This is a genomic window from Priestia sp. ST2 (assembly GCF_055810735.1).
In genome coordinates this window covers 169,526-227,196 of record NZ_JBVVNT010000005.1, presented here as the reverse complement: position 1 = coordinate 227,196, position 57,671 = coordinate 169,526, and the positions used below count along the sequence as shown (strand labels likewise).

Here is a 57,671-nt window from a genome sequence, read left to right as displayed (position 1 = left end):
AAAGCTATTTCGGTTGGCGCTTCTGTTTCCCCGACAACAGTTCAATTTCTAACAATTGGATTTAACAAAGAAAAAATTATGATGGCGCCAGTAGAAGGGTCTCGTCCATGGACGTTTAATCAAACGCTGCGTGTAATAAATGAAGAATACTTCAAAGAAGAGCAAAAGCATGCGTTGGGTAACGTCATTTTGCTAAAAGCAGAAGGAAATGTGGTTGAAAAAAAGATTAAACAAGCTGAACAGGCAGGAGCAAAAGCCGTTATTTTATATAGTCCGACTGAAAAAAGCATAATCGGTAAACTACAAGAATCAGTAAATATTCCAGTGATATGGGTAAGTAAAAAAAACGGTGATACCATTAATCAATACATTCAGTCTCAACAGCCATACTTACGCACTGGCAAGCAAGTGGTGCAAGACTTGCTCACATCTTTCAGTTCAAGAGGACCTGTAACGACTACTTGGGGAATCAAGCCGGACGTCGTCGCACCTGGTTACTTCATTAATAGTACAGTTCCTGGGGGATATGAACGCATGCATGGAACAAGTATGGCTGCGCCCCATGTAGCTGGAGCGTGCGCTCTTATTTTACAAGCTCACCCGAACTGGTCTCCTGAACAAGTCAAAGCTTCATTGATGAACACAAGTAAAGTAATGCAGCAGCTAAATGGTCAAACGTATCGCGTATATGAACAAGGAGCCGGGAGAATTCAAATAGCAAAAGCTGTCACAGCAGACTCTTTATTTTATCCATCTTCTTTATCTTTCGGTATTTTTACGCGCCCATCAAAGAAAGTCTTATCATTTAAAATTGATAACCAGTCTGATAAAGCAAAAACGTATCGCTTGAACGTTCCGAAAAGGGATGAAGGAGTGAATTGGGATGTTCCATTACCCGTCACGGTGCAGCCCCATCAGACAAAAGAAATAGCTGTCACTTTATCGGTGCAGCCCCGTTTTAAAAATAAAGGTATATATGACGGATATTTGGAAATAAATGATTCACGTGAAACATTTTCGCTTCCTTATATGTACATGGTTAGCATTCCAGATTATCCCCGTGTCATGGGATTGCAAGTAGCAGCGGAAAAAGAGAAAAATACGTATAGCTATGAACTGTTTTTGCCTGAAGGAGCAGATGAGTTAGGCGTTGCTCTTTTTGATAAGCAGTCTTTACAGTTTATATCGTATTTAGATGTTGACGTTGATGTAGAAAGAGGCATGAGAAAACGGAAAATAACGATCGATGAATCGCTTGTACCGGGAGCGTACCAAATATTTGCATTTGTGAAAAAGCATAGACAAGAGCATGTTGTAAACAGTACAATAACGATTGAATGAACCTCTTTAAATGTTTTCATTTGAAGAGGTTTTATGTGTGGCAGAAATGTGAACAATAAGAAGAGATTGTGAAGTTTTTAGCTTAAACACATTGACATTAAATATACGCTATTGTATGCTTACAGGGAATATAAATGATAAGGTTTTCAACCTGTGAAAACCGTTGATATTTCTGCGTATTTTATTAGCTGTTTTTACCTTTTTTAGCAATTTTTTTTGCCTTTCTATCATATATTGAGCTATAAAAACGATAGAGAATTCGGAAAAAAGAAAATTTTGCAAAAGGGGTATGAGCTTATGAAAGATCGCAACCGTCATCCTTTGCAAGCGATGGCATTAGTGTCAATCATTCTATCACAGTTAGCAGGTTCAGTCTTAATTGGCTTATTCTCTGGAAGATGGGCTGATCAATGGCTTGACACCGAACCACTATTTTTGATTTTAGGCCTTCTTTCAGGGCTAGCAGCAGGTGTTTTTATGATGCTGCGGACAGTCCACCATTTTTTTTCAGGAGATTAATAATTCATGCAGGATTTGCAGCACGTTTTTCCAAGACTTCGTTCATACATATTGTATTTGTTAGCATTATACGTTCTCGGCTGGGGATTTACAAGTTATAAGGCTGTTTTTGCAGGTTTAATTTTAGGAACCGCCCTGAGTTTGTATAATTTGTGGAACTTAGTAAGAAAGTTTGAGCAGTTTGGACAGGCGTTGGATGAGGGGAAAAAGCCCCGTTCAATTGGGACTGTTGTAAGATTTGCAACAGCTGCTCTCGCAGTTGTGATTACCATCTCTTATCCAAAAACCTTTCATATTATTAGTGTAGTTGTGGGATTAATGACGTATTACGTTGTCATTATCATAGATTTAGTTGTTCAAAATATGCGTAGAAGATAGAAAGAGAGGTGAACACAGTTGGGTCATGAATCACCAACTATAGAGTTTCTAGGCCTTACTTTTAGTCAAAGTAACTTGCTTATGGTTACCGTAGCTTCTGTTATTGTATTCTTAATTGCAGTTTTATGTACTCGTACTCTTGCTATGAAGCCAAGCGGTGCACAAAACTTTATTGAATGGGTCTTAGATTTTGTTAAAGGACTCGTTAATAGCAATATGGATTGGAAAACAGGTGGCCGCTTTTTGACGCTAGGTGTAACTTTACTTATGTACATTTTTGTGTCAAATATGTTGGGTCTTCCATTTGCCATCGTGATTGACCATAACTTATGGTGGAAATCGCCAACCGCTGATCCAGCAATTACGCTGACGTTAGCCGTTATGGTAGTTGTACTATCACATTACTATGGTATTAAAATGCGAGGGTTCTCTGCATACACGAAAGATTACTTCAAGCCAATGGCATTTTTATTCCCGCTTAAGATTATCGAGGAGTTTGCCAATACGTTAACGCTTGGCCTTCGTCTTTACGGTAATATTTATGCTGGGGAAATTTTGTTAAGCTTGCTAGCTGGTTTAGCAACAACAGGCTTCCTAGGTACAATTGGAGCTGCTATTCCAATGCTTTTATGGCAAGGATTTAGTATTTTTGTAGGCGCAATTCAGGCCTTCATTTTCACAATGTTAACGATGGTTTATTTATCTCACAAAGTGAGTAGCGACCATTAATTTATAAAGCTTTGTTCAAGTAATACCCAATTTGGACAAAACAAAACTTAGTTAAACAAAATCATATATATTAAGGGAGGACTTTATAAAATGGGTTTAATAGCATCTGCAATTGCGATTGGTTTAGCGGCACTAGGTGCTGGTATTGGTAACGGTCTTATCGTTTCTAAGACGATTGAAGGCACAGCTCGCCAACCAGAAGCACGTGGTACATTAACTTCAATGATGTTCGTTGGGGTTGCCTTAGTTGAGGCGCTTCCAATTATCGCCGTAGTTATTGCATTCATGGTACAAGGTAAATAATAATGTGTTACATGTGGCGAAGATCATTCAAAAGAACCTTCGCCATTACTTTATGTCTTTAATAAGTAAATTATATATGTGGAGTCTCTGAAGGGAGTGAACATGGCCGTGTCGAACATGTTTGTGTTAGGAGCAGCAGGCATTAATGGTGGAGATATTCTTTTCCAATTAGTGATGTTCCTTATCCTACTTGCGTTACTTCAAAAATTCGCGTTTGGTCCTGTAATGGGAATCATGAAAAAACGTGAAGAGCATATTGCCGGTGAGATTGATGAAGCAGAAAAGCAAAATGAGGAAGCGAAGAAGCTTGTTGAAGAGCAGCGTGAAATCTTAAAGCAATCTCGTCAAGAAGTGCAAGTAATGATGGAAAACGCTAGAAAGTCTGCAGAAGATAAAAAAGAAGAAATCATTGCGGCAGCACGCGAAGAGTCTGAGCGTCTAAAAGCTGCAGCAAAACAAGAAATCGAACAGCAAAAAGATCAAGCAGTTGCTGCGTTACGTGAGCAAGTTGCTTCATTATCTGTTTTAATTGCGTCGAAAGTTATTGAAAAAGAACTTTCTGAACAAGATCAAGAAAAGTTAATTCATGAATATATCCAAGAAGTAGGGGATGTACGATGAGTCAACCAGCTGTAGCCAAGCGCTATGCACTAGCTCTTTTTCAATTAGCAACAGAAAAACAGATGATCGATGAAATGCAAGACCAGCTACAAATCGTTGAAGAGGTGTTTGCTAAAACACCTGAATTAATGGATGTATTAACTCATCCAAAAATTACAATTGAGCGAAAAAAACAGTTTGTAAGTGAGGCATTTGCTGAACTTTCACCAACTGTTCAACATACGGTTCTTCTATTATTAGAGCGTCACCGCATTCAAATTGTTAGCGAGATGGTAAAAGAGTATCGTTTCCTAGCGAACGAAGTACGTGGCGTGGCAGATGCAACTGTTTATTCTGTCAAACCTTTAAGTGCAGATGAGAAAAGAGCAATCTCACAATCATTTGCTTCTAAAGTTGGAAAACATACGTTAAATATTTCAAATATAGTAGATAAAAGCCTAATCGGCGGCGTGAAGCTTCGCATTGGTAATCGTATCTATGATGGCAGCATTAGCAGCAAATTAGAAACGATCCACCGAGGACTTCTTGCACACAGATCGTAGATAGGGGTGAAATTCATGAGCATCAAAGCTGAAGAAATTAGTGCGCTGATCAAGCAGCAAATTGAAAACTATCAGTCTGAGATTAAAGTGAGTGATGTAGGTACTGTTATCCAAGTTGGGGACGGTATCGCACGTGCTCATGGCCTCGACAATGTCATGGCTGGAGAACTGGTTGAATTTTCAAATGGTGTCATGGGAATGGCACAAAACTTAGAAGAAAACAATGTAGGTATCATTATTTTAGGACCATATACGGAAATTCGTGAAGGTGACGAAGTTCGCCGTACAGGACGCATCATGGAAGTTCCAGTAGGGGAGCAGTTAATCGGTCGTGTTGTTAACTCATTAGGTCAGCCAGTAGACGGCTTAGGCCCAGTAGAAACAACAAAAACACGTCCAATTGAAGGTGCTGCACCTGGCGTTATGGATCGTAAATCAGTACATGAGCCGCTTCAAACAGGTATCAAGGCGATTGACGCACTTGTGCCGATCGGTCGTGGACAGCGTGAGTTAATTATCGGTGACCGTCAAACGGGTAAAACATCGGTAGCAATCGATACAATCTTAAACCAAAAAGATCAAGATATGGTATGTATCTATGTAGCGATTGGCCAAAAAGAATCAACAGTTCGTAACGTAGTAGAGACATTACGTAAACACGGTGCTCTAGATTACACAATCGTTGTAACAGCATCAGCTTCACAACCAGCTCCACTATTATTCTTAGCGCCATATGCTGGGGTAACAATGGGTGAAGAGTTTATGTATAACGGTAAGCACGTACTTGTTATTTACGATGACTTAACAAAACAAGCATCAGCTTATCGTGAACTTTCATTACTATTACGCCGTCCTCCAGGTCGTGAAGCGTATCCAGGGGATGTATTCTATCTGCACTCTCGTTTATTAGAGCGTGCGGCAAAGTTATCGGACGCAAAAGGTGGAGGTTCATTAACAGCTCTTCCATTTATTGAAACGCAAGCAGGAGACGTATCTGCTTATATCCCAACGAACGTAATTTCGATTACAGACGGACAAATTTTCTTACAGTCAGATCTATTCTTCTCAGGCGTGCGTCCTGCGATTAATGCTGGTCTTTCTGTATCACGTGTAGGGGGATCTGCACAAATTAAAGCGATGAAAAAGGTAGCAGGTACACTGCGTCTAGACCTTGCATCTTATCGTGAGCTTGAATCGTTTGCTCAGTTCGGTTCTGATCTTGACCAAGCAACTCAAGCAAAATTAAATCGAGGAGCGCGTACAGTTGAAATCTTAAAACAAGGTTTACACAAACCGCTTCGCGTAGAAAAACAAGTAGCTGTGCTTTACGCATTAACAAAAGGCTTCTTAGATGATGTTCCGGTATCAGATATTACGCGCTTTGAAGACGAGTACTTAACATGGTTAGAGTCAAACCGTAAAGAAGTACTTGAATCAATCCGTACAACTGGTGGACTTCCTGAAGCTGGCGTATTCGAATCAGCACTTGAAGAATTCAAGAAAACATTTATTGCATCTGAATAATATATTGTCAGCATGGTATGTTAAGACAATCTTTCAATAAGGTGAAGGTGAACATTTGTTCACCTTTCATACCACGTGATCTTCTAAAACAAGGTGGTGAAACCTTTGGCATCATTACGTGATATACAAACTCGAATCACATCGACGAAAAAAACGAGCCAGATTACGAAAGCAATGGAAATGGTTTCAGCTGCAAAGCTGAATAGAGCGGAACAAAATGCAAAATCGTTTGTTCCATACATGGAAAAAATTCAAGAAGTAGTCTCAAGCGTAGCCCTAGGCAGCAGAGGCGCTTCACATCCAATGCTAACTGCGCGCAGTGTGAAGAAGACTGGTTACATCGTAATCACTTCAGATCGCGGTCTAGCAGGAGCATATAACAGTAATATTTTGCGAAAAGTATCTCAAGCTATTGAAGAACGCCATCAATCACCTGATGAATACGGTGTAATTGCAATTGGACGAGTAGGGAGAGATTTCTTCGTGAAACGCGGCATTCCGGTTTTGCTTGAAATCACAGGCTTAGCAGATCAGCCAGCTTTTGCTGACATTCAAGGAATCGCTTCACAAACAGTTCAAATGTTTGCAGACGGTACGTTTGATGAACTTTACTTATACTACAATCACTTTATCAATACGATTTCACAAGAAGTGACGGAGAAGAAGCTATTGCCTCTAACAGATCTTCAACCTTCTGGTAAACTTGTTGGTTATGAATTTGAACCATCACAAGAAGAGATTTTAGAAGTATTACTTCCTCAGTATGCAGAGAGTTTAATTTACGGCGGCCTACTTGATGGAAAAGCAAGTGAGCATGCTGCTCGTATGACAGCGATGAAAAGTGCAACAGACAACGCAAAAGATCTTATCAATAATCTTACATTGTCATATAACCGTGCACGTCAAGCGGCAATTACCCAGGAAATTACGGAAATTGTTGGCGGAGCGGCAGCGTTAGAATAGAAAGTTTAATGGAAAAGCAAGTTAGGAGGGAACACGATGACAAAAGGACGCGTTACTCAAATCATGGGTCCAGTTGTAGACGTAAAGTTTGACAACGGACACCTTCCGGCAATTTATAACGCCCTTAAAATTTCACATAAACCGAGCAGTGCAAGTGAAGTTGCAATCGAATTAACATTAGAAGTTGCGATTCACTTAGGTGATAACACAGTTCGTACAGTAGCAATGTCATCCACTGACGGCTTAGTTCGTGGATTAGAAGTAGAAGATACAGGTGCAGCAATCTCAGTACCAGTTGGTGACGTTACGTTAGGTCGTGTATTTAACGTATTAGGTGAAAAAATCGACTTAGACGCCCCAATCGATGCAGGTGCACGTCGTGATCCAATCCACCGTCAAGCACCAAAGTTCGAAAATCTATCTACACAAGCTGAAATTCTTGAAACAGGTATTAAAGTAGTAGACTTATTAGCTCCTTACATTAAAGGTGGAAAAATCGGTCTATTCGGTGGTGCCGGTGTAGGTAAAACAGTATTGATTCAAGAATTAATCAATAACATTGCTCAAGAGCACGGCGGTATTTCAGTATTCGCTGGTGTAGGTGAGCGTACGCGTGAAGGTAATGACTTATACCATGAAATGACAGATTCTGGTGTTATTAAGAAGACGGCTATGGTATTTGGCCAAATGAATGAGCCACCTGGTGCACGTCAACGTGTTGCATTAACAGGATTAACAATGGCAGAATACTTCCGTGACGAACAAGGTCAAGACGTATTATTCTTTATTGATAATATCTTCCGTTTCACACAAGCGGGTTCAGAAGTATCAGCATTACTTGGCCGTATGCCATCAGCAGTAGGTTATCAGCCAACATTAGCGACAGAAATGGGTCAGCTTCAAGAGCGTATCACGTCAACAAGCGTAGGTTCTGTAACATCGATTCAAGCGATTTACGTACCAGCCGATGACTATACGGATCCAGCTCCAGCGACAACATTTGCTCACTTAGATGCAACAACAAACTTAGAGCGTAAATTATCAGAGATGGGTATTTACCCTGCGGTAGATCCATTAGCATCTACATCTCGCGCTTTATCTCCTGAAATTGTTGGAGAAGAGCACTATGCAATTGCGCGTCAAGTTCAACAAACGTTACAGCGTTATAAAGAGTTACAAGATATCATTGCAATCCTAGGTATGGATGAGTTATCTGATGAAGATAAACTTGTTGTACAACGTGCTCGTCGCGTTCAATTCTTCTTGTCTCAAAACTTCCACGTAGCAGAACAATTTACAGGTCAAAAAGGTTCTTATGTTCCTGTAAAAGAAACTGTTAAAGGATTTAAAGAGATCTTGGAAGGTAAATACGATCATTTACCTGAAGATGCGTTCCGTTTAGTTGGTCGCATTGAAGAAGTTATTGAAAATGCGAAACGTATGGGAGTAGAAGTTTAATTTAAGGGACATAGGAGGTTTTTTAAATGAAGACAATCCATGTCAGTGTAGTGACTCCTGATGGCCCAGTTTACGAATCAGAAGTGGAAATGGTAAGTACCCGAGCACAGAGTGGTGAGCTTGGTATTTTACATGGCCATATTCCGATGGTTGCTCCTTTACAAATTGGAGCCGTCCGCTTGAAGAAAGCAAGCAGTACAGAACTTGTGGCTGTTAGCGGAGGATTTCTTGAAGTAAGACCTGACAAAGTAACAATTCTTGCACAGGCTGCTGAAACAGCTGAAGAGATTGACATAGCTCGTGCAGAAGAAGCGAAAAAGCGCGCTGAAATGCGCCTTGATAGCAAACAAGATGACGTTGATGTTAAGCGTGCTGAAATTGCCTTAAAACGGGCAGTCAATCGTTTAGATATTAGTCAACGTAAGTTCTAAAAAAAGCCCTCTCAAACGAATGAGAGGGCTTTTTTGCTCTATTATACAAAAAGGGAAGAGCAAATAGGATTGATCTATGATTATATATTCCATTTAACTAAGCGCATCTATCTTCTTTATTTTGCTCAATAGTGGAAAAGGATCTTAAAATAGGGAATAAAATAAATGTTTTTCATGTTACCGTTTACGAATTTGCATAAGTGTGCTTTAATATGAAAAGAAGAGACGATGATCGTCTCTTCTTTTCATATGGTGTTTAAAAGGAGTGCTTTTATTGTTTGGAGGAATTGAACAGCAAACGTTACTAACCATGATTTCACATTTGATTTTTATTGTGATTACTTGGTATGCTTTGCAAGGCTTTCAAATTGAAAAGCTGATGAAACCTAATCATGTGTTTCAAGCAAAATTAATGCTTATTTTATTGACCATTACGATTTCATCAACAGTAAGTAATTTCTTTTTGGATTATTTATTTTGGTCACAGCGCATTCCCTCATTTTTTCAATGATTGGCAAGCTATGAGTCTATGATAAAATAGGCGTTCATTCATTGAAGATATACGAATTTATACGCTAATGTATGTCGCTATGTCTAAATATGACGACCCTTTTCATGTATGTATCATCGCCTTCTGGAAAGACTGATGAGTACGGAGAGGGAGTGGCGAAATGTTTAAAAAAATTAGTGTCTTTTTGGCTATTTTCATTACTGGCTTATTCGTATATCATGGAAGTTATGTGAGCAATGCCCAAAACAATGAAACTACTATTGAGAAGATTGTTCACACCTTAAATAAGCAGCATGTTTCGTTAACTGAAGTATCGTTGTATGCAAGAGAAGAAGTAAAAGCTGTTACTGACCAAAAAACCTTTTATTCGCAAGCTAAAAGTATTAAAAGTAATTTTAGAGGTTTTAAATGGGAAGTGAAGAGGGAAAGAGACCTATGGAAAGCAATAGGTACACGCAAAAGTGAAGATGTGAACGAAGTCATTCTGTTAACTTATGCGATCGATGAACACAGCAATGCGTACATATCGTATCATGTAACGGGACAAGGTTTGAAAGAAAAAAATATGACCCATTTTCAAAATGTATTTCAGACAAATTATGAAAAAATTTTCCTATCAGAACCCATAATTTTCTCTTGTGCAACTGGGGAAATCAATGATAAGATGGAAAGTGTTTTGTCTGTTGAAATTCAAGACCTATTACGAGCTTTCAATGCTAAACCAGTGGAATCTCTAGTGGAAGAGTCATTTACCTCTGTTTCAGCATATACTGGACTGTGGAAAGAAGCTCTTCAAACGAAAAAGCAGGAAATGAACTTACAAATTGCATTACGCAAGACAAGAATGGGCGGTCAAACAACCATAGTTGTTGGCACACCTATCATTACGTCTGAATATTAATATAGAGAAAATGGACGCGGAGGGGAATACCTTGGAAAAAATCATCGTCCGCGGTGGAAATAGATTAAGCGGTACAGTTAAAGTTGAAGGAGCAAAAAACGCCGTTTTACCTATTATCACTGCAACCTTATTAGCTAGTGAAGGAAAAACAATTCTAAATGATGTACCAGCTCTCTCCGATGTATTTACGATTGGCGAAGTTTTAAGACATCTGAATGCAGAAGTAGATTTTGAAACAAATCGTGTAGTTGTAGATGCATCAAGAGAGTTAAAAACAGATGCACCTTTTGAATATGTAAGAAAAATGCGCGCTTCAGTACTTGTAATGGGTCCTTTATTGGCGCGTACAGGTGAGGCTCGTGTAGCTTTACCTGGCGGATGTGCAATTGGATCAAGACCGATTGATCAGCATCTTAAAGGCTTTGAAGCAATGGGTGCTAAAGTTCAAGTAGGAAATGGTTTTATTGATGCAAAAGTTGAAGGAAGACTAAAAGGTGCTAAAATTTATTTAGACTTCCCAAGTGTAGGCGCCACAGAAAATATTATGATGGCAGCAGCATTAGCGGAAGGCACTACAATTATGGAAAACGTAGCAAAAGAACCTGAGATTGTCGATTTAGCAAACTTCTTAAACGCAATGGGCGCTAAAGTTCGCGGTGCAGGAACTGGTACGATCCGTATTGAAGGTGTTAATAAATTATATGGTGCAGAACATGCAATTATTCCAGATCGTATCGAAGCTGGAACATTCATGGTAGCAGCAGCTATTACAGGTGGAAACGTACTTGTACGCGGTGCAGTAGCAGAGCACATCAGTTCACTTGTTGCTAAAATGGAAGAAATGGGTGTTGAAATTACTGAAGAAGGCGACGGCTTACGTGTTGTAGGACCTGAAAAGCTAAAATCAGTAGATATTAAAACAATGCCTCATCCAGGGTTCCCTACAGATATGCAATCTCAAATGATGGCATTATTATTAGCAGCAGAAGGCACAAGTATGATTACAGAAACAGTTTTTGAAAACCGCTTTATGCACGTAGAAGAGTTTCGCCGCATGAACGCTGATATTAAAATTGAAGGACGCTCTGTTATTATTAACGGACCTACTCAACTACAAGGCGCTGAAGTAGCAGCAACAGATCTTCGTGCAGCAGCAGCGTTAACATTAGCAGGACTTGTAGCAGACGGCTATACGCGTGTAACGGAATTAAAACACCTTGATCGTGGTTATGTAAATTTCCACAATAAATTAGCCGCTTTGGGTGCTGATATTGAACGTGTAAATGACGAAACAAAGCAAGTAGAACAAACTCAACAGGCTTCAGACGTCAAGTAAATATGTCATAAAAAAAGCATCTCATAGCGAGATGCTTTTTTTGTCGTTGGACGACCCTTATGGCCGGTTTGCTGTCATAAAAGGTTGTCCACCTCCATACATATGGGATATAGGGATATAGGTGTTCCTTGTCAAAATAATAGATATGGAGGCTAGGCGTTCATGAAACAAGCAAAGCCAATCGTCGTACTAGGAGTCATCTTTTTTTTCGTTGTGTTACTCATCCCAACACTTCTCGTTGTTCCTTTTACTGAAAAGACAGATGGAAAGCTACATGAAAATGTCAAACAGACCCCAAAAACCGAAAAACTACAAAAAGTGACAGCGTCTCCTCTTGACGTCAGTGTTTATCGTACGGAAACGAAAAAAGTAGAAAAACTGCCGCTCGAAGACTATCTTGTAGGGGTAGTAGCAGCTGAAATGCCTGCTACTTTTGAGCTTGAAGCACTTAAGGCTCAAAGTTTGGCAGCCAGAACCTATATTGTGCAAACTATGATGAATGGAAATAGTCATCTTCCCCAAGGAGCGGATGTGACTGATACCGTAGAGTACCAAGTATATTTAAATAAAGATGAGCTAAGAAGCAGATGGAACAAAGACTATGATTGGAAAATCAAAAAAATTCAAGAAGCAGTGAAGGACACCCAAGGTCAAATTCTTACGTATAAAAATAAGCCAATTAATGCTACGTTCTTTTCTACCAGCAATGGTTACACTGAAAACTCAGAAGCGTATTGGAAGAATTCCATTCCTTATCTAAAAAGTGTAGCTAGTCCATGGGATAAAAAGTCCCCTGAATTTACAAATCAGAAAGTAATGTCTGTTGCTAGCTTTGAACAGAGGCTTGGAGTGAAATTAACAAACAGTGGATCAGTAGGTGAAATCGTCTCTAGAACGCCGGGGCAGCGCGTAGATTACGTAAAGATAAACGGTAAAGAACTGTCGGGAAAAGATGTTCGGGAAAAACTGGGTTTATCGTCAGCCGACTTTCATTGGACAAAAAAAGGTAATGAAATTATCATCAACACAAAAGGATATGGACATGGTATTGGGATGAGTCAGTACGGAGCAAATGGTATGGCACTAGAAGGAAAAACCTATAAAGATATTGTTACTCATTATTATACAGGTGTTGCGATTACCCCTAACGATCAGTTTGTTGCACAATTGACAGCTAAACGCTAATTCAAAGACCCTTATAGCAGGGTCTTTTTTTATGTTTTTCACTTTTTTTAAATAAAATGTATATTTTAGATTCATCTGTTGAAAAATAATCGAAAAAAATTTTTTATCGCTGTGTATATATTCATTCAATTGTGTTCAGACTGATTGCTGAGGTGATGATATATGAGAGAGGAAGAAAAGAAACGTACTTCTCCAAAATCGAAAGTTCAAAAATTAGTTAGAAAGCGTTGGGTGTTCCCGGCTATCTATTTAGCGAGTGCAGCAATTATTCTTACAGCAGTCCTTTGGTTTCAAGCTAATGGAAACGATATTAGCAAAGAAGACAAAAGCGGCTATAGCCAAGACGGTACGGCTTATCGAGACGACGCTGTAGAGGTAAATGCTTCGCTTGAAAATTTAAAAATGCCAGTTGCTAGTGAAGCATCAGCTATCGTGAAAAAGCCTTTCTACGACGATCAAGCATCTGAAAAACAGCAAGAAGAAGCACTAGTTTTCTACAACAATACGTATCATCCAAACACAGGTGTTGACTTAGCTGTTAAGGGAGATAAATCATTTGATGTTGTAGCAGCAGCTAGCGGTACAGTAACAAAAGCAACAAAAGATCCTTTACTAGGTTATGTAGTAGAAATTGATCACAAAGATGGTTTAGTCACACAGTATCAATCTCTTGAGAAAGCTGATGTAGAAGTAGGAGATATTGTTAAACAAGGCCAAACGATCGCAAAAGCTGGAAAAAGCTTATATAATCAAGAAGCAAAAACACATGTACATTTTGAAGTTCGTAAAGATGGTGTAGCAATTAATCCAAGCAGTTATTTTGGAAAATCTGTTAGTTCTATCAAAGAAGTCAAAGCAGCTGAAGTAACAGAACCAAAAGACGACTCTTCTTCTGAAGAATCAAAGGATAGCGAAAAATCATCTGATGAAAAGACTAAAGAAGATAAAGATTCAAAACACCCTTCAACAGATACGTCTAAACCAAATGCATAAGGCAAGACCATAAATACGAAAAGAAGCTGGATAAAATCGAGCTTCTTTTTTTATGAATTTTTCTAAAATGAGATGCATTATGTTAAAAAAGTAAATAAAAAACACTAAATTTTCAAAAAAATATAAGAAATCACTTGTCCTTACTGACTTTTCTAGCATATATCTGCACACAAGCTAATAAACTGTTACAAACCTATAAAGAGAATGTTAGAAAAGGGATAATATATACATTCCCTTGGATACTTCTCATATCCAATTTGGGGAGGGCGAGTAGTGTGCACGATTACATCAAAGAGAGAACTATCAAGATTGGAAAGTATATTGTAGAAACAAAGAAAACAGTTCGTGTAATTGCGAAAGAATTTGGCGTTTCGAAAAGTACTGTCCATAAAGATTTAACAGAGCGTCTACCAGAAATAAATCCTGAGTTAGCAAATGAAGTAAAAGAAATTCTTGATTATCATAAATCTATTCGGCATTTGCGTGGAGGAGAAGCAACAAAATTAAAGTACAAAAAGGAAGAAGAAACTGTAAAATGAAAAAATGCCCAATATTGCCTTTTTTATAGAGGTAGTATAGGGCATTTTATTTTTTGGATAAAATAGGTATATAATAAATATTTTTGCTAATAACAACATACATATACAAATTGTGATAAAATAGTAAATTAGGAAAAAAGAATGGTTATCATGCAAAGATATGTAAATAGAAGGAGGATTTAAGGTATGTTAGCAAAAGACATTGGTATCGATTTAGGTACAGCTAACGTCTTAATTCACGTTAAAGGCAAAGGAATTGTGTTAAATGAACCGTCTGTTGTGGCGATTGATAAAAATACAAATAGAGTGCTAGCAGTAGGGGAAGAAGCGAGACGTATGGTAGGAAGAACGCCCAGTAATATTATTGCCATTCGTCCCTTAAAAGATGGTGTTATCGCTGACTTCGAAATTACAGAGTCTATGCTCAAACACTTTATTAACAAATTAAATGTAAAAGGTTTTTTATCCAAGCCTCGCATTTTAATTTGTTGTCCAACAAATATTACCTCTGTTGAACAAAAAGCCATTCGCGAAGCTGCTGAAAAGAGCGGTGGAAAAACCATTTATTTGGAAGAAGAACCAAAAGTCGCGGCAATTGGCGCTGGAATGGATATCTTTCAGCCGAGCGGAAATATGGTCGTAGATATTGGTGGAGGTACAACCGATGTGGCCGTCCTTTCAATGGGCGATATCGTAACAGCAGCTTCTATTAAGATGGCTGGTGATCGTTTTGATGCCGAAATTTTGCAGTACATTAAGCAAAAATATAAGCTCTTAATCGGAGAGCGTACAGCAGAAGAAATTAAAGTGAAAATTGGTACGGTGTTTCCTAAAGCTCGTAATGAAGAGCTGGACATTCGAGGGCGAGATATGGTTTCAGGCCTACCTCGTACGATTACTGTTTATTCTGAAGAAGTAGAGGAGGCACTTAGAGAGTCTGTCAGCGTCATTGTACAAGCTTCGAAAAGTGTATTAGAGCGTACACCTCCTGAACTTTCTGCCGATATTATAGACAGAGGCGTTATTTTAACTGGCGGTGGAGCATTGCTTCACGGTATGGATCAGCTGTTAGCGGAAGAATTAAAGGTGCCTGTGCTAATTGCAGAAAATCCAATGGGTTGTGTAGCTGTTGGAACAGGTATTATGCTCGATAATATTGATAAACTATCTCGTCGCAATATTGTTTAAATAAATGAAGACTCCTCTATTGGCTCGTTTCATACAGAGGAGTCTCTTCTTTTATCTATTATACTCTGTGAGCTGGCTATAACGAGCAACGTTTACTTGTAAGGAGGATGAAGTATGTTTAAAGGGTTTTACACGGCAGCGGCGGGTATGCTGTCTCAACAGCGTCAAACTGACTTATTAACGAATAACATAGCAAATGCTAATACGCCAGGATTTAAAGCAGATCAAGGTACGTTAAAGGCATTTCCTGATATGTTGCTGCAGCGAATGGAATCTGAAGATTTACCTACTGACCGTAGCATCTCTGTTCAGAACAAAAAAGAAATAGGTACGATTAATACGGGCGTGTATATGCAAGAAACAGTTCCAAATTTTACACAAGGTGATCTTCAGCAAACGTCTCAATCAACTGATATTGCATTGATGGAGCAAAATATGCCTACAAAAGAGAGCGGACTATTTTTTGTGGTACAAAGCCCTGATAATACGCCTCAATATACAAGAAACAGTAATTTTACATTAGGTCAGGAAGGGTTTTTAACTACGTCTACCGGAGCTTATGTATTAAATACAAATAATCAACCAATTCAACTAAAAAGTGAAAACTTTACAGTTGATTCACAAGGTAACGTAACGGAAAATAATCAGCAGGTCGCACAAATCGATATTGCTTATGCTAGTGACTTACAAACGATTAAAAAGGCAGGGAATGGATTGTATGAAACGCTGAACAATCAGCCTTTGCCTTCAGCAAGAAATAATCCAGGCATTTCTTATCAGTTAAAGCAAGGATTTGTTGAACGTTCCAATGTAGATGCTGCTCAAAGTATGACTGATTTACTAACGGCTTACAGAGCTTTTGAGGCAAATCAAAAAATAATGCAAGCTTACGATAGAAGCATGGATAAAGCGGCAAATGAAATTGGGCGTGTGCGCTAAAAGCAACAGGGGAGATGAGAAGGATGAACCGCACAATGATAACAGCGGCCAATACGATGGGACAGCTGCAGCAGCAGCTTGATGTCATTGGTCATAATCTATTTAATACAAATACGACAGGATATAAAGCGAGAGATGCTTCATTTAATGATATGCTGTATCAACAAGTAAACAATCAAGAAGATAAGGGAACAGAAAAGCGGCTTACGCCAGCTGGAATTTGGCAAGGCACAGGCGCTTATTTAGATCAAACGAGCTTGAATATGACGCAAGGTGCTTTTCAGAATACAGATAAACTATTAGATGTAGCTGCATCAAATCCAAACGTTTATTTTCAAGTTGCCGTAAACGATTCCCAACAGCCTGTACAATATACGAGAGATGGTTCTTTTCATCTTAGCCCTGAAGGCCCGAACAATGTTAAATTAGTAAACGGTTCTGGTCAGGATGTGCTGGGAGAAAATGGTCAAGCTATTATTTTCAGTAACGCGTTCAAAGATATACAAATTGATGGAAGTGGAACGATAACGGTTACTATGAATAAGGGTGTTGACCAGTTTACACTTGGATTAACAAATGTCCAAAAGCCTCAGGTGCTCGAAGCTAAAGGAGAAAATCTATTTGCCTTTCCAGCAGGGATGAACCAACCGAATATGTTTACAGATTTGACTGGAAAAGCTCGAGAAACAGCAGGCGTAGAGCAAGGGAAATTGGAACAGTCAAATGTAGATTTGAGTAAAGAACTTACTGATATGTCCATTGCTCAACGTGCGTATCAATTTAATTCCCGCTCTATTTCAATTGCAGATCAAATGATGGGCTTAGTTAATGGAATCAGAGCTTAAGCAAGTAGTTGCTTCTCAATTGAGCATTCTGTATATTGATAATAGTATCGTATGTTACATGCGGTTTGAAAGGAGACTTATTTATGCTTGATATTGAACAAATTAAAGAAATTATTCCACACCGATATCCATTTTTATTGGTCGATCGTATTTTAGAAGTGGAAGAGGGAAAAAAAGCAGTTGGTTTAAAAAACGTATCTGCCAATGAAGAATTTTTTAACGGGCATTTCCCTGACTATCCTGTGATGCCAGGGGTTTTAATTGTAGAAGCTTTGGCTCAGGTAGGAGCAGTAGCTATGCTAAAAAAAGAAGAAAATCAAGGACGTTTAGCATTTTTTGCAGGCATTGACAACTGCCGCTTTAAAAAGCAAGTAAGACCTGGTGATCAACTGCGTTTAGAGGTTGAAATTGTACGTGCGCGTGGATCTATTGGCAAAGGAAAAGGTATCGCAACTGTAGATGGAGAGTTAGTCTGCGAAACAGATATTATGTTTGCTTTAGGCGATAAAAAAGAATAGTACATAAGAGCTGCTGATGCAGCTTTTTTTATTGGCGCTGCAAAGCAGAAAAAAGTTTCTTTAATAAAGGTATAATATCCGTTAGCAACTCTTTTTGAAGTGTTGGTGACAGAGATGAAAATTGTAAGAGCACGTGTTTCAATAAGGGCTGTTTATCTATGAGGGTTAAAATGGTCTCGTCGTGTGAATCCGATTCACATTTTCTTGTTAAGTAAAGAAGTTGGAAGTCATGTAAATGATCTTGTTTATAAGAGGAAGGCTCAATAAGTTGGTCCAGCGTAATTTGAAAACAATTACATAGAGATAAAAAATCAAAAATGGAAGGCGTTTGTTTTGAACATTCCCATTTTGAAATAGTTGTACGAGAAACATTCAACTGATTTGCTAATTCTTCTTGTGAAAATCCTCCTTTTAGTCTGAACTGCTTAATTCTTTCTCCAAAATCCTTCATATGCATCACCTGATTTCGTAAAGATAAATATATGTCTTATTGTTCGAATGTAGTTCATATTCTTTGTAATATGCTAAATTCGCACAATATGAAACATATACACTTTAACTTCTGCAATAAAGGGAATAAAACCTGTTTTTATTTCTTTTTTTTCTCTAAAAAGATTCATTTTTCTGCCTGGATATAAAAAAAAGAACAAAAATAAAGGTTTTTATAGTAAAAAAATCCTATTTTTTGTTCGGTATATTGAAAAAAATGGTTGAATAACGGGGAAAAATGCATTAATATACGAATTACAAAGAAAAAGGAGTGAAAAAATGACAAATTTTTATTTGAAAAGGCAAGGCGCTCGCATAAGAGATAATCGCTTCAAACGTTCTAATTGTGCTCATTTATTTTTAGGAAAAAAAGAAAGGTACCTCTCCAGTCAGTTCTCTTTTCTTTACCCTTCTCATGCACCAACGAAAAAGACCGCAAACAATAATCCTCTCTTTTAAATCCAGACACCTTGAGATGACTTGACTTATTTTTTAGATGTACTTTTTATCGGTCTGTTTCGAAGCTGCAGTTTGAACTGTTGAAGTAAATCTTGACCTGATAACCCTTGGTTAATTAAATCCTCTAAGAGCATTTCAGCATAATGAAGTCTCCGTTCTTTTAAAACACCTTTCATCAACAAACTAATACGATTTTCACCAATTGAAGTAATGGAAGCCACGGTAGCTATAAAGGTAGCCGGATCATTTGTTTCTTTCGTAATTTTAGCTTCTACCGTCATTTTTTGTTTATCTTTCAACAAAACATGAAATTCATCGTACCATTTCTTATCGATAACTGCTTCTAAAATCCAGTTATTTTCGCCGTCTTCTTTATTAATAATAAGGCCATTAGTGAGTGAGACAGACTGACGCTTTTCTTGATCATCAACCAATTGAAATGACACAAGTTTAAATGTTTTCATTGATGTTTCCTCCTTTACGTAAATAGTAGGTTATCCATATTATAACATGAATGAGCTTAAAGATTCCCATTATTCAATCAGTTGGAGTGGTAGACTATGATTAACCATATTGTTCTTGTAGGAAGACTGACAAAAAAACCTGAGCTTAGATATACCCATGAAGGGATTGCAGTATCTACTATTACTTTAGCAATTAATCGAACGTTTCGAAATGTGGAAGGTGAATATGATGCTGATTTTGTCAACATTACTCTGTGGAGAAAAAATGCAGAAAATACGGCTGCTTACTGTGATAAAGGAGCGGTTGTAGGTGTAGTAGGGCGTGTACAAACGCGCACATTTGAAAATAATCTTCAGCAACGAGTATATATGACTGACGTTGTGGCTGATGCTGTTAAGTTTTTAAGTGGAAAGCCATCCGGTTTTTCTTCATTTGATTCAAATCAACAAGAAGAATAAAGTTATCTAGTATGAAAGGGGGTGATTAGTTCAGCTAAGGTTTTAATTCCTCTTATCTATCATAATAGAAGATAGATCCTTTTTAAGAGCAAGGCTCTTTCTATGTTCTCAAGAGAGAAAATTAAAGTATTCACTATCCCCGAACTATTCCTCTATTTCAGCCGTTAAATCATTTAACGGTTTTTTTCTGTATATAAGAGATTGAGACATAACTGAATTAATGCAATCTAAAGACAAACAAATGGGATGAGCTAGTATGGATCATTTGTTACACCACTGTTGATTTCCGTGCAAGGCTTCGCTTTCCGCGGACGGCTGATGAGCCTCCTCGTCACTTGCGCGCGGTTTCATCTATTCTGCTTTTCTCCCAGGAGTCTTCGCTTTGCCCTCCGCTCAACAGCTAGAAGCACCTACATATATGAAACCTACGTCGACCCTACCAATGAAAAAATCCGAACGAGTTTGATTCTCCATCAAGAATCAAACTCGTTCGGATCTTCCCTCAACTAAAATACTTTTGTTTCAGCTTCTATCAATTATTTAGAAAATCTTTTTGCACCTAAGTAGCGCTTGCTCCAGTAGCTGTTATCTAAGCTTGCAATGGTTACACCCGTAGAAGATCCAGCATGAATAAATTGACGATTACCAAGGTAAATGCCCATATGTGTAGGACCGCTAGAATATGTATTAAAAAACACTAAGTCTCCAGGCTGTGGATTACTGACGGGTGTTGATACACTCCAATAACCAGCCGTCGTATAGCGCGTTGTAGAAATTTGTTGTTTCGTTACGTAATAAATGAATCCGCTGCAGTCAAAACCAGAAGGAGTTGTGCCACCCCATTTGTAAGGAACACCTATATAACGTTTTGCATCTGAAATCATTTGCGATACATTTAATGTTCCGTTAGAAGTTGAAGGTGTGGATGTACTTGGTTTTGTTGTTGGCGTAGTTGTTTGGCTGCTTTTTGATACCTTTAATTGTTGATTTACATAAATCGTATTAGACGTTAATCCGTTTATTTGTTTTAGCTCACTCACGCTCATGTGAAATGTCGAAGCTATTTTAGATAGGCTATCTCCACGCTGAACTTTGTAAGTTCCGTTTGCATCCTTAGAAGGAGTTTCTGCTGGTTTACTCGTAGTTGGAGTCGATGCGCTATTGCTTCCATTTACTTTTAACGTTTGGTTAATATAAATAATGTTAGAAGAAAGAGCGTTCAAACGTTTTAATTCTTCTACGCTCATATTAAAACGAGTAGCAACTTTCCAAAGGGTATCGCCGCTTTGAACTTTATAAGTCGAACCAGTAGCAGGAGCTGAAGGCTTTTCTTCCTTATTAGATGGTTGAGAGGTTGAAGCAGAAGGAATCGATAACGTTTGTCCTATGTGAATTGTATTTGAAGATAACTTATTTACGCTTTTTAAAGCTTCTACCGTTGTATGGTATTTGGTAGATAATGACCAAAGTGTATCTCCAGCTTTTACTTGAACAGTTGAAGCAGATGCTTCAGCTGAAGCTTGATATAAGAATGTCCCGCCAACAATGGCGCCTAGAGATAAAGCGAGCTGCCTTTTTTTCATTAATAAATCCCCCTAATTATGTAAATGTTCCGTGTTTATTTTTCCAATATGTCTATTAAATTACAAAAATATTATATGTATAAATATGCTGGAATTTAAAGAGAAAGTAAAGGGTCTTTTTCGCTATAAAAATACCTTTTTATTCAAAAAAAGCTATTTATTGCGTTTTTTGTATCTTTATCAGTAGCTGGAGATTGATTTACACTTATTTTTTTGTGTCGAATGATCTAATAAAAAAAGAGGACAAGTAAAAAAGTCCTCTTTTTAGTAACGTTGTAACACATTTTATAATTTTTCTTATTCATTTCTGTATGCAAGAAGCTCTTGTAGTTCTTTATTAGAAAGTTCTGTTACCCATTGATCTCCTTGGATGAGTTCATTGTTTAGATGTTGTTTTTGATTGATTACTTCATCAATTTTTTCTTCAATCGTTCCTCTTGTAATAAACTTATGAACATGAACAAATTTATTCTGCCCAATTCGATGGGCGCGATCGGTTGCTTGGTTTTCAACGGCTGGGTTCCACCATCGGTCAAAATGAATAACGTGATTTGCAGCTGTTAAATTCAATCCAGTTCCACCTGCGCGAAGAGAAAGGATAAAGATGGCTTTTTTCCTTGCTTGAAATTGAGCAACCATTGCATCTCGTTGTTCTTTTGACAAACTCCCGTGAAGGAATAAAACTGGCTCGTTGATTTCTTTTTCTAAGGTTCTTTGCAGCATGAGTCCTGTTTCAATATACTGAGTAAAGATTAAACAGCTTTCTTGCTGTGTGCGAATGCTCTCTACGAGTTCAATAATTTTTTGACTTTTATGAGATCGCCGTACCGTTTGTTTAGCTGTACTTTCCTTTAAGTACAAAGCTGGATGGTTGCATAATAATTTTAGCTTATTTAGTGTTTGCAAAATCATGCCTTTTCGTTCAAATCCTGTTTTTTCCTTTGTTTCTTGAAGCATTCCTTGAACTAGCTCCTGGTAAAGTGAAGCTTGTTCCGCTGTCAGCGGGATATATTCTTTTTGTTCTTGTTTATCAGGCAGTGAGCGGGCGATGTTTTTATCTTGTTTTGTTCTTCTCAATAAGAAAGGCTGAATGAGTGCTTTAAGCTCAACAGTTCGTTCAGGTTTCTCGCCTTTTTCAATGCCTGCTACAAATCGGTTTTTAAATGAATTGATTGTTCCTAAGTAACCAGGATTGATGAATTCAAATAATGACCATAGTTCCAGCAGACGGTTTTCAATTGGAGTTCCAGTAAGTGCAATTTTGTGTCTTCCTTGCAGCTGACGGATAGCTCTCGCCTGTTTAGTCTGCGGGTTTTTAACATGTTGTGCTTCGTCTAAGGAAATGCTGTTCCACATAAACCCTTTCAACAATTCGACATCCAAAAGAGCAACTTGATAAGTCGTGATCACAACGTCAGTACTTTCACATATCTTCTCAAATGCGTATCCGCTGGTTCTTTTCGGCCCGTAATGAACATGAACACGAAGAGAAGGGGCAAATTTCTGTAATTCTTTTTCCCAGTTTCCAATTAAAGAAGTTGGGCAAACGATAAGAGAAGGAGAGCTATGTAACGGATGAATATTTGTTAAATAACTAATTAATTGAATGGTTTTACCTAGCCCCATGTCATCTGCTAGACATCCTCCTAAGTTAAACTTTCTCAAAAACATGAGCCAATTCAAACCTTGCTGCTGATAAGGTCTTAATGTACCTTTAAATTCAGAGGGAGGCAGCACTTCCGGCAGCCGTTCTAAATCCGTTAAGGATGTAATAAATGATTGAAAGGAAGCGGGTAGTTGGAACTCAACTTTTACCTCTTCTTCATCGGTTTTACTGTCTGCCATGTAGGTTAGCTTCGTTTTTAAAATTTCATGAATTGAGACGCCTTTTTTACTAGCTTCTTTAACAATTTTCTGCGCTTGTTTAATTAATCTAGAATCCAGTTGAATCCACTGTCCGTTAATAGATAATAATCGGCGTTTTTGTTCGACTAATTTCCGAAACTCTTCTTCTGAGAAAGTTTGATCGCCAATAGAAAATGACCAGCGGAAGCTGCTGATAGCTTGTTTACCAAATAATGCAGATGAAGTATTTTCTATAGTGCCAGATACTTTGATGGTGGCTTTTTTTAATGATTCCCACCAGCTTGGCAAATGGATAGAGACACCTTGTTTAATCAATGCTGCACTATCTTGAGTTAGAAATTCCCATACTTCCTCATCTGTTAGGACAGACTGAATAAAAGCTCCTTTTTGGTATAAAGTAGGAGCCAATGCTTTCCATCGTTCGTGTTCGTAAGCGATATATGATTCGTAGTGGTTCCACTCTTTAGGAAGCGTTCTTCCAAGTATAAAAGGTTCTTTGGCTTCATCGTGGGGAATCACGAATGTTTCAGCCGTCCATACATCTCCATCGGTCGTTGGCTCTACAATACGCAATGAAAGGTCAAAGGGAGGATTATAGCTCTCGCCTTCTATGCTTATTAAAAAGTCCTTTCCTTCTTTTTTTAACAAGTTCTCTTTAATTTGTGCTCGCCACTCTTGCTCATCAGCTTGTGAAAGCGATCCAGTCATTTGTTTTTTTAAAGGAAGAGAATGAAATTTCCCTTTGATAATCCTCTTTGCCATATCGACTGCAATTTGCTGATAAGCTTCCGCTGAAGCGGACAAAGCCGGTTTCAACACATGCTGTTGAATAGGTAATTGTATGAAAGTGAACATTTGCCATGCAGAAAGAAGAATTCCTTTTTTCCCATTAATCTCAACCTGTGTGGCTTCGCTTCCGTAATAGGTCTGTTCATGCCATAGAAACAGCGCATCTTTCCATGTATCAGGGAGCAAAATTTGGCCGCTAGGTGATACACAGTAGAGAAAAAAGTCACCGTGTACAGGTTCGACTTCAAGTGTTAAATGAAACAAATCAAACATTCAGTAAATCTCCTTTTTCTAATAGTTGTTGAAACGAGCGCTGTTTCTTTGTTTTTATCGCTAATTCTTCCATATAATGTTCCCATAGTAGAGAGCGATTCATTTGTAGATAAAGTCTCTTTAATTCTTGTAAGTAGATATAGGCTTCTTGATAACTGCTTTTCTTTTTTTCATAAATCAGCTTTGAAATCATTTGATGATAAAGAGGAATAACCAGCTTTTCATCTTTTTGTTTTAAGGCTTCTATCGTTTGCTCGTCATATTTGATGCTGTCATATTGAAGAAGCACCTGTAATTCAACCCACTTTTTCAATTGGTCAGAAGCATATAGAAAATCACTGTATTCAATAAAACTATAGGGAAGTAACGTTTGCAATGCTTCAGTATACAAAGTTTGATCGTTCGTTAAGTCTTTATAGTGCTCAAATAAATTTACAATCATGGAGACCATGTTTCGGCTTCCTTGATAAGTAGTCGGAACGGTGCGTACGTAATCTCCTATATAGGTCATTATATAAGAGCCCCACTGAGCAAAGCGGTCAGTTTCTTTTTCATGCAATAAATCATTTAACCAAGGAATAAGATAGGGAATCATTTGTAGTGTTTCATCGCTCAAACGTTCTTTTGCTTCGCCATCTTTTTCTTGAAGGAATAAAAGATAGGAAAGAGCTGTATTGTTTATAAAAGAACCGTACTTAGCTTTTAATTTGCTTTCCTCAATTTTTCGCCACTTTTCTAACGTGAAGATTTTTTGCCAAATAACGCGATAAATCTCAATACGTTCATATTGTAAAGGCATATCTTTATGCAATAATTCTCGGATGTATGGAATGCTGTCCTCTATAATAGATAATGCATCTCCATCGTATTTCATTTGCTTTAACGAATCAGCGGTAGCATAAATTTCATTTGTTATTTTGTAGACGTGACTATATACGAATGATTCCTCGATGTTAGTAGAAAGCTGATGTGCCTGTAATTGAGCTGATAGTTTATAGAATGTATGAACCGCTCCATACATACAAAATAAAGCATAAAGCAATGGGTGCTCAGGAGCCTTTTTCACTAAAGCACGGTAATAGTACTGATAATATTCATGATAAATGGAACGGTCATTTTCGTTCCGCCCCTGCATAAAAAGCGTATACTGCTCCTCAAAAGTTTGTCTCCACTCTTGAAAAGTTGCCTTCGGCTTTTTTAACACTTGTTTGGCAGATAGCATAGTCAAAGCTGCTTTTTCATGGTTTCGCCATTCTTTGAATAGAGGCGCAAGCGGTTCTATTAATGAGTACATATAAAAAAACGCTGCAAAGCAGTGTTCACAAAATCCGTTATGCTGACAAGAACAGGTACTTTCAGGGAGCAACTGCTTGTTTAGTTCCACATAAAACGAATCGATTTTAACGTTTAATATCTGTGCATCATTGTGCAAAATGAAGAATGAATGGGTACGGTAAAGGTCTAGCCCTGCTTGGGCATTTGTGCGATAACGTGCATCACTGTACGGGAAATGCTGTATAAATTGGTGCTGTAAGTGATCTGAAAACGAACTCATAATCCCATTCCTTTCTATACATAAGTGGAGCATAAAATTATATTTATAAGTGATTAATTTTCTTTTCATTATAAATGATAAAAATAGAATTATACAAAATCTTTTGTTATGATAAAGCAGAATCCAACATGACTCTTTATAAAAAGAAATGGATTCAACATGACTTTGTGTACATACTCAATCGCAGACTTACTATACTATAACCAATAAGCACGATTGACATTGACAGGAGGAAAAGTAAGTGAAAATTCGTAAAGCTATTATTCCAGCAGCTGGATTAGGGACACGCTTTTTGCCGGCTACAAAAGCACAGCCTAAAGAAATGCTGCCAATTGTAGATAAACCAACGATTCAATACATTGTGGAAGAAGCAGTAGCATCAGGTATTGAAGATATTTTAATTGTAAGCGGTCGCGGAAAACGAGCAATTGAAGACCATTTTGATAAATCATATGAGTTAGAAGAAACATTAGCTGCAAAGGAAAAGTGGGACATGCTCGAAGAAGTGCAGGGGATTTCGAATTTGGCTAATGTTCACTACATTCGTCAAAAGGAACCTAAAGGATTAGGTCATGCCATTCACTGTGCAAGAAGTTTTATCGGAGATGAACCTTTTGCTGTTATGCTAGGCGATGATGTAGTTCAATCAGAAACACCTTGTTTGAAACAGTTAATGAACGTATACGAAAAATATGAATGCGCTGTAGTTGGTGTACAGGAGGTGCCTAGAAAAGAAACTTCAAAGTACGGAATTGTAGGTCCTAAAGGAGAGCCTCTTGAAAAAGGGTTATTAGACGTAGAAACGCTCGTTGAAAAACCGAATCCAGAAGAGGCCCCTTCAGGCTATGCAATTATGGGGCGCTATATTTTAACACCGGAAATTTTTGATATCTTGAGCAGAGAAGAGATTGGCGCAGGAGGAGAAATTCAATTAACAGATGCTATTTTACGTCTGAATGAATTCCAACGTGTTCTTGCTTACTATTTTGAAGGAAAGCGTTATGATGTTGGAGATAAATTTGGATTCATTAAAGCAACAATTGATTTAGCTCTGCAAAGAGAACCGCTGCGAGAAGAGTTAGTGAGCTATTTTAGAGAAATTGTCGAAAAAGAAGGGCATATGTAAAATATATTTACTAAGGGAACTATTGGGAATCAAGGAGATTTTCAATAGTTCTTTTGGGTTAGAGCTCGTTGTACAAAAGATGGTTATATCGTTTATTGATGAATTCTCATAAAATGTTACATAATAATAAGTAAAAGAAATTATTTCATGTTTTTATATAAATGCTATCATGAAATGACATTTTTCGATATAATATCAGATAGGTTTTATTTATTAAGCATGTCATATAAAGGAGATTTTCTGCAATGACAAAGAAATTGTGTGTAGTTGGTTTAGGATATATAGGTTTACCGACAGCTGTTATGTTTGCCAATCACGGCTTATATGTACATGGTGTCGACGTAAATGAAAAAGCAGTAGAATTAATTAAAAATAAGCAACTTCATATAGAAGAAAACGGCTTACAAGAACGTTTAGAATCAGCAGTTGACAACGGCCACTTCACGGTAGGCACAACAGCTGAAGAGGCGGATATTTTTATTATTGCTGTACCATCACCAATTAATGAAGATAAAACGGCAAACTTGAACTATGTTCGAGAAGCGACAAAATCGATTGTTCCTTACGTTCGTAAAGGAAATTTAGTAATTTTAGAATCCACAGTTCCTCCGCGTACAGTAGAAGACGTTATGCTACCTGTGCTAAAAGAAACGGGTTTAGAATTAGGCAGTGAGTTATTTGTTTCTCATTCACCTGAACGCGTTATTCCAGGAAAAGTATTTGAGGAATTAGTAAATAATGACCGTATTGTCGGTGGTATTAACGAAGAGTCTAGTCGTTTGACTGTTGAGCTTTATAAAACATTTGTAAAAGGAAATATTCACGTAACGGATGCTACAACAGCTGAAATGGTGAAAGTAATCGAAAACACATATCGTGATGTGAACATTGCGTTTGCAAATGAGCTGGCAAAAATCAGTGAAAAAATTGGTGTAAATGCGTGGGAAGCGATTAAGTTAGCGAACTATCATCCACGTGTAAACATTCATTTACCAGGTCCTGGTGTAGGCGGCCACTGTATTGCTGTTGACCCTTGGTTCTTAACGGAGCTTCAGCCAGAACTAGCAAAAATTATTTCTCTTTCTCGTCATACAAATGATTCAATGCCTGAATATACAGCATTGAAAACGAAAAGCCTACTAGATGAAAAGGGCATTCAACATGGACGTGTAGCTGTTTTAGGTTTAGCTTTTAAAGGAAATATTGACGATATGCGTGAAAGTCCATCAACGGATGTACTTCATCATTTAGAAAAACTGGGCGTTGATTACACAGCATTTGATCCTCATATCAAAGAGAATAAAATCGAACGTCAGACGCAAAGTTTGGATGAAGCTGTTGCACATGCGGATGTGATTCTTATTTTAACAGATCATAATGAGTTCAAAGAGCTTCTTCCATCAGCTGTTGAAAATCACATGCGTACAAAAGTTATTTTTGATACGAAAAACTGCATTCAGCGTGATCAATGGAAAGCAGCAGGCTTTGACGTAGTGTTACTTGGTGATTCAAAAGTTTCTACTTTATAAAAAGACGGGCTGAACAGCCTGTCTTTCGTTTGTAAAAAACTAAAAAATCAACATACGGGTGATTTAATGAAGGAAAACATCTTAGGAATAGACGTTTGTAGCGACACGTACGATGAGCTAGCGGTAAAGTTACTTCAGGATATAGATAAAGGCCGAAAATCATTTATTGTAGCAATCAACCCTGAAAAAATTATGAAAGCACAAGAAGACAGGGAATTAAAGTCACTATTAAATCAAGCGACTTATCAAATTCCAGATGGGATCGGTGTGATTTTAGCTTCAAAGCTCAAAAAGGGACGTATTCGTGAGCGTGTAACGGGTATTGATATGATGCTGAAGCTGTGTAAAGAAGCAACGAATAACGGTAAAAGAATTTTTTTATACGGAGCCAAGCCTGGAATTGCAGATGAAGCCAAAGCTAAGTTGGAAGAGATGTTTCCAGGGATTTTAATTGTTGGAACATTAAATGGCTATGAAAAAAATGAAGAAGTTATTGAACGTACGATTAATGATTCAGGAGCAGAAATTGTTTTTGTGGCTTTAGGCAGTCCAGCCCAAGAAAATTGGATTATTGCTCATAAAGAGAAACTTAATCCTTCTGTTTATCAAGGCGTAGGGGGCTCGTTCGATGTTATTTCAGGACGATTGAACCGAGCACCTGCTGTTTTTCAAAAGTTTGGTTTAGAGTGGCTTTATCGACTGTTAAAAGAACCATGGAGATGGAAGCGTCAGTTAGAATTACCTAGGTTTCTTCTTCGAGTGCTAAGAGGTTAAAAAAGCATGCGGATATAATCCGCATGCTTTTTATTTTTAGATATCTTCTTTCTTGTTTTGCTGCTTGATTTCATCCGTTAGTTCGTGCAAGCTTTGTCGCACATTTCCTTTTCCAGAAAAGTTTTCAATCAATTCCTTCACATCTATACCTGAGGATGCTTTCAGCGATTCTTGAAGAGAAGACATTAAGTTTGTTGCATAGCCAGTCACTTTATTAGCTCCGCTGTTTTCACCGTTGCTTCCTGTATCCACAACCGTAATTTTGTCGATATTTGCTAAAGGACTTGCAACTTGTTTTGCATATTCAGGAAGCATCTTGATAATCATATCTAAAATAGCCGCTTGACCGAACTGCTCGAATGCTTCAGCTACTTTTTGTTTAGCTTCAGCTTCAGCTAAACCTTTTAAGCGGATAATTTCAGCTTCAGATTCACCTTGGGCACGCTGAGCTTCAGCCTTTGCTAAACCATCAATTCGAACGCGTTCAGCTTCAGCTTTAGCCATTGCTTCAATTCGATATTTGTTGGCGTCTGCTTCAGCAAGCTGTTTTGCTTTTTCAGCTTCTGCGGATTGCTCAACAGAGTAACGATCTGCATCTGCTTTCTTTTTTACTTCAGAATCGTATTGACGCTCACGACGAAGAATTTCTTTTTCTTCTAACTCAATTTGTTTCTGACGTTCAATGATGCGGATTTGCATTTCTTGTTCTGTTACATCTTGTTTCGCGCGAGCTGTTTCTAGATCATATGCTTGGTCAGCACGAGCTTTGGCAATATCTTGTTCGCGACGATATTCAGCGGTTTTTAACTGATTCATTTTTTCAGCTTCCGCGATTTCTGTATTTCGCTCAAGCTCCGCTTTTTGGGCATCTTTATGAGCCTCAGCACGCTTGATTCTTGTTTCTTTTTCAGCTTCCGCTGTTGCAATGTCAGCATCTCGCTTAACTTGAGCAATACGAGGTTTCCCTAGAGATTCTAGATAGCCGTTCTTATCCCGAACGTCTTTAATTGTAAACGATACAATAATTAATCCCATTTTAGCCAAATCTTGTGAAGCTACGCGCTGTACTTCTTGAGAGAATTTTTCACGGTTTTTATAAATTTCTTCTACCGTCATAGAACCAAGAATCGAGCGAAGGTGACCTTCTAAGACTTCTCTAGCTTCGGTTTCGCGATCTTCTTTTGCTTTGCCTAAAAACTGCTCAGCGGCCGTTGCAATTTCTGAAATAGAACCTCCAATTTTGATGATTGATACCCCATCAGCCATAACAGGAACACCTTGTTCTGTATATACTTCAGGTGTAGATACTTCCAGTTTGCTTGACAGCAAGCTCAGAGGCTCAGCCTGCTGAAAAACTGGCAGCACAAACGTACCCCCTCCGCGAACAATTTTAATGCGGTTTCCGGATTCATCGACATGCACGTTTTTATTTCCCAGATAGCTTCCTGTTACAATTAACGCTTCATCTGGACCTGCTGTACGGTATTTTGTAATAAATACGGCAATCAGCGCAATTAATAAAAAAACAACAATTCCAACGACAACTAATATAGGTGTTGAAAACATAAAACTCCCCCTAATACTATTTATAATGAGTGATTGGTCATAACTTCTTCATAAATCACAACGAGTGCGTTGCCCCTTTGTATATCTACAACAAGCACTTTGCTGCCTAAAGGTATAGCAGTGTTTTTAAAGCTGGCAGCGGGTTTAGAGATAGTGCCGCTAACCCCTTCGATAAATACTTCTCCATAACCATCTGCAGGAACGGAAGTAATAATGGTACCAAGTCTTCCTTTTAACGAATCTTCAGTAAAAGCAAGAGATTCTTCAGCCGATGATAAAGGAATCAATACAAAAACGTTGAGCAAAATAACGAGTAGAAGGGCAATAAGAGCGGAAATCGAAATAATCCAATAATTTTGCAATGACGTATAGGCGAACAAATATCCACTGGCACTAAAGAATGTTAAAAAAGAAAAAAGAAGAGTGGGGTTAAAAAAAGGTATCGCTTCAGATAATCCATCTAACAAATCGCTAAATAAAATGTATAAGAAGGTGAGACTTCCGCAGATAATTAATCCATACAAATACACTGTTTGAACAGATAGACCGAACATAGTTCATTCAACACCCCCTTTATGTAAGATGATTGATGCTGTTCCTACTATGTATTACGAACCCCATCAAAAAAAGTTTCATTTTTTTGATAAAATTCCTTTTTTTGTTTAATTTTATCTCTATCCATTTCACTATATTTTAACTTTTAAATGATATAAGATAAGGACAACGATTCAGTGAATGTGGTTTGAAATAGTGGATATGCATAGGTCAAAAGTTTGTTCATATAATGAGTGGGGCCATGTGAAATAAAAATAAAGGTTTAAATATGCTTAATAAAAAGGAAAAAGAGTTAGAGATGACGAATAAATTAGACGAAAAGGGGGGAGTTCGCTTATATTTTAATAAAGTATAGTAAAGAAAATGTTCTACATAAAATAACCACATAAGAATAAAGTAAATCAGCTGTTTATACACCAAAAAATACAGTTCTTTTCTATTGATAGTTTGTAAATGTGCTAATTTTTGAGAATAAATTTCTATTTAAGTAGTAGAATCATTGTGATATAATCCATTTTGGGAATAAGTAAGTAATTATTGTTATACGCAATTTGAAATACTATCCAATTATATAAAGTTGGATACATTTTTTATGGTTTTGGTTAACATAAACCTGAGGAGGGTCTCCATGCTATATTTGACCTTGTTTATTTGTTTTATTACATCTATTCTGATCACTCCGCTGGTTAAGAAGCTGGCGTTTAAAATAGGTGCAACAGATAAACCAAATCAACGAAAAGTTCATCAAAAAATTATGCCTCGCCTTGGAGGCTTGGCGATATTTTTTAGTTTTCTTATTGGATACCTCGTTTTACAGCCTGACAGTAAATATGCGCTGCCGATTTTAATCGGAAGCATCATTATCATCATTACCGGTGTCTTAGATGATATGATTGAGCTATCCGCTAAAATCAAATTAGGCGGTCAGCTAGTAGCGACATTAATTGTTGTTGTATACGGTGGAGTCCAAATTGACTTCATTAACTTGCCGTTTGGCGGAAAATTAGAATTCGGAATGTTAAGTATTCCAATTACGGTATTATGGATTGTAGGAATTACCAATGCTATTAATTTAATTGATGGATTGGATGGATTAGCTGCCGGCGTTTCCTCTATTGTATTGATTACCATCTCGGGTATGGCTATTATGATGGGCAATGTGTTTGTGACAAGCATGGGTTTCATCGTATTGGGAAGTACGCTCGGATTTTTATTTTACAACTTTCACCCCGCTAAGATTTTTATGGGTGATACAGGAGCACTATTTTTAGGCTATATGATTTCTGTATTGTCTCTGTTAGGATTTAAAAATGTAGCGGTTATTTCCTTCATTGTTCCAGTTATTATTTTAGGGGTACCAATTTCAGATACGTTCTTTGCTATTATTCGCCGAATCGTAAAAAATCAACCGCTATCGGCTCCTGATAAATCTCATTTGCATCATTGCTTGTTGCGCTTAGGGTACAGCCATAGACAAACGGTTTTAATTATTTATGGAATGAGTGCGATATTTGGTTTAGCGGCAGTTATCTTCTCAAAGGTACAAACAATGTGGGGGTCTTTTCTTGTACTAGCTATCCTCCTTGTAGCGATTGAAATTATCGTTGAAAAAATAGGACTAGTTGATAAGACATATAGGCCAATTCTCAACATGGTTCGTGGACTTCGTTTAAAAAATTAATTAAAAAGACCTCTTGGATATCCAAGAGGTCTTTTTAATTATTCTGTTGTATCTGAAGTTGATTCAATGCCTAAATGCTTGCGGAGCTTTTCACTTACTTTTTCCACTGAATCATTGTCTAGTTTAAAGTAGTACACGCCGTTAATTTTTTCATCGCTGCCGTCTAAGTTAATGGTTTCGATGTCTACTTTTTTCGAAGCATAATCATAAAACGAAAGCATTTCACCGAACATTAAATTCGTTTTCATATTATCGCCAACAGCTTCGATAAGATTTCCATATTTATTTAGTGATCCAATGGAAGCAGCTTTTTTAATCATAGCTTCAATCAACTGCTGTTGTCTTTTTCCTCGCTCAATATCGTTGTCTTGTTTTCGTGTTCGAGCAACAGCTAACGCTTCTTCGCCATTTAAATGTTGATTTCCTGGTTTTAAGACAATAGCATTATGACGATCTTTTGAGTCCTTTTCACTCATCGCATAAGGTACATCAAAATTGATTCCCCCAAGTGAGTCTACAATGTCTGTGAAAGCTTTAAAATTCACTTTAACATAGTAATCAACAGGGACATTAAACAGCTGTTCTACCGTTTCTACAGTTGCTTTTGGACCTCCGTAAGCATGCGCATGAGTAATTTTATCTTTTCTGTTCACTTCAGGTATATAAACCCGCGAATCTCGAGGTATGCTTACAAGCTTTACGGTTTTATTGGTTTCGTTAAAGGTCGCCAAAATTAAAGCATCCGTACGGGCTGATTTTCCGAATTTCCTGGTTTCACTATCATCTACGCCCATAAATAAAATAGATATATCATCTTTTTTGGGATCGATTTTACGATCACGCATAGGAGAGTTATCGCGATCTCCGAGTCCTTCATAAGAATCAGAAGCTACTGTTTTAGCTTTAACAAACAAATAAGAGCCATAAGCGGTTGCAGAAAGCCCTAAAATAAGGATAGGTAACAGAAAAAATGTAAAAAGCCTTCGTTTTCTTTTCCGTTTGTTTACTCTTTTTTGAAAACGTCTATATTGAGCCATACGGTTTCTCCTTTTATTCGTATATTCGAACACTTATTGTGACACTTAGTATGTGTTATAAATTGGAATGTATGAATCAAACTCGTCAAAGCTATGCATCTGTACGAGGTTTTTACTCATTGACAAGTAGCGCAACCATCAGAATAGTTGCGCTATTTATCAATTGTACAATGTTTTTTAATAAGAGTAAATAATTCATTCTACATCTTGTTCTAAATAGGTCGTCTCACCTGCTCGAATATCTGCTTGGCCGTTTGTTAGCTCGGTCATCCATTCAGTAAATGCTTCTGTTTGAGCTTCCTCTACAAATGTTTCAATCTCTACCATATCTGCGTAGTGGATTTCTTTTAATAGATAAACGGAACTGCGAAGCTCATTTTCTAATTTTCCAAGCCATGTATAGTCGATGGTTGTGTGCATAACTGCCATGAGAGTTCGTTTGACTGTACCTAGTTCATTTAACGCTTCGGAAACAGATTTCCCATATGCGCGCACCAAGCCACCTGCGCCCAATTTAATGCCTCCGAAATAGCGCGTAACGACGACCACCGTATCTTTTAAGCCTCTTTTTTTAAGCACTTCTAACATTGGTACGCCTGCTGTTCCACTTGGTTCTCCATCATCGTTTGCTTTTTGAAATTGATCTCGTTCTCCAATTAGGTAAGCTGAACAGTTATGAGTAGCGTTCCAGTGCTGTTTTTTAATGTCTTGAATAAATTGCTGAGCTTCTTCCTCAGTTGTTACACGTTTCATATGACAAATGAATCTAGATTTTTGAATAGTGATTTCATGTGAACCTTCTTGTTTTACGGTATAATATTGTGATAACAATCAAAAAATCCTCCTTAGCGTTATAAATAGAAGAAAAACGGGTATTTACGTACTGTTTACTTGCTATTAGTATAAAATGTTTATGAAAAGACATCAATTAATCAAATTCAACATCACTTGAACAAGCTATACAGAATATACGTTATAATAAAAGAGTGTGCAGGCTTGTATAGCTAAATAATGAAATGGTTTAAACAGGCAGTTAGTCACTGTTGAAGAGTGAGCGTAAATGGTAATCTATTCAAATAACGCGAGTCAAGCGTCGATTGATGTCGAGTTTGAGGGTACTAAAAACAACCGTTACTTTTTGGATATAAAAAGTCAGATAGGGAGAAAATATGGATCTTATCCTCACAATTCAGATAGGTCATACGAATACTATATATAGCATGAACGTATAGACATTTCTCCGAATGTGAGTATAGTTTGGGGTGAGTAAATGTCGAAACATAAATTAACAAGTAAGGCACTTGATGAAATTTTTGAGAAGATTATTGGCACAGTGGGAGATAGTAAAAATGAAGTCTATCGTCTTTCTGAAGATGCCAGACAAGAATATCAGCAAATAAAAGAAGAGTTAGAAGTGTTAAAAGGGAAAGTTCTTGAGACGATAGAGCAAGGCGATAAATTGGAAACTCAGGCAAGGTTGGCTCGAAAGCGTTTGTCTGATGTGAGCCGACATTTTCAAATTTATTCAGAGCCTGAAGTAAAAGACGCTTATGAAAAAGCACACGAATTACAAACCAAGCTGCTGATGAATCAGCAAAGCGAATATCAGCTGCGTAATCGTCGAGATGAACTAGAAAGACGCTTGCTTACATTAGAAGAAACGATTAAACGTGCAGATCACCTAGTAGGTCAAATTTCTGTTGTGTTAAATTATTTAACAAGTGATTTAAAACAAGTAGGGGAAATAGTAGAAGATGCCATTCAAAAAGAGTATTTTGGCTTTCGGATTATTGAAGCTCAGGAAGAGGAACGGAAACGTTTGTCAAGAGAGATTCATGACGGCCCAGCTCAAATGCTTGCAAATGTTATGATGAGATCGGAATTAATTGACCGAATTTACCGGGAACGTAGTGCAAAAGAAGCAATGGAGGAAATTCGAGATTTACGAAAAATGGTTCGTTCTGCCCTATACGAAGTGCGTCGAATTATATATGATTTAAGACCGATGGCACTTGACGACTTAGGTCTAATTCCGACGCTGCGTAAATATCTTGATACAATCGAAGATTATAACGAGGGCAAGCCTCGGATTACGTTTATTTCCATTGGACAAGAGAAGCGAACTGCTTCAAAATTAGAAGTAGCACTGTTTCGTCTAGTGCAAGAAGCTGTAACGAACGCATTAAAACATGCAGATGCGACGGAAATCCAAGTGAAGATAGAGTTCAACAATGAACACGCTATTTTGCTTGTCAAAGATGACGGCTGCGGTTTTAATCAAGAAGAGAAAAAAGAGAATTCGTTCGGCTTAATAGGAATGAAAGAGCGTGTTGATTTGTTAGATGGGACTATTTCTGTTCATTCGAAAATTAACCAAGGCACGCTTGTTATGATTAAAGTACCGATTATAGCCGCTTAAAAAGGCAGAGATATGTATATAAATAGGGGTCAATATAGAGTAAAACATTTGTTGTTCGATTTGGGGAGGAATCAAACATGCAGACAAGAATTATCATAATCGACGATCACCAATTATTCCGTGAAGGAGTAAAAAGAATTTTAGATTTCGAAAAAGATTTTGAAGTAGTTGCAGAAGGTGACGACGGTAGCGAAGTTATTGACCTTGTAGAAGAACATCAACCTGATGTTGTAATCATGGATATTAACATGCCGGCTGTAAATGGTGTAGAAGCTACGAAAAAGCTTGTAGAAGTAAATCCGGACGCTAAAGTTATTATCTTATCTATCCATGATGATGAGACATATGTAACTCACGCCTTACAAACAGGTGCACGAGGCTATCTGCTAAAAGAAATGGATGCGGATGCGTTAATTGAGGCGGTGAAAGTAGTTGCAGAAGGTGGTTCATATTTACACCCGAAAGTAACGCATAGTTTAGTAAAAGAGTACCGTCGACTAGCAGCTCAAGGACAATCGTCTTCTTATCCGCACGAACCAATTGAGATTCGCCGTCCACTACATTTGTTAACACGTCGTGAGTGCGAAGTGCTACAACTGTTAGCTGATGGTAAAAGTAACCGAGGAATCGGAGAAGCATTATATATTAGTGAAAAAACCGTTAAAAACCATGTGAGTAATATTTTGCAAAAAATGAATGTAAATGATCGTACTCAAGCTGTTGTTGTGGCAATCAAAAACGGTTGGGTAGAAGTAAGATAAGTTCAAAAGTCCGATATACAACTAGGTATATCGGACTTTTTTTTTCTTTTTATAAATTTTTTTGAAATTGTAGGTAAAAAGTCATGTTTAATGAGAGAGTAAAACAACCGATAAGTTAAGGGGAGAAAATATCTTTTAGGAAGGAAAAGGGTGATACCTTTACACATTTACTCGTCCTTTAACTTCGCTTAAGCATAAAGGAAATCTTAAGGATCCTACAACCTTCGACGAAAGCATTCATACCTCAAAATAATGTCCATCAAGTTGATGCATGCTCTTGTAAAAAAAGGTCTTTAATACATTCAGATACATATGAGGTCTTAGAAGAATTTATTCAAACCTCAACTGGTGTCCTTTAAAAATTTATAAGTTAGCTTTTAGTGAAATAAATAGAAAACTGATTTAAAGAAGACAAGAAGGTGATGAAGCTGAATTTTATAACGGAAGAATTAATCTATCATAAATCTCCGCAAGAGCTAACAGCTATGATGTATGAAAAATTCATTCAAAATATTGATGAAGCTGTTATAGCAATTCAACACAGCGATTATTTTACAGCGAATGAAAAAATTAAACAGTGCAACGATATTTTATATCGGCTAGGAATTGGCTTAACATATCAAGCAGGTATCATTGCAGAGCAGTTAGATACCCTGTACAACTATATGTCTGAGCGATTAATTATGGCTAATTTAAAAAAAGATACGTTTATTTTATGTGAAGTTCAACAAATGATGAAGAAGCTTTCTAACGCTTGGAATGAAGTGTTAAAAGCGAAGCCTAAAGTTACCTCTTCGCTCCGAAAAAACAAGCTGTCTTCTTATGAACAGCACATAAGCATCACTATTAGCTAAAGGGTAATCATCATCATATCCACGCATCAGATGCCTCTCGAAACTTTCAGCTAGCACATCTAAAAGTCTAAATTGAATGGAGTGTATACTAACAGAGAAAGGAGAGATACATAGTGGAGGTACAGCGAATTAACAGTCTTTCTTCTTCCATGAATCTCATTAGAGAAAAAGAAGTAAGTGGTTCGGTTTCATTTACAGGAGTAATGGCCAAGAAACAAAAAGAACTAACCTATGAACATTTAACTCAAGTGATAAATAAAGTTGAAGAACAGGGAAAGCAGTTAGTGAAAAGTCAAACTATTGATTCTTTGCGGAAATATAAGACGCTTGTGAAGCAGTTTATGAACGAAGTCGTTAAAAATGGCTTTGAACTTCATGAAGAAAGAGGATTTAATCATAGAGGAACGACTAAAGTATATAAGTTAGTGAAAGAAGTGGATACGAAACTAGTTGACTTGACAAATGATATCCTTCAAAAAGAAAAAGACAGTTTAAATTTACTCAAGCGGGTTGGAGAAATTCAAGGTTTGTTAATTAATATGTATACGTAAGGGAGCTTTTACTAATAGGTAAACCTCTCGTTACATGCATTTTAATCCTAAATGTTGTAGAATAGAGTGAAATTATTTTATATAACAAAGGATGGATCCCTATCTTATGAAAACAGCAATTATTACAGATAGTACCGCCTATATATCAGAGGAAATTCGATCAAACTATCATATACATATGGTGCCGCTAAGCGTTATTTTCGGTGAAGAAACATATCGTGAAGAAGTAGATATGACTGCAGATCAATATTTTGAAAAAATTAAAGAAGCAAAAAATCTTCCAACCACTTCTCAGCCTGCTATCGGAGAATTTGTAGAGTTGTTTGAACAGTTAAAACGAGATCAATTCGATGCTGCTATCGTTATTACGTTATCTAGTGGAATTAGCGGAACGTATCAGGGAGCTTTGACGGCAGGTAGCATGGTAGAAGACTTTGACGTGCACGTATTTGATTCAGAAATCAGCTGTATGGTTCAAGGCTTTTATGCGATTGAAGGAGCCGAGATGGTTCAATTAAATAAACATCCTGACGAAATCATTGCGCGTTTTGAAGAGATGAAACTATCAATGCGTGCGTATTTTATGGTAGATGATTTATCTCACTTGCAGCGTGGAGGTCGCCTAAATGCTGCTCAGGCTATTATCGGCAGTCTGCTTCAAGTAAAGCCAGTGCTACATTTTGAATCTAAAAAAATTGTTCCGTTTGAAAAAATTCGTACGCGTAAGCGAGCGTTAAAACGAATCACGGAGCTTCTTGATGAGGATGCAAAAGAAAATGTACCTATGAAAGCTGTAGTTATTCATTCTAATCGTGAAAGTGAAGCAAAAGAAATTCAACGAGACTTAGAACAAGAATATCCTCATATTGAATGGAGTCTTTCTTATTTTGGCGCTGTGATTGGCACGCATTTAGGTGAAGGTGCCATCGGTATAGGGTGGTATAAAAAGTAATCGAAAACCAAATCATTTGATTTGGTTTTTTTGCAGGAAAAAGCACCTTTTTTTGCGTATATAGATGTGTACGATAAACATCGAAAGGAATGAAGATATGCTTTTTACTGTTAAACAAGAATTGCTAAATCCCGTTCAAGTACCTAGCCCAGCTGCTTTTCCTCTCTCAAAAATCGATACGTGGAGAACTCCGCCTTTAAATCCTTCATACCCCTACTCTTTAGATCTTCAGCGCTCTCTAAGCGGAAAGCAGCTTCTACTAACTCAGAATCCCTATCCTTTATCTCTCATTCATGAACATTATCTAAACGGATATATTTCCTATCAAAAAGCACTTACCCAGAAAGAAAATGGATATAAATGCAACCGGTGTGGAAGTGATAGCCCCTTTTATTTTGCTTCATTTCCATGCAGTAGATGTCACCAGGAGTGCTACTATTGCCGAGCATGTATTGTGATGGGGAAAGTAAGTGAGTGCACACCTTTTATAAACTGGGAAGGACCAACAAGTAATGTTCTGCCAAAAAGCAGCGTGATGAATTGGAAAGGGATGCTGTCTAAAGCTCAAGAACTTGCTTCAAATGAACTCATTCAAGCTATAAAAAAAGATGAAGAGCTGTTAATTTGGGCTGTTTGCGGAGCAGGAAAAACGGAAATTTTATTTAAAGGTATTGAAGCAGCGTTGAACAGCGGAAAGAAAGTCTGTATTGCTACTCCAAGAACAGATGTAGTTATTGAGTTAAAGCCAAGAATTCAATCGGCATTCCCGGATATGTCTGTGCTGGCTATGTATGGAGGCAGCGAAGACCGTTTTCATGAATCCTCTCTTATTATTTCCACCACTCATCAACTTCTGCATTATTATCAAGCATTCGATGTGTTGATTATTGACGAAGTAGATGCATTTCCGTATTCGACGGAGCCTATGCTGCACTATGCTGTTGCAAAAGCAGCTAAACACGCTGCATCAAAGATTTATTTAACAGCGACTCCAAATGAATCATTAAAAAAAGACGTTGAGCAAGGGAAAAAACAAGTAGTCAAAATTCCAGCCCGCTATCATCGAATGCTTATTCCTGTTCCTCGGTTTGAATGGTGTGGCAATTGGAAGAAAAAAATGAAAACAGATATTTTGCCTGCTAATGTTGAGAAATGGCTGAAAAAAAGAATAAATGAAGGAAAACAATGCTTTATTTTCGTCCCGCAAATTAAGTGGATTGCTCCGATCACAGACATGATTAGGAAGCTGACGGAAAAGGTAGACGGTGTCCATGCTGAAGATTCTCAGCGAAAAGAAAAAGTAATGAAATTTAGAGAAGGGCAGCTCGTTATTTTAGTAACGACAACAATATTAGAGCGAGGCATAACGGTTCCCAATATAGATGTTGCAGTATTGGGAGCAGAAGAAACGATTTTTACTGAAAGTGCTCTTGTTCAGATTTCAGGAAGAGTGGGGAGGAGTGCTCAATTTCCAACGGGAGACGTGGTCTTTTTTCATTATGGGCAGTCTCTGTCTATGCGAAAAGCAAAAGAGCATATTGAATATATGAATGCTCTAGCTTATAAGGAAGGGCTGGTTGATCGATGACAATATGTCTGATTTGTTTTGAACCTCTTGTCTCTTCTTTCGATTGGAGGTCATTGTTAAAACCTTCTTCAACGGACAGAATTTGCACTGTTTGCTTGCAAAAATGTCCCATCATCACCAGTAGCATTTGCAGGGGATGCGGCCGTTCTCTTGCAGACCTCGCTTCTTCTCATTATGAGCTAGACACATGTATGGACTGTCAGAAATGGAATGATGCTTCTTTTTTCAACCGTTCTCTTTATACGTACAATGATTTTATGCAAAGCATAATAGAACGTTTTAAATTTCAAGGAGATTATGAAATTATCCAAGCATTCAAGGAGCAGTGGTATAAGTTCTATAAAAAAGAATGTAATCCAAAAGCTATACTAGTTCCTATACCTTTAACGGACGAGAGATTATATGAGAGAGGGTTTAACCAATCTTTAGCGCTAGCTGAACTGATCAGTGACAACATAGAAATGCCTCTTGTTCGCTGTTCAGGAACAAAGCAATCAAAGAAAAATAGGCGAAGTCGGCTGGCAGAAAGACTGGAATTTAAAGTAGTCAATTCCTCAATGGTTACGAATCAAGAATTTCTCTTGATTGATGATATTTATACAACAGGAGCAACCGTGCGCCAAGCGGCAAATTGTTTGCAGGAAGCTGGGGCACGTTCAGTTCGTTCGCTCACTTTAATTCGTGCATGAAGATGTATAATTTAAAACTTTGACCGATAGTAAAATAAAAAACAAATGAGGAGTTTCGAATATGGGAACGTTAGATAATTGCAGGGAATGCGGTCATTTATTTGTAAAAAGTGGATCAATAAACATATGTAAATCATGTTTTGACAAAGAAGAAGCTCTGTTTCAACGTGTTTCTTCATTCTTGAAGAAGAGAGCAAATCGTACAGCAACGACTTACGAAGTAATGAAAGAAACGGGCGTTTCAGATTCGTTAATTCATCAATTTATTCGACAAGGTCGATTAGTGCTAATGAACTTTCCAAACATAAGCTATCCATGCATGCAATGCAACGCTCAGATTCGAGAAGGTAAACTCTGTCATTCATGCTCTCAAGAAATTAAACATGGGTTAGAAAAGCATAATCGTGAGATAATTCGTTCAAATGAAGAGCCGACGCGTCCCACCTATCGTTCTAACGAAAGGAAAAAAGAGTAAAAGTGTGCGGAGTGTTTGCAGATTCTCTATCTATAGACCTATGTTTAAGGTGGACTGTGAAAATGGTCTCAACTTCCTTGCCGATGCTAAAGGTTTAGGCGGAAATTCCGATATAATGAATAGAGATAACGGATACAAATATAAAAAGAGGTGAGAGAGATGAAGATTAACCCGTCGAACTTATTTGGAATAAATCCGTACAAAAAACAATCAGAAAAAACAGAACAGGTCTCTAAAAAGAATCCACAAGATCAGATTCATATTTCATCTGAGGCGAAGAAACTTCAGGGAAATGAACCATCTCCAGAAAGACTTGAAAAATTGGAGAAACTAAAACAGCAAATTAACAGCGGAACATACGAAATTAACGGAAAAGAAATTGCTAAAAGTATTGTAGATTTCTATAAAAAATAAAAGGACTGACATTGATTGAACGTGCAAGAAATTCAAACGATACTAGAAAAACAAGTAACGCTTCACAAAAGTTTGTCTGTTATTGTTAAAGAGAAAACGAACTTTATTATTAAACAAGATGTAAAGGCATTGACGGCTTCTTTGCAAAAAGAGCAATCTCATATAGCTGCTATTTCTGTACTGGAAACAAAACGTATAGAGGCGATGGAAAAAAGCGGACATGCTGCTCACTCCATTGAAGAAATGGCAGCCTCATTCTCTGAGTACTCCATCTTGATACCCTTTCAAAAACAGCTAATAGATATAATTCAAGATATAAAGTATGCAAATGACTTAAACAATCAGCTGCTCACACAGTCTTTGCAGCTGATTCATACCGAACTAGACCTTCTTGTTCCATCGAAACGAGAGGATTCGTTCAATTACACAAAAACAAATAATAGATCGTTTCAGTCCAACTCTATTTTTAATTCGAAGGCATAAAGAACGGAGGAAAGCAGAATGAGTTCAACATTTCATGGTTTGCAGGTGGCTAAACGAGGAATGGATGCCCAACAAGCAGCTCTTTACACAATTGGCCATAATGTATCTAATGCAAATACGCCGGGCTATACGCGTCAGCGAGTAAGTTTAGAAACGTTCCCAGCTTATCCAGCCCCAGGGATGAATCAGACTGGAACTGCGGGCCAAATAGGAATGGGAGTAGAAGCCAGCACGGTAGAGCGAATACGTGATACATTTTTAGATACCCAGTATCGAGATGAAACCATTAAAGTGGGGTATTGGGATGCGCGCGCTGGCGCTCTTGAAAAAATGGAGGAAATTATGAATGAACCTACTGAAGATGGACTTTCAGCTGTTTTTAATCAATTCTTTGAGTCCATTCAAGATGTAGCTTCACACCCTTCAGAAGCAGGAGCCAGGTCTGTTATGATTGAACGAGCTGAAGCAGTAGGCGATACTTTCTCTTATTTATCTACTTCTTTAAAAACGGTTCAAGGTGATTTACAAAACGAGCGTGACGTAGCGGTAACACAAGTGAATTCTTTGTTAGAGCAAATAAGTAATGTGAACCAACAAATACAAAGCGTAGAACCGAATGGCTATTTGCCTAATGATTTGTATGATGAAAGAGATCGGCTGCTAGATGAGATTTCTAAATTTATGCCGGTTTCTTTAGAGTATACAAAAAGCAGCGGGAACGCTTCTGCAACGTCAGAAGGAGTGGTAACGGTTCAGCTTCAAACGTCTCAGGGGGCTATTACTCTTTTAAATGGGAAAACTCATCAAGTAAATGCCATCAGTTTGAAAACAAATCAAGATTCCTATGTGACGGAAATTCATATAGGGGATCAGATACGGAACCCTGAGTCATTTCCTCAAGGAAAACTTAAAGGGTTAATTGAGGCTTCCGGATATATAGATAATAGTGGTAATAAAACAGGTGTTTACGCTTCAATGATTGATGATTTAGATGAAATGGCATATGAATTTGTAAATTGGTTTAATGATAAGCACCAACAAGGTGTCACGCTAGATGGTGATCCTGGTATGTCCTTTTTTAATGAGATTTCTCAGAAAGAAGGGGCTGCAAATGGAATTGTTATTGCTGATAAAATTAAACAAAACACAAACAATATTGCTGCTGCTTCTTCGGCCTCCTCTGGGGATGATGGAACTGGCCGCAAAGGAGATGGAAAAAATGCTCAGCTATTGTCTCAATTTCGTCAAAAGGTGCTTATTAATTCCGGGAATCAAGCTGTTTCCCTAGATGGCTTTTATCAATCTGTTATTGGCCAAATGTCAGTAGATGCCCAACAAGCCAACCGCTTAAAAAGTAATTCAGAAACCCTTCAGGGAGCTGTAGAGCAAAGGCGCCAGTCTACCAGTGCAGTTTCATTAGATGAAGAGATGACCAATATGATTCAGTTTCAGCATGCATATAACGCTAGTGCCCGTATGGTGACTATGATTGATGAAATGCTTGATAAAATTGTAAACGGTCTTGGAACTGGAGGAAGGTAAAGATGCGCGTCACACAAGGAATGTTAGCGGCTAATTCGTTAAAACAGATTAGCAATAGCTATAATAAGCTGGAAACACTTCAAAACCAATTATCGACTGGAAAGAAAATTACTCGTCCTTCTGATGACCCGGTAGTGGCTACTAAAGGAATGGCTTATCGTTCGAATCTTTCTGAAGTAAATCAATATAAACGTAATTTAACAGAAGCACAGTCTTGGTTTGATAGTTCAGAATCAGGACTTGAACAAGTCAATTCCATTCTTCAGCGCACTAAGGAGCTGGTCGTGCAAGGGTTAAACGGTACGAATGAAAGTGATGACCGCCAAGCGATTGCACGTGAAATCGAACAGTTAAAGCTGGATTATATGCAAGTGGGCAATACGCAGGTGGCAGGAAACTATATCTTTAACGGTGTAAATGTAGGAGCACCGCCTATAAGTGAGAATGAAAGCGGTATGATAGAATCGAAAATTAACCTGGATCCTTTTTCAGTTGAAGTATCAAAAGGTATCCAGCTGAGAGTCAATATTCATCCTGAAAACATTTTTGGACAAGGAGCATTCGACTTAATGAAGAATGTTCAAACAGCTTTTGAACAAAACGATGTAAACTCACTAAAAGATCTCTCTACACAGGTAGACACGCAGCTGTCTACGCTATTAGCGGAGCGATCTGAATTGGGAGCAAGGAGCAATCGGCTTGAGCTGATCGAAAACCGCCTTGATTCACAGGAAATTACGGCTACTAAGATGCTTTCAAATAATGAAGATGCAGATATTGAAAAAGTCATTACGGATTTAACCGTACAAGAAAGCGTGCATCGTGCTGCTTTGGGAGTAGGAGCTCAAATTATTCAGCCTACGCTGCTAGATTTCTTGCGTTAAAAAGTTCCTTCTAAACAGAAGGAGCTTTTTTATAATGAAAAAAGATAACAAGAAAAAATCAATTAGCAAAGGTGTGATGAGATGAAAATTTCAACAAGCTATCATGGAGATATAGAAATAGATAATCAGCAAACACTGACATTCAATCAAGGGATTCCAGGTTTTTTGGAAGAAACTGAGTTCGTTATTTTACCACTTCCAGAAGCCGAAGCTTTCCAAGTTCTGCAGTCTATTCAAACCAAAGAATTAGCTTTTATTATCACGGATCCATTTCAGTTTTTTTTAGATTATGATTTTCACCTAGAACCTCAGGAAATCGAAAAGCTTCAATTACAACAAGCGGAAGATGCAGCTGTTTACGTATTGCTTACGATGTCAGATTCTATGGAAAAGATAACGGCTAATTTGCAGGCTCCTGTTATTATTAATACAAAGCAACAGCTTGCTAAGCAAGTGATTTTAATGAATACAGCTTACGAAACGAAGCACAGGTTATTTGAGTAAGAGGAATAAGATAAGGAGTGAGTCCATGCTTGTTTTAACACGAAAGTTAAATGAAACAATCAAAATAGGTGATGAAATTGAAGTGACCGTCCTTGCAGTTAATGGTGATCAAGTAAAGTTAGGAATTCAAGCTCCAAAATCTGTAGATATTCATAGACAAGAGATTTATGAAGAAATACGTAACGAAAATAAAAGTGCTTCTCAAATTACATTACATGCTATTGATATGCTGAAACAATTACCGAAAAAGAAATAAAACGATCGGTTTGAAAATAATCAAAAATATACGGTATAAATAATATCTAAATCGGGAAAGATAAACATATAGTATTCCCCACTATGTCTTAAGCCTTTCTCTTTAAGAGAAAGGCTTCTTTTTTATCAAAAAAATTGAACTGAATTTCTGTTTTTTTCCTTTTTATCGTGTATCATTAAATTTATTAAGTATAATTCAAATGAATTTAACAAAAGAGGAGAAGAGTAAATGAGTGATGTTCAAGAGTATCATGATTTATTAAAAGAAGCAGAAGATGTAGTTGTCAGCGCTTTAGCTGATACGATGGATTTATATGGGGTCACACCTTCAGTAGGAAGGCTGTATGGTATGCTTTATTTTATGGATGAGCCTGTTACATTAGATCAAATGAGTGAAGAATTGGGTATGAGTAAACCAACGATGAGTACATCCATTCGTTCACTGCAAAATATTGATATGGTCCACAAAGTGTGGAAAAAAGGTGTTCGAAAAGACTTATATGAAGCAGAAAAAGATTTTTCTAAGTCCTTTTTTTCATTTTTCTGTAAGAAGTGGCAAAGAGAAATTTCAGTTAATTTAGAGGCAATCGAAGAAGCGGAAAACAAGCTGCAGATTCTCTTAAATGATGAAGATGTGCCTGAGGAGATCGCAGTAAAAGCAAAGCGGAATTTAGCGCAGATTATAGAGTCCAAACATTATTATCATTTCTTGAAAAAAGTAGTGAAAGTTTTTGACGACCGAAGAATCATCGATATTTTAAATGAAGAATTAGCGAAAGAGTAAATAAAAAAGGCTGTTGAAAAATCAACAGCCTTTTTATCATTTTTATACAGTTAATGGTGTAGCTTCGAAGCAGCGATTATAAATCCATTCGTAACTTTTTACAGTTAAATCACGAGGGTTACCAACTGTTTGTGGATCATTAAATGCTTCTTGAGCTAAGCGAGAAACCGCTTCTTTTGGAACACCTTGTTCTTCTAAAGAAGGGATTTGTACATCTTTAACTAGTTGATATACTTCACGAACAGCTGCTTGAGCTGCTTCTTCAAGCGTTAATTCGTGTGTATTAACTCCTAAAGCTTGAGCTATGCGCGCAAATTTTTCAGGCTCGCCCATCCAGTTATATTCCATTACAGGACCTAGCATTGCTGCTACGCAAGGGCCATGGGCAATTGGATAAATGCCTCCTAATGTTTGAGCCATCGCGTGAGCTGCTCCTGCAGATTCACTTCCATATGAAAGGCCAGCAAGCATAGCTGCATGCGCCATTCCATAGCGTGCTTCGATATCCTGTCCATTTGCAACTGCACGTCGTAAGTATTTTCCAACGTACTCAATAGCCAACAAAGCAACAGAGTCTGTCATTGGTTGTGCAAAATGACATGTATAACATTCAATTGCATGAGCTAATGCGTCAATTCCTGTACCGGCCGTAATATGTGAAGGCATAGATACGTGAAGTTCTGGATCAATAATTGTTAAGTGGGCAGCAATTAAAGGTCCACCTGTATTAAACTTAAACTCACGAACAGGATCCGTAATGACAGCCCATTGTGTGACTTCACTTCCTGTACCCGCAGTTGTAGGAATGGTTGTTAAAGGAGGGATACGTTTTGTTAAAGGTTTTTTTCCTTCAGCTGCTTCATAATCTAAGACGGGAGCATTATGAGCTACTTCTACACCAATAGCTTTTGCCGTATCCATTGAGCTTCCGCCTCCAACAGCTACTAGTCCGTTGCATCCATTTTCTTTGTACATTTTTGTGCCGTTTGCTACCACGTGAATAGAAGGGTTGGCTTCTACTTGATCAAATAGAATAACGTCTACGTCCGCTTCTTTTAAACTAGCGATTACAGGATCTGCTAAACCTACTTTTTTTACACCAGGATCTGTTACTAGTAAAACCTTAGATACACCTAGGTTTTTTACTTCTTCTCCAGTATGCTTAACAGCACCAATTCCATGTTTTACAACCGTTGGCATCTCAAAACTTTTTAAACGTTCCATTCTTTCAAATCGCATAAACATCTTTACATTCCCCCTTGAATTTTATTGAAACCAGCGCATTGGCTGTGGATTTGTATTCGTATAAATATGTTTAATTTCCGTATATTCTTCTAGCCCAATGTGGCTAAGCTCTCTTCCAATCCCAGATTGCTTATAACCTCCCCAAGGAGCCTGCGGGAAGTAGGGATGATAATCGTTAATCCAAGTTGTTCCCATACGGAGTGCTTTCACTACACGTTCAGCTCGATTCATATCACTTGTCCAAACGGCTCCAGCTAATCCATAGATTGTATCGTTAGCAAGTGCCACCGCTTCTTCTTCAGTACTGAAGCGCTCAATGGTCATAATTGGACCAAATGACTCTTCTTGGACAACTTTCATATCTCCATGACAGTCTGTAAAAATAGTTGGTTCAATGAATAAACCTTTTTGTAAAGACTCTTGAGTTGGACGTTTGCCTCCTAAAATAAGGGAAGCACCTTCTTGTTTCCCAAGTTCAATGTAATGTTCCACTTTAGCTAGGTGTTCTTTTGAGATGACGGGTCCCATTTGAGTGGCCTCATCCATGCCGTCTCCTAGCTTAATTTTTTTGGCTTGTTCAATAACTGCTGAAACAAATTTATCGTGAATATCATCTTGAACGAGTAATCTCGCACCAGCTGAACAAACTTGACCGGCATGAAAGAAGACCGCATTTAATGCATAGTCAACCGCAGTGTCAAAGTCAGCGTCAGCAAAGACGATATTCGGATTTTTCCCACCGAGTTCAAGAGCGATTTTTTTTAAGTTGCCTGCGGCAGCCTGCATGACTTTACGTCCAGATACACCGCCGCCTGTAAAGGAAACTAAATCTACTAAGTGACTTTCTGCCATTTCTTGTCCAACGGTCGCACCCGGGCCGAGTACAATGTTAATGACGCCTGATGGAAAGCCAACTCTTTCAAAAATTTTCATCATATGAATAGTTGTTAAAGGGGTGATTTCGCTTGGTTTAATAACAATTGTATTCCCAGCAGCAAGTGCCGGAGCCAATTTCCAAGAGGCTTGCAATAAAGGGTAATTCCAAGGAGTAATTTGGCTGCATACACCTACAGGTTCGCGGACAACGCGGCTAACAGAATCGGGATTAGGTGACTCAATCATCTGTCCACCATCTTTATCTGCTAATCCAGCATAGTATTGAAAGACATCAGCAATTCCATCCATGTCTGCCAGGCTTTCAACGAGGGTTTTTCCAGTATTCAAGGTTTCAAGTTTAGCGAGTTCTTCACGATCATTACGAATTTCTTCCGCTACTTTAAATAGTAAAGAACCTCTTTGGGCCGCTGTAAATTTAGACCATTCACCTGCATCAAAAGCTTTTCTAGCTGCTTCAATAGCTTCTACAGTATCAGCACGATTTCCTTCTGTAACGACAGCGATAACCTCTTGGTTAAAAGGATTTATAATCTCTCTTTTCTCGCCGCTGCGTGCTTCAACCCATTCGCCGTTTATGTGCATTTTTTCAAGCGTAAGTGTTTGTTCCAATAGCATCGACCTCCAAATAATAGAATTTGTTAAATTTATATTTAATGTTCTTAACAATTCGAATTATAGCATCGGTTATTTAATTTAGTCAAACCCAAAAACCCCAAATGTTCAGAATTTATTAGATTATCTTCTCTGGAAGAGACTAATCATTCGGATATTAAGAAAAAATTTAACAAAAAGTAATAAAAAATCACTGATTGCTATGTCCCTTGATACAAAAGGTTTTTTTATGTACGAGCTATGAGAATATTATTCTTTTTTTATATGAAAACACTCAAACTTTTTTGACAATATCCTAAACATTCAGATATATTAACCATAGTACTATATCTGCTTGCATACAAACCTCGAGAAACAAAGGATTTTGAATGTGGAAATTAAGAAAGGAGTTTAGATAGAAGATGAAAATAATTATGAGTTCTTAGCAAAATAATAAAAAAAATAAATTTAAATTATTTTAATATAATTATATAAACGTAATTTCTCCCCTTCGCATTGGTATTTATAATCCAACTATTTATATTTTATTCTAAAAAATCTATTTTTAGGTTTAATTGTATGCTGGTAGGAAAAAGGAATAGAGGACAATTATGTCTTTAGATTTCTTTATCAATTTAAAGGATGTGAGACGATGCAAAATGCTAAAAAGCCATTTCGTTCAGACACACAACAAGCCAGGCCTGAAAAGTCGAATGAGACTTCTGACTTTTCAGGGAAATCAAGCAGGAACAACCGTCTACTAACCCCCTTATGGACAACTATTATAGGATTTTCCATCTTTATGGTTGTCGCATTTATCTATTCTCTCTATAATCCAGATCTCTATTGGCCAGGCCTCATTTTAATGTTCATTATGTATGGTGTTATTTATTTTATTGGTGCTCGAGCCGCTGCAAGTAAAAAAGGAAAATCAGATGATATGCTTGTTGCAGGAAGATCTATGCCGCTATGGATTTCAATGTTCACAATGACCGCCACTTGGGTAGGTGGAGGGTATATTGCTGGAACGGCCGAAACCGTTTATTCCTCAGGGCTGACATGGACTCAAGCGCCATGGTGTTATTCAATCAGCTTGATTTTAGGCGGTATCTTTTTTGCTAGAAAGATGAGAAGGTTTGAGTTTATGACAATGCTCGATCCTCTAGAATCTCGTTTTGGTAAGAAAATGGCTACGGTTCTTTATTTTCCAGCTATACTGGGAGAACTGTTTTGGAGCGCAGCTATCTTAACTGCTTTAGGAACGACATTCGGTGTGATTTTAGGCCTCAGTTTTTCAATTTCCATCATTCTTTCCGCACTTATTGCCATTGCATACACCGTGATTGGCGGCTTGTGGGCAGTAGCACATACCGATATCTTACAGCTTTCTATTATGTTTTTAGGACTATTTCTGGTGCTTCCCTTTGCATTTTCGAATACGGGAGGGGTGGGAGCAGTTTTTTCTACTTATTCAGAAGGCATGACTGGTTCTCTTCATTTATTTCCTCCAATAAAAGGCTGGGAAGATCCGAAATGGGGAAATACATATTGGCAATGGTGGGATAGCACATTTTTACTTATTTTTGGTGGTATTCCATGGCAGATTTATTTTCAGCGCGTGTTATCTGCTAAAAACGAAAAAGCAGCAATGTGGCTATCTATTACAGCCGGCATCTTTTGCGCGTTAGCGGCCCTGCCTCCAACTTTAATAGGAATGATAGGTTATAGTGCAGACTGGTCTTCATTTGGAGCGTCAAGCCCTGAGAGCGCGTCCATGATTTTAACGTATGTATTTAAATACCTAACGCCCGATTTAGTAGGAGCGATTGCACTTGGAGGACTAGCTGCTGCCGTTATGGCTGCAGTAGCGGCTTCGTTGCTTTCAGCGTCGGGGATGGCAGCCTGGAACGTGTATCGTCCGATTGTAAAACCAAATGCGACACAGGCGCAGTTAGATAAAGTTATTAAACGTTCTATCATTATCATTGGAACGGGAGCAACTCTAATTGCTTTGAACTCTGAGAGTGTCTACTCTTTATGGTATTTATCAGGGGACCTCGTGTATTGTATACTTTTTCCGCAGTTGGTTTGTGCTTTATTCTTTAAAGGAGCTAACTGGTACGGATCTTTGGCTGGGTTTATTGTGTCTCTTGTTCTTCGAATAGGTGGAGGAGAACCGATGCTTCATTTAAAAGCGCTGCTTCCGTATCCGATGATTGAAGACGGAGTGGTCATGTTTCCGTTTCGCACATTTGCGATGATAGGCGGGTTGTTAACTATTTTTATCGTTTCCTACGCGACGCGACGTATTTGCCCTCCTCAGCCGCTTCGAAATCTTCATCGTGACATATCGGTTGAGAAATAATCAAAAGCAAAATAAAAAAGCCGCATCTGCGGCTTTTTTATTTTGCAATATTTTCTGACTCGGAAAATTGATCGTCAGGTCGCTTGTTGTTTGTTTTTTTGATGAACGAGTATGAAAGAAGAACCACAGCGGTTAATCCAAGAGTTAAGAAAAACTGTGAGCGCATCGAATCAATAAATGCCATTGATAAGAAGATCACTGTAATAATAGCAATTGTTACGTATGTTAAATACGGGAACAACCACATTTTCATCCCTTTAATTGGCTGGTTTGCTCGATTCATTTTCTTACGCAGGCGTAAATGAGAAATAGCGATAGCTAAGTACACAATAAGAGCAATGGCTCCTGATGCATTAACTAAGAATAAAAAGAGTTTATCCGGCGAAACGAAGCTAAAGATAGCACATACATATGCAGCAGCTGTGCTAATCCATACAGCTCTTGCCGGCACGCCTGATTTGCTTACTTTTGCTAAAGCGCGAGGAGCTTGTCCTTTTTGAGCTAATGACAAAATCATTCGTGAGTTCGTGTACAAAGCAGAGTTTAAGCAAGACAAAACGGATACTAATACGACTAAATTCATAATTTGTGCAGCTGCTGGAATATTGACCATTTCTAACATTGTTACATATGGACTTTTTAGTAAATCAGCTGAGTTCCAAGGTAAAAGAGTTACTAAAATAGCAACTGAACCAATATAGAAAATTAAAATTCGCCATACGACACTGCGAATAGCAGTTGTGATAGCTTTTGCTGGGTTTTCTGATTCACTAGCTGCAATAGCCGCAATTTCAGCCCCGAAATAAGAGAAAATAACGGTAATAACTCCCAAAAAGATAGAGTTCGTACCTTTTGGCATAAAGCCTCCGTGGCCCGTTAAATTAGCTAGACCAGGTGAAGATGTACCTGGGATTAATCCGAAAATAATAGCTAAACCGATTCCCATAAAAGCAACGATTGCCACAATTTTAATCATAGCAAACCAATATTCAAATTCTCCAAATGATTTGACAGAGAACAAGTTTGTTAAAGTTAATGCAAAGGTTAAGATTAAGCTCAAAAGCCAAATTGGTACGGAAGGGAGCCATTCATGAACAATTGCTCCTCCTGCAGTGGCTTCAATCGCAATTACAATTAGCCAGAAAAACCAGTAAAGCCATCCGACAGCATAACCTGCCCACGCGCCAATTCCTTGCTGAGCATATGTTGCGAATGAGCCTTTATCTGGGTTTACCATAGCCATTTCACCGAGCATACGCATCAATAGAACGACTAGCAGTCCGGCTGCTGCATATGAAACTACTGCTGCTGGGCCTGTTGCATTAATAACGGATCCGCTTCCTACAAATAAGCCGGCTCCGATAATACCTGCAATGGAAATCATGGAAACGTGACGTTGCTTTAACTTTCCGTGTGATTCTGTTTTGTTTCCCATCGTATTCACTCCTTTAAAATTATCGAAAGACTATTAGAAAATAAAGTAAATTCTGAAAATATAAATAGAAATTCCTCCCCTTACCTTTATAATAAGCAAGAAGTGTGCCAATTATCAAATTCCTATAAAAATCGACTTTAAGTTACTAAAATTGTCGATTTTTAAGTCGGAATAGACTTGATTTATTCACTGTAGACTTATTCGCCGTTTGGGATGTCTGGTATATACGTACATTTTATACAAATTTTCGACATACATCTTATTTATCTTGTATGATAAAAGAGAAATCGGTATTATATTCCAAGAAGAATGTTTGAGAGGGTGCGTGTGTTTGAGAAAATTTATAGCTGTTATTTTTCTATTTATTATCCTTTTAGTTGGGTTGTACTTTTTCGTTAGTCCAGTCAGAAATATTGAAAAACTTGATCAGACTGCTTCATTATCTTCACTGGCACAAGAAAAGTCCGCTCATGCGACGTCGCTAGAACTGAACGGAGGCGCTCCTATTTTAGGATACCGATTAAGCGAGAGCGATGTTAATGATTATTTGCGCAGCTACCTTTACGAAAATGATGAAACGGTTGACGGAGCAGAAGCCGAGTTGCTTCCAAAACATATAAAATTGTATATTAATAAACATGTAGTATCTTTTATGGAATCACAGTTTGTAGTTGACGTAACACCAAATGCCGAAAATGGAAAGCTTGTTTTAAAGGTGAATAGCGTACATTTAGGAAGAATGCCGATTCCGATGTCTCTTGTATGGGATCGCTTAAATATTGATAAGGATTCTGATGTCACGGTCGATAAAGAAATGAATGAAATTACTCTGCTCAATAATTTGCCAGACTCCATTTCGTTTGAGCAAGCAGATACAACGGATGAATATATAAATTTATCTGCCTCTGTAACCATTGATTCGTTACGAGATATTATAAATCTAGCACCATACCTTATTCCTAAGGATATTCAAAGAAATTTATCCCAGAAACTGAACTTGCTTGGCCAATAATAAAAAGCTCACTTATTGTAGAAAAATAAGTGAGCTTTTTCTATCTTGCATCATTTGACCTATGAAAAAAATGTTTGTTTTACCGATACAAAATAGAGAAGTGTTGAACCTATGAACGAATAAGAAGATTCGAAAAAATACACTCATATTTCATGGCTAACAGTTGATGAATAGATGAATAAAAAAACGGTGGTGATGGTAAGTGGTAAGAGTAAGTGGGTTAGCAAGCGGAATGGATATTGATCAAATCGTCAGTGATTTAATGAAGGCTGAACGTATGCCTATTGATAAAATGAAAAAACAAAAGCAAACGTTAGAGTGGCAGCGAGATGATTATCGCTCTATGAACTTGCTGTTATCAGAATTTAATAATCTCGCTTTTAATATGACCTTGCAGTCTTCTTATTCATCCAAAACGGTATCTTCATCGGATGAGACGAAAGTAAAAGCAGCAGCTACTTCCTCAGCAGCAAATGCCTCTTATACTCTTTCAAACGTGACAATGGCGACTGCTGCGCAGAGTATTAGCACTAGTATTGATTCTAGTATGGATCCGACGAAAAGCTTGTGGTCTCAACGCGGGTCGATGGATTCAAGTGTGTGGACTGAGAAAACAGTGGAACAAGCTGCCATAACATTAAGTGCGGATACTAGTACAGTGAAATTAGCTAAAGGTGCTATTTCTGCTGTAAATCAGAATACAGGCACTTTAAACTCTATATCTGTTACCACGGATGGTACAAGTAAAGAGTATAAAGTGACAATAGGAACAAAGGCGGAAACATTAAGTTCTGATGAAGTTTTCATTAACGAAGACACAGGTGAAATGACATTTGGTACCACACTAACAAGCGGCAGTACAATTGAAGCATTTTCGTATCAGCAAAATGTATTGAAGTTTTCTATTACAACTTATGACAGCAACGGTAAAGCAACGGGTGATAATACAGATGGAAGTACGCCATTTGAATTTGACGGTTCTACCTCATTAAACACCCTTCTCACACAAATCAGCAATTCAAAAGTAGGCATTTCAGCCTTTTTCGATGAAGGAACAAATAAAGTTGTCATGACTCGTAAAGATACAGGAAATTTATCTTCTGCTGATAGTGCGGATGGTTCAAACATGGTTTTTTCAGGAGGATTTTTGACGGGCTTTTTACAGCTCGCCGGTGATGCCAAAGGAACAGACGCAAAATTTACGCTAAACGGTCTAGAAACAACTCGTAAGTCCAATACATTTACAACGGGAGGCGTTACCTATACCCTTCAAAACAATTTCACAGGAGATGTACGCGTTAACGTAAGCAATGATACGCAAAAAGTATTTGATACAATTAAAGATTTCGTGACCAAATACAATGAACTGATTGAAAAGATTAACGGAAAGATTACGGAAGAAAGAGACCGGAACTATCAGCCTTTGACTGATGAAGAAAGAGAAAAACTAACGGACAAACAAGCTGAGCAGTGGGATGATAAGGCGAAAAGCGGTTTGTTAAAAGGAGACTCAATTTTATCAAGCGGTCTAAACCAAATGCGTTCTAACTGGTATGCCTCTGTATCAGGAGTGAGCGGAGGATTTTCGCAGCTAACCGACATTGGCATTTCAACTAGCGCAAACTATAGCGATCGAGGCAAGCTAGTCATAGAAGGGGACGGAACTAAATTAAAAGAAGCAATTGAAAAAGATCCGCAGTCTGTGATGGATTTATTTATGAAAAGTGGAAGTACAACAAGTGAAAAAGGGATTGTACGACGTTTACGAGATACGATTACTCAAACCGTATCCAAAGTTGAGCAGCGCGCTGGCCGTTCAACATGGACAAGTGAACAATTTTTGCTTGGGCGGAATTTAAAAAGCGTAAATAGCCAAATCACTAGTTTTGAAAGCAGGCTCACACAAGTAGAGGACCGGTATTATCGTCAGTTTACAGCAATGGAAAAAGCCATTCAAAATGCAAATGCTCAAAGCGCGCAGTTATCGCAATATTTTAGTTAAAAAGGAGTGAACGTTTATGGCAGCAAATAATCCATATCAAGCGTATCAGCAAGGAGCTGTTCAGACTGCTTCACCAGGAGAGTTAACGCTTATGCTGTATAACGGGTGTTTAAAATTTATCAAACTTGCACGAACAGGCATACAGGAAAAAAATATTGAACTGAAAAATACGAATCTGTTAAAAGCACAAAATATTATTCAAGAATTAATGATTACCCTTGATACAAGCGTGCAAGTTGCTAAGTCTATGATGGCTATGTATGACTATATTAACCAGTGTTTAATTGAAGCAAATACAAAAAATGACACAGCAAGCTTGGATGAAGCGGAACAATATGTAACAGAATTCCGCGATACATGGAAGCAAGTTGTGCAGCTTCACCGCCAGCAATTCCATGGAAGCGGCGGTCAAGCATAAATATGATTAACGACCTATATCAGCTAACTGATGAGATTTATCGGCTTATTCAAACATTTTCTGACAAAAATCGAGAAGAAGGCATTCAAAAGTTAGAGTATCTTCTATTAAAAAGACGTGACCTCATAGAGAAACTGCCGCCAAAAAGTAGGGATAATGAATCGATTGGTAAGAAAATTGTCGAAATGAATAAGGAAATTGATCAAAAGCTCATCTTAATTCGGCATCAAATTATGGTAGATCTCCGTTTGCTAAAAGCGAAAAAAAAGCATAGTAACAGCTATGTAAACCCTTACGAAACAAAAACGTTTGATGGAATGTTTTACGATAAAAAAAATTAATCCTGCGTAAAAAAATACAACCCTTCTTCTTATGAAGAAGGTCTATTTTTTTGGTTTTTTCATAAACTTTTCTCAGGTTCCATAAATTTTCACTAAATTTTCAAAAAATTTTAATAGTTTAGGAAGGGATTGTGTCGGGTATTGTAGAATTGTAGAGGTATAGCAATGGATTAAAGGAGGAGTTCGAACATGATGTATAACATTCGCGGTGAAAACATTGAGGTGACTCCAGCAATTAGGG

59 protein-coding genes (2 of these 59 running past the window's edge) are annotated in these 57,671 nt (G+C 37.8%); 47 read left to right on the top strand and 12 right to left on the bottom strand.

From position 1 onward, the window contains the following. The 21 genes from AC0KUU_RS22595 to fabZ form a co-directional block, all read left to right on the top strand. Positions 1-1,341, top strand: partial view of a S8 family serine peptidase gene (locus AC0KUU_RS22595; protein ID WP_280560587.1) — the 3' portion only. It extends 855 nt beyond the left edge of the window; 1,341 of the gene's 2,196 nt are visible here — the last part of the coding sequence; its start codon lies off the left edge, out of view; the stop codon is at positions 1,339-1,341. A 297-nt stretch (positions 1,342-1,638) separates the two neighbouring features. After that, complete coding sequence (locus AC0KUU_RS22590) at positions 1,639-1,860, top strand: AtpZ/AtpI family protein (protein WP_013085464.1); 222 nt, start codon at positions 1,639-1,641, stop codon at positions 1,858-1,860. Positions 1,861-1,866: 6 nt separating this feature from the next. Beyond that, a complete protein-coding gene (locus tag AC0KUU_RS22585) occupies positions 1,867-2,238 on the top strand; it encodes an ATP synthase subunit I (RefSeq protein WP_013059806.1) in 372 nt (123 codons plus the stop codon). Positions 2,239-2,256: 18 nt separating this feature from the next. Further along, a complete protein-coding gene (atpB, locus tag AC0KUU_RS22580) occupies positions 2,257-2,967 on the top strand; it encodes a F0F1 ATP synthase subunit A (protein WP_013059805.1) in 711 nt (236 codons plus the stop codon). A 90-nt stretch (positions 2,968-3,057) separates the two neighbouring features. After that, on the top strand, positions 3,058-3,270 hold the full coding sequence (atpE, locus tag AC0KUU_RS22575) for a F0F1 ATP synthase subunit C (RefSeq protein ID WP_013059804.1): 213 nt from the start codon (positions 3,058-3,060) through the stop codon (positions 3,268-3,270). Positions 3,271-3,372: 102 nt separating this feature from the next. Next, the gene (locus AC0KUU_RS22570; protein ID WP_013085463.1) at positions 3,373-3,891 is read left to right on the top strand and encodes a F0F1 ATP synthase subunit B; all 519 of its coding nucleotides are present in this window, start codon (positions 3,373-3,375) and stop codon (positions 3,889-3,891) included. Beyond that, positions 3,888-4,433: a F0F1 ATP synthase subunit delta gene (locus AC0KUU_RS22565; RefSeq protein ID WP_013059802.1), complete on the top strand. Its 546-nt coding sequence runs from the start codon at positions 3,888-3,890 to the stop codon at positions 4,431-4,433. The genes AC0KUU_RS22570 and AC0KUU_RS22565 overlap by 4 nt, the downstream gene beginning before the upstream one ends. 15 nt (positions 4,434-4,448) lie before the next feature. Beyond that, the gene (gene atpA / locus AC0KUU_RS22560) at positions 4,449-5,957 is read left to right on the top strand and encodes a F0F1 ATP synthase subunit alpha (RefSeq protein ID WP_013085461.1); all 1,509 of its coding nucleotides are present in this window, start codon (positions 4,449-4,451) and stop codon (positions 5,955-5,957) included. Positions 5,958-6,062: 105 nt separating this feature from the next. Then, positions 6,063-6,920, top strand: a complete 858-nt coding sequence (locus AC0KUU_RS22555; RefSeq protein WP_013059800.1) for a F0F1 ATP synthase subunit gamma — start codon at positions 6,063-6,065, stop codon at positions 6,918-6,920. Between the two features lie 36 nt (positions 6,921-6,956). Further along, complete coding sequence (gene atpD, locus AC0KUU_RS22550; protein ID WP_013059799.1) at positions 6,957-8,378, top strand: F0F1 ATP synthase subunit beta; 1,422 nt, start codon at positions 6,957-6,959, stop codon at positions 8,376-8,378. A 26-nt stretch (positions 8,379-8,404) separates the two neighbouring features. Continuing rightward, on the top strand, positions 8,405-8,809 hold the full coding sequence (locus tag AC0KUU_RS22545; RefSeq protein WP_013085460.1) for a F0F1 ATP synthase subunit epsilon: 405 nt from the start codon (positions 8,405-8,407) through the stop codon (positions 8,807-8,809). A gap of 274 nt (positions 8,810-9,083) precedes the next feature. Beyond that, positions 9,084-9,320 carry a DUF1146 family protein gene (locus AC0KUU_RS22540; protein WP_013059797.1) on the top strand — a complete coding sequence of 79 codons (237 nt, stop codon included), beginning with the start codon at positions 9,084-9,086 and terminating at the stop codon, positions 9,318-9,320. Between the two features lie 160 nt (positions 9,321-9,480). Continuing rightward, positions 9,481-10,221: a YwmB family TATA-box binding protein gene (locus AC0KUU_RS22535; protein WP_013059796.1), complete on the top strand. Its 741-nt coding sequence runs from the start codon at positions 9,481-9,483 to the stop codon at positions 10,219-10,221. Positions 10,222-10,252: 31 nt separating this feature from the next. Beyond that, complete coding sequence (gene murA / locus AC0KUU_RS22530) at positions 10,253-11,557, top strand: UDP-N-acetylglucosamine 1-carboxyvinyltransferase (protein ID WP_013085458.1); 1,305 nt, start codon at positions 10,253-10,255, stop codon at positions 11,555-11,557. Between the two features lie 162 nt (positions 11,558-11,719). After that, positions 11,720-12,742 carry a stage II sporulation protein D gene (gene spoIID / locus AC0KUU_RS22525; protein WP_013059794.1) on the top strand — a complete coding sequence of 341 codons (1,023 nt, stop codon included), beginning with the start codon at positions 11,720-11,722 and terminating at the stop codon, positions 12,740-12,742. 162 nt (positions 12,743-12,904) lie between these two features. Then, on the top strand, positions 12,905-13,735 hold the full coding sequence (locus AC0KUU_RS22520) for a M23 family metallopeptidase (protein WP_016765919.1): 831 nt from the start codon (positions 12,905-12,907) through the stop codon (positions 13,733-13,735). 275 nt (positions 13,736-14,010) lie between these two features. Next, on the top strand, positions 14,011-14,274 hold the full coding sequence (gene spoIIID / locus AC0KUU_RS22515) for a sporulation transcriptional regulator SpoIIID (protein WP_013059792.1): 264 nt from the start codon (positions 14,011-14,013) through the stop codon (positions 14,272-14,274). 186 nt (positions 14,275-14,460) lie between these two features. Continuing rightward, positions 14,461-15,462 carry a rod shape-determining protein gene (mreB, locus tag AC0KUU_RS22510; RefSeq protein ID WP_013085455.1) on the top strand — a complete coding sequence of 334 codons (1,002 nt, stop codon included), beginning with the start codon at positions 14,461-14,463 and terminating at the stop codon, positions 15,460-15,462. A gap of 114 nt (positions 15,463-15,576) precedes the next feature. Then, positions 15,577-16,401: a flagellar hook-basal body protein gene (locus AC0KUU_RS22505; protein ID WP_322552506.1), complete on the top strand. Its 825-nt coding sequence runs from the start codon at positions 15,577-15,579 to the stop codon at positions 16,399-16,401. Between the two features lie 23 nt (positions 16,402-16,424). Then, positions 16,425-17,246, top strand: coding sequence for a flagellar hook-basal body protein (locus tag AC0KUU_RS22500; RefSeq protein WP_322552505.1), 822 nt, complete (start codon positions 16,425-16,427; stop codon positions 17,244-17,246). Between the two features lie 83 nt (positions 17,247-17,329). Further along, positions 17,330-17,764: a 3-hydroxyacyl-ACP dehydratase FabZ gene (gene fabZ, locus AC0KUU_RS22495; protein ID WP_013059788.1), complete on the top strand. Its 435-nt coding sequence runs from the start codon at positions 17,330-17,332 to the stop codon at positions 17,762-17,764. 28 nt (positions 17,765-17,792) lie between these two features. Here the strand turns inward: fabZ and AC0KUU_RS22490 are convergent, their stop codons facing one another. Together AC0KUU_RS22490 and AC0KUU_RS22485 are read right to left on the bottom strand one after the other, a co-directional pair. After that, positions 17,793-18,215: a helix-turn-helix domain-containing protein gene (locus AC0KUU_RS22490; protein WP_034648293.1), complete on the bottom strand. Its 423-nt coding sequence runs from the start codon at positions 18,213-18,215 to the stop codon at positions 17,793-17,795. Between the two features lie 523 nt (positions 18,216-18,738). Next, a complete protein-coding gene (locus AC0KUU_RS22485) occupies positions 18,739-19,176 on the bottom strand; it encodes a YwpF-like family protein (RefSeq protein WP_014457773.1) in 438 nt (145 codons plus the stop codon). Between the two features lie 96 nt (positions 19,177-19,272). Between AC0KUU_RS22485 and ssb the strand changes: the two genes are divergently transcribed. Next, a complete protein-coding gene (gene ssb, locus AC0KUU_RS22480; RefSeq protein WP_016765913.1) occupies positions 19,273-19,635 on the top strand; it encodes a single-stranded DNA-binding protein in 363 nt (120 codons plus the stop codon). Positions 19,636-20,171: 536 nt separating this feature from the next. Here ssb and AC0KUU_RS22475 read toward each other — a convergent pair. The 3 genes from AC0KUU_RS22475 to AC0KUU_RS22465 all read right to left on the bottom strand — a co-directional run bounded on the left by AC0KUU_RS22475 (position 20,172) and on the right by AC0KUU_RS22465 (position 25,701). Further along, a complete protein-coding gene (locus AC0KUU_RS22475; protein ID WP_043977459.1) occupies positions 20,172-21,218 on the bottom strand; it encodes a C40 family peptidase in 1,047 nt (348 codons plus the stop codon). Between the two features lie 297 nt (positions 21,219-21,515). Beyond that, positions 21,516-24,146 (bottom strand): DEAD/DEAH box helicase, encoded by a 2,631-nt coding sequence (locus AC0KUU_RS22470; RefSeq protein ID WP_043977456.1) that lies wholly within the window; start codon positions 24,144-24,146, stop codon positions 21,516-21,518. Next, positions 24,139-25,701 carry a replication initiation protein gene (locus AC0KUU_RS22465; protein ID WP_322552504.1) on the bottom strand — a complete coding sequence of 521 codons (1,563 nt, stop codon included), beginning with the start codon at positions 25,699-25,701 and terminating at the stop codon, positions 24,139-24,141. The genes AC0KUU_RS22470 and AC0KUU_RS22465 overlap by 8 nt, the downstream gene beginning before the upstream one ends. A 241-nt stretch (positions 25,702-25,942) precedes the next feature. On the opposite strand from AC0KUU_RS22465, the gene galU reads away from it, so the two are divergent. The 3 genes from galU (at position 25,943) to AC0KUU_RS22450 (ending at position 29,130) form a co-directional block, all read left to right on the top strand. Further along, the gene (gene galU, locus AC0KUU_RS22460) at positions 25,943-26,827 is read left to right on the top strand and encodes a UTP--glucose-1-phosphate uridylyltransferase GalU (RefSeq protein ID WP_016765909.1); all 885 of its coding nucleotides are present in this window, start codon (positions 25,943-25,945) and stop codon (positions 26,825-26,827) included. 245 nt (positions 26,828-27,072) lie between these two features. After that, positions 27,073-28,356, top strand: coding sequence for a nucleotide sugar dehydrogenase (locus tag AC0KUU_RS22455; RefSeq protein WP_013059780.1), 1,284 nt, complete (start codon positions 27,073-27,075; stop codon positions 28,354-28,356). Positions 28,357-28,422: 66 nt separating this feature from the next. Next, on the top strand, positions 28,423-29,130 hold the full coding sequence (locus AC0KUU_RS22450) for a WecB/TagA/CpsF family glycosyltransferase (protein ID WP_013059779.1): 708 nt from the start codon (positions 28,423-28,425) through the stop codon (positions 29,128-29,130). A gap of 36 nt (positions 29,131-29,166) precedes the next feature. On the opposite strand, the gene AC0KUU_RS22445 is transcribed toward AC0KUU_RS22450, so the two are convergent. Then, the gene (locus AC0KUU_RS22445) at positions 29,167-30,696 is read right to left on the bottom strand and encodes a flotillin family protein (RefSeq protein ID WP_013085445.1); all 1,530 of its coding nucleotides are present in this window, start codon (positions 30,694-30,696) and stop codon (positions 29,167-29,169) included. A gap of 20 nt (positions 30,697-30,716) precedes the next feature. Then, positions 30,717-31,250 carry an NfeD family membrane protein gene (locus AC0KUU_RS22440; RefSeq protein WP_013085444.1) on the bottom strand — a complete coding sequence of 178 codons (534 nt, stop codon included), beginning with the start codon at positions 31,248-31,250 and terminating at the stop codon, positions 30,717-30,719. A 629-nt stretch (positions 31,251-31,879) separates the two neighbouring features. On the opposite strand from AC0KUU_RS22440, the gene AC0KUU_RS22435 reads away from it, so the two are divergent. Beyond that, complete coding sequence (locus AC0KUU_RS22435) at positions 31,880-32,932, top strand: glycosyltransferase family 4 protein (RefSeq protein WP_013059776.1); 1,053 nt, start codon at positions 31,880-31,882, stop codon at positions 32,930-32,932. Positions 32,933-32,970: 38 nt separating this feature from the next. Here the strand turns inward: AC0KUU_RS22435 and AC0KUU_RS22430 are convergent, their stop codons facing one another. Continuing rightward, positions 32,971-33,969: an LCP family protein gene (locus AC0KUU_RS22430; RefSeq protein ID WP_230184024.1), complete on the bottom strand. Its 999-nt coding sequence runs from the start codon at positions 33,967-33,969 to the stop codon at positions 32,971-32,973. Between the two features lie 195 nt (positions 33,970-34,164). Then, entirely contained in the window at positions 34,165-34,800 is a 636-nt protein-coding gene (locus AC0KUU_RS22425; protein ID WP_043977446.1) for a YigZ family protein, read from the bottom strand. Positions 34,801-35,239: 439 nt separating this feature from the next. Between AC0KUU_RS22425 and AC0KUU_RS22420 the strand changes: the two genes are divergently transcribed. From AC0KUU_RS22420 to cudC, 15 genes are all read left to right on the top strand, one after another. Continuing rightward, entirely contained in the window at positions 35,240-36,388 is a 1,149-nt protein-coding gene (locus AC0KUU_RS22420) for a sensor histidine kinase (RefSeq protein WP_013059773.1), read from the top strand. A gap of 77 nt (positions 36,389-36,465) precedes the next feature. Further along, the gene (locus tag AC0KUU_RS22415; protein WP_013059772.1) at positions 36,466-37,149 is read left to right on the top strand and encodes a response regulator; all 684 of its coding nucleotides are present in this window, start codon (positions 36,466-36,468) and stop codon (positions 37,147-37,149) included. Between the two features lie 422 nt (positions 37,150-37,571). After that, positions 37,572-38,003, top strand: a complete 432-nt coding sequence (gene fliS / locus AC0KUU_RS22410; RefSeq protein WP_322552540.1) for a flagellar export chaperone FliS — start codon at positions 37,572-37,574, stop codon at positions 38,001-38,003. 113 nt (positions 38,004-38,116) lie between these two features. Beyond that, positions 38,117-38,554: a YaaR family protein gene (locus tag AC0KUU_RS22405; protein WP_043977443.1), complete on the top strand. Its 438-nt coding sequence runs from the start codon at positions 38,117-38,119 to the stop codon at positions 38,552-38,554. A 106-nt stretch (positions 38,555-38,660) separates the two neighbouring features. After that, on the top strand, positions 38,661-39,506 hold the full coding sequence (locus AC0KUU_RS22400; protein WP_043977440.1) for a DegV family protein: 846 nt from the start codon (positions 38,661-38,663) through the stop codon (positions 39,504-39,506). Between the two features lie 97 nt (positions 39,507-39,603). After that, positions 39,604-41,094 carry an ATP-dependent helicase ComFA gene (locus AC0KUU_RS22395; RefSeq protein ID WP_322552503.1) on the top strand — a complete coding sequence of 497 codons (1,491 nt, stop codon included), beginning with the start codon at positions 39,604-39,606 and terminating at the stop codon, positions 41,092-41,094. Positions 41,095-41,285: 191 nt separating this feature from the next. Next, a complete protein-coding gene (locus AC0KUU_RS22390) occupies positions 41,286-41,783 on the top strand; it encodes a ComF family protein (protein WP_035335757.1) in 498 nt (165 codons plus the stop codon). A 61-nt stretch (positions 41,784-41,844) separates the two neighbouring features. After that, positions 41,845-42,258 carry a TIGR03826 family flagellar region protein gene (locus AC0KUU_RS22385; protein WP_162215092.1) on the top strand — a complete coding sequence of 138 codons (414 nt, stop codon included), beginning with the start codon at positions 41,845-41,847 and terminating at the stop codon, positions 42,256-42,258. 159 nt (positions 42,259-42,417) lie between these two features. Beyond that, positions 42,418-42,672, top strand: a complete 255-nt coding sequence (gene flgM, locus AC0KUU_RS22380; protein ID WP_014457790.1) for a flagellar biosynthesis anti-sigma factor FlgM — start codon at positions 42,418-42,420, stop codon at positions 42,670-42,672. A 21-nt stretch (positions 42,673-42,693) separates the two neighbouring features. After that, on the top strand, positions 42,694-43,155 hold the full coding sequence (locus AC0KUU_RS22375; RefSeq protein ID WP_322552539.1) for a flagellar protein FlgN: 462 nt from the start codon (positions 42,694-42,696) through the stop codon (positions 43,153-43,155). 18 nt (positions 43,156-43,173) lie between these two features. Further along, on the top strand, positions 43,174-44,697 hold the full coding sequence (gene flgK / locus AC0KUU_RS22370; protein WP_322552501.1) for a flagellar hook-associated protein FlgK: 1,524 nt from the start codon (positions 43,174-43,176) through the stop codon (positions 44,695-44,697). A gap of 2 nt (positions 44,698-44,699) precedes the next feature. Continuing rightward, positions 44,700-45,581: a flagellar hook-associated protein FlgL gene (flgL, locus tag AC0KUU_RS22365; RefSeq protein ID WP_043977427.1), complete on the top strand. Its 882-nt coding sequence runs from the start codon at positions 44,700-44,702 to the stop codon at positions 45,579-45,581. 81 nt (positions 45,582-45,662) lie between these two features. Further along, positions 45,663-46,085 (top strand): flagellar assembly protein FliW, encoded by a 423-nt coding sequence (fliW, locus tag AC0KUU_RS22360; RefSeq protein ID WP_043977425.1) that lies wholly within the window; start codon positions 45,663-45,665, stop codon positions 46,083-46,085. 25 nt (positions 46,086-46,110) lie between these two features. After that, on the top strand, positions 46,111-46,341 hold the full coding sequence (csrA, locus tag AC0KUU_RS22355; protein ID WP_013085431.1) for a carbon storage regulator CsrA: 231 nt from the start codon (positions 46,111-46,113) through the stop codon (positions 46,339-46,341). 228 nt (positions 46,342-46,569) lie between these two features. Continuing rightward, complete coding sequence (gene cudC / locus AC0KUU_RS22350; protein WP_028409671.1) at positions 46,570-47,124, top strand: choline uptake/conversion transcriptional regulator CudC; 555 nt, start codon at positions 46,570-46,572, stop codon at positions 47,122-47,124. Positions 47,125-47,166: 42 nt separating this feature from the next. Here cudC and AC0KUU_RS22345 read toward each other — a convergent pair whose 3' ends face one another. Together AC0KUU_RS22345 and betB are read right to left on the bottom strand one after the other, a co-directional pair. Then, the gene (locus AC0KUU_RS22345; RefSeq protein ID WP_043977419.1) at positions 47,167-48,369 is read right to left on the bottom strand and encodes an iron-containing alcohol dehydrogenase; all 1,203 of its coding nucleotides are present in this window, start codon (positions 48,367-48,369) and stop codon (positions 47,167-47,169) included. Positions 48,370-48,390: 21 nt separating this feature from the next. After that, the gene (gene betB, locus AC0KUU_RS22340; RefSeq protein ID WP_322552500.1) at positions 48,391-49,881 is read right to left on the bottom strand and encodes a betaine-aldehyde dehydrogenase; all 1,491 of its coding nucleotides are present in this window, start codon (positions 49,879-49,881) and stop codon (positions 48,391-48,393) included. A 628-nt stretch (positions 49,882-50,509) separates the two neighbouring features. Here betB and AC0KUU_RS22335 point away from each other — a divergent pair. Beyond that, positions 50,510-52,222: a high affinity choline transporter 1 gene (locus AC0KUU_RS22335; RefSeq protein WP_043977414.1), complete on the top strand. Its 1,713-nt coding sequence runs from the start codon at positions 50,510-50,512 to the stop codon at positions 52,220-52,222. A gap of 37 nt (positions 52,223-52,259) precedes the next feature. On the opposite strand, the gene AC0KUU_RS22330 is transcribed toward AC0KUU_RS22335, so the two are convergent. After that, positions 52,260-53,657, bottom strand: a complete 1,398-nt coding sequence (locus tag AC0KUU_RS22330) for an amino acid permease (RefSeq protein WP_043977411.1) — start codon at positions 53,655-53,657, stop codon at positions 52,260-52,262. Positions 53,658-53,988: 331 nt separating this feature from the next. Here AC0KUU_RS22330 and AC0KUU_RS22325 point away from each other — a divergent pair, with 331 nt between their 5' ends. The 5 genes from AC0KUU_RS22325 to hpf all read left to right on the top strand — a co-directional run. After that, positions 53,989-54,669 carry a hypothetical protein gene (locus AC0KUU_RS22325; RefSeq protein WP_043977408.1) on the top strand — a complete coding sequence of 227 codons (681 nt, stop codon included), beginning with the start codon at positions 53,989-53,991 and terminating at the stop codon, positions 54,667-54,669. A gap of 202 nt (positions 54,670-54,871) precedes the next feature. Further along, a complete protein-coding gene (gene fliD, locus AC0KUU_RS22320; RefSeq protein WP_280560575.1) occupies positions 54,872-56,671 on the top strand; it encodes a flagellar filament capping protein FliD in 1,800 nt (599 codons plus the stop codon). 16 nt (positions 56,672-56,687) lie between these two features. Beyond that, positions 56,688-57,089, top strand: a complete 402-nt coding sequence (fliS, locus tag AC0KUU_RS22315) for a flagellar export chaperone FliS (RefSeq protein WP_043977404.1) — start codon at positions 56,688-56,690, stop codon at positions 57,087-57,089. A gap of 2 nt (positions 57,090-57,091) precedes the next feature. Continuing rightward, positions 57,092-57,430 carry a flagellar protein FliT gene (gene fliT, locus AC0KUU_RS22310; protein WP_043977402.1) on the top strand — a complete coding sequence of 113 codons (339 nt, stop codon included), beginning with the start codon at positions 57,092-57,094 and terminating at the stop codon, positions 57,428-57,430. Between the two features lie 189 nt (positions 57,431-57,619). After that, positions 57,620-57,671 carry the 5' end (the start) of a ribosome hibernation-promoting factor, HPF/YfiA family gene (gene hpf, locus AC0KUU_RS22305; RefSeq protein ID WP_013059750.1) on the top strand. It continues 500 nt past the right edge of the window, so only the first 52 of its 552 coding nucleotides appear in the window; its start codon is at positions 57,620-57,622; its stop codon lies off the right edge, out of view.

What these genes read in the sequence shown, in the direction of transcription:
- AC0KUU_RS22590 (WP_013085464.1), top strand. Translation starts at nt 1,639, where the DNA reads ATGAAAGATCGCAACCGTCATCCTTTGCAAGCGATGGCATTAGTGTCA.
- AC0KUU_RS22585 (WP_013059806.1), top strand. Translation starts at nt 1,867, where the DNA reads ATGCAGGATTTGCAGCACGTTTTTCCAAGACTTCGTTCATACATATTG.
- atpE (WP_013059804.1), top strand. Translation starts at nt 3,058, where the DNA reads ATGGGTTTAATAGCATCTGCAATTGCGATTGGTTTAGCGGCACTAGGT.
- AC0KUU_RS22570 (WP_013085463.1), top strand. Translation starts at nt 3,373, where the DNA reads ATGGCCGTGTCGAACATGTTTGTGTTAGGAGCAGCAGGCATTAATGGT.
- AC0KUU_RS22565 (WP_013059802.1), top strand. Translation starts at nt 3,888, where the DNA reads ATGAGTCAACCAGCTGTAGCCAAGCGCTATGCACTAGCTCTTTTTCAA.
- atpA (WP_013085461.1), top strand. Translation starts at nt 4,449, where the DNA reads ATGAGCATCAAAGCTGAAGAAATTAGTGCGCTGATCAAGCAGCAAATT.
- atpD (WP_013059799.1), top strand. Translation starts at nt 6,957, where the DNA reads ATGACAAAAGGACGCGTTACTCAAATCATGGGTCCAGTTGTAGACGTA.
- AC0KUU_RS22545 (WP_013085460.1), top strand. Translation starts at nt 8,405, where the DNA reads ATGAAGACAATCCATGTCAGTGTAGTGACTCCTGATGGCCCAGTTTAC.
- AC0KUU_RS22535 (WP_013059796.1), top strand. Translation starts at nt 9,481, where the DNA reads ATGTTTAAAAAAATTAGTGTCTTTTTGGCTATTTTCATTACTGGCTTA.
- spoIID (WP_013059794.1), top strand. Translation starts at nt 11,720, where the DNA reads ATGAAACAAGCAAAGCCAATCGTCGTACTAGGAGTCATCTTTTTTTTC.
- AC0KUU_RS22520 (WP_016765919.1), top strand. Translation starts at nt 12,905, where the DNA reads ATGAGAGAGGAAGAAAAGAAACGTACTTCTCCAAAATCGAAAGTTCAA.
- mreB (WP_013085455.1), top strand. Translation starts at nt 14,461, where the DNA reads ATGTTAGCAAAAGACATTGGTATCGATTTAGGTACAGCTAACGTCTTA.
- AC0KUU_RS22505 (WP_322552506.1), top strand. Translation starts at nt 15,577, where the DNA reads ATGTTTAAAGGGTTTTACACGGCAGCGGCGGGTATGCTGTCTCAACAG.
- AC0KUU_RS22500 (WP_322552505.1), top strand. Translation starts at nt 16,425, where the DNA reads ATGAACCGCACAATGATAACAGCGGCCAATACGATGGGACAGCTGCAG.
- fabZ (WP_013059788.1), top strand. Translation starts at nt 17,330, where the DNA reads ATGCTTGATATTGAACAAATTAAAGAAATTATTCCACACCGATATCCA.
- AC0KUU_RS22490 (WP_034648293.1), bottom strand. Translation starts at nt 18,215, where the DNA reads ATGAAGGATTTTGGAGAAAGAATTAAGCAGTTCAGACTAAAAGGAGGA.
- AC0KUU_RS22485 (WP_014457773.1), bottom strand. Translation starts at nt 19,176, where the DNA reads ATGAAAACATTTAAACTTGTGTCATTTCAATTGGTTGATGATCAAGAA.
- ssb (WP_016765913.1), top strand. Translation starts at nt 19,273, where the DNA reads ATGATTAACCATATTGTTCTTGTAGGAAGACTGACAAAAAAACCTGAG.
- AC0KUU_RS22475 (WP_043977459.1), bottom strand. Translation starts at nt 21,218, where the DNA reads ATGAAAAAAAGGCAGCTCGCTTTATCTCTAGGCGCCATTGTTGGCGGG.
- AC0KUU_RS22470 (WP_043977456.1), bottom strand. Translation starts at nt 24,146, where the DNA reads ATGTTTGATTTGTTTCATTTAACACTTGAAGTCGAACCTGTACACGGT.
- AC0KUU_RS22465 (WP_322552504.1), bottom strand. Translation starts at nt 25,701, where the DNA reads ATGAGTTCGTTTTCAGATCACTTACAGCACCAATTTATACAGCATTTC.
- AC0KUU_RS22455 (WP_013059780.1), top strand. Translation starts at nt 27,073, where the DNA reads ATGACAAAGAAATTGTGTGTAGTTGGTTTAGGATATATAGGTTTACCG.
- AC0KUU_RS22450 (WP_013059779.1), top strand. Translation starts at nt 28,423, where the DNA reads ATGAAGGAAAACATCTTAGGAATAGACGTTTGTAGCGACACGTACGAT.
- AC0KUU_RS22445 (WP_013085445.1), bottom strand. Translation starts at nt 30,696, where the DNA reads ATGTTTTCAACACCTATATTAGTTGTCGTTGGAATTGTTGTTTTTTTA.
- AC0KUU_RS22440 (WP_013085444.1), bottom strand. Translation starts at nt 31,250, where the DNA reads ATGTTCGGTCTATCTGTTCAAACAGTGTATTTGTATGGATTAATTATC.
- AC0KUU_RS22435 (WP_013059776.1), top strand. Translation starts at nt 31,880, where the DNA reads ATGCTATATTTGACCTTGTTTATTTGTTTTATTACATCTATTCTGATC.
- AC0KUU_RS22430 (WP_230184024.1), bottom strand. Translation starts at nt 33,969, where the DNA reads ATGGCTCAATATAGACGTTTTCAAAAAAGAGTAAACAAACGGAAAAGA.
- AC0KUU_RS22420 (WP_013059773.1), top strand. Translation starts at nt 35,240, where the DNA reads ATGTCGAAACATAAATTAACAAGTAAGGCACTTGATGAAATTTTTGAG.
- AC0KUU_RS22415 (WP_013059772.1), top strand. Translation starts at nt 36,466, where the DNA reads ATGCAGACAAGAATTATCATAATCGACGATCACCAATTATTCCGTGAA.
- fliS (WP_322552540.1), top strand. Translation starts at nt 37,572, where the DNA reads ATGAAGCTGAATTTTATAACGGAAGAATTAATCTATCATAAATCTCCG.
- AC0KUU_RS22400 (WP_043977440.1), top strand. Translation starts at nt 38,661, where the DNA reads ATGAAAACAGCAATTATTACAGATAGTACCGCCTATATATCAGAGGAA.
- AC0KUU_RS22395 (WP_322552503.1), top strand. Translation starts at nt 39,604, where the DNA reads ATGCTTTTTACTGTTAAACAAGAATTGCTAAATCCCGTTCAAGTACCT.
- AC0KUU_RS22390 (WP_035335757.1), top strand. Translation starts at nt 41,286, where the DNA reads ATGGACTGTCAGAAATGGAATGATGCTTCTTTTTTCAACCGTTCTCTT.
- AC0KUU_RS22385 (WP_162215092.1), top strand. Translation starts at nt 41,845, where the DNA reads ATGGGAACGTTAGATAATTGCAGGGAATGCGGTCATTTATTTGTAAAA.
- flgM (WP_014457790.1), top strand. Translation starts at nt 42,418, where the DNA reads ATGAAGATTAACCCGTCGAACTTATTTGGAATAAATCCGTACAAAAAA.
- flgK (WP_322552501.1), top strand. Translation starts at nt 43,174, where the DNA reads ATGAGTTCAACATTTCATGGTTTGCAGGTGGCTAAACGAGGAATGGAT.
- flgL (WP_043977427.1), top strand. Translation starts at nt 44,700, where the DNA reads ATGCGCGTCACACAAGGAATGTTAGCGGCTAATTCGTTAAAACAGATT.
- fliW (WP_043977425.1), top strand. Translation starts at nt 45,663, where the DNA reads ATGAAAATTTCAACAAGCTATCATGGAGATATAGAAATAGATAATCAG.
- csrA (WP_013085431.1), top strand. Translation starts at nt 46,111, where the DNA reads ATGCTTGTTTTAACACGAAAGTTAAATGAAACAATCAAAATAGGTGAT.
- cudC (WP_028409671.1), top strand. Translation starts at nt 46,570, where the DNA reads ATGAGTGATGTTCAAGAGTATCATGATTTATTAAAAGAAGCAGAAGAT.
- AC0KUU_RS22345 (WP_043977419.1), bottom strand. Translation starts at nt 48,369, where the DNA reads ATGTTTATGCGATTTGAAAGAATGGAACGTTTAAAAAGTTTTGAGATG.
- betB (WP_322552500.1), bottom strand. Translation starts at nt 49,881, where the DNA reads ATGCTATTGGAACAAACACTTACGCTTGAAAAAATGCACATAAACGGC.
- AC0KUU_RS22335 (WP_043977414.1), top strand. Translation starts at nt 50,510, where the DNA reads ATGCAAAATGCTAAAAAGCCATTTCGTTCAGACACACAACAAGCCAGG.
- AC0KUU_RS22330 (WP_043977411.1), bottom strand. Translation starts at nt 53,657, where the DNA reads ATGGGAAACAAAACAGAATCACACGGAAAGTTAAAGCAACGTCACGTT.
- fliS (WP_043977404.1), top strand. Translation starts at nt 56,688, where the DNA reads ATGGCAGCAAATAATCCATATCAAGCGTATCAGCAAGGAGCTGTTCAG.
- fliT (WP_043977402.1), top strand. Translation starts at nt 57,092, where the DNA reads ATGATTAACGACCTATATCAGCTAACTGATGAGATTTATCGGCTTATT.